The organism is Pseudomonas sp. NMI542_15 (assembly GCF_021283425.1).
GTDB classification, from domain to species: Bacteria; Pseudomonadota; Gammaproteobacteria; order Pseudomonadales; family Pseudomonadaceae; genus Aquipseudomonas; species Aquipseudomonas fortuita.
The window spans coordinates 115,344-173,014 of sequence record NZ_JAJSRO010000003.1; the positions used below are offsets into that span (position 1 = coordinate 115,344).

The window sequence follows — 57,671 nt, forward strand, 5'->3', positions numbered from 1 at the left end:
ATCCCAGTAGGCATCGAAGTCGGCACACACCAGGAAGCGGTCATAGGCCACCAGCCCGTCGATCAACCCGGTGTAGCGTGATGGGTCGTCTGGCGAGAACACACCACTGCGAATCGCCTGCAACACGTCGCTCAAGCGGCTGGAAGCGGCTATGGCGGCGTTTGCACCAAAATCACCGGCACGCTTGCGCGCCTCGACCTGCTGCGCAGTCAGGCCAAAGATGAACATGTTGTCGGCACCCACCTGTTCGCACATTTCCACGTTGGCACCGTCCAGGGTGCCGATGGTCAGCGCGCCGTTCAGGCCGAACTTCATGTTGCTGGTACCGGAGGCTTCATAACCTGCGGTGGAAATCTGCTCGGACAGGTCGGCCGCCGGGATGATGCTTTCGGCCAGGCTGACGTTGTAGTTAGGCAGGAACACCACCTTGAGCAGACCGCGCACGGTCGGGTCATTGTTCACCACCCGGGCAATGTCGTTGGCCAGCTTGATGATCAGCTTGGCCTGGTGGTAACTGGCCGCAGCCTTGCCGGCGAAGATCTTCACCCGCGGCACCCAGCTGGTGCCGGGATCGTTGCGAATGGCCTGATACAGCGCCACGGTGTGCAGCAGGTTGAGCAGCTGGCGCTTGTACTCGTGGATACGCTTGACCTGCACATCGAACAGCGCTTCAGGGTTCACCGTGACACCAATGCGGTCCTGGATGATGCTGGCCAGGGCACGCTTGCTGTGCAGCCGTTGAGCAGCGAACTGCTTGCGGAAACTGGCCTTGTCGGCAAATGGCACCAGGCCAACCAGAAGCCCTTCAGGGTCGTCCTTGAGTTCCGGCCCGAGCGCTTCGACCAGCATCTCGGTCAGCTGAGGGTTTGACTGGTACAGCCAGCGGCGAAAGGTAATGCCGTTGGTCTTGTTGTTGATCCGTTGCGGGTAGAGCTTGTGCAGCTCGGAAAACACCGTGCTCTTCATCAGCTTGCTGTGCAGCGCGGACACACCGTTGACGCTGTGCGAGCCCAGAAACGCCAGGTTACCCATGCGCACCCGGCGCCCATTGTCTTCCTCGATCAGCGACACCGCGCGCAGCACGTCGAAATCGTGCAGGCCTTTGGCCCGCAATGCATCGATATGGTAGGCGTTGATCAGGTAGATGATCTGCATGTGCCGCGGCAGCATGCGCTCCATCAGGGCTACCGGCCAGGTTTCCAGGGCTTCGGGCAGCAGGGTGTGGTTGGTGTAGGCGAGCGTGCCAACAGTCAGTTCCCAGGCCTTGTCCCAGGGCAATTCATGCTGGTCCACCAGCAGCCGCATCAACTCGGCAACGGCAATCGAAGGGTGTGTGTCGTTGAGCTGGATGGCCGCCGCGTCGGGCAGGTTGAGCAGGTCCTTGTGCATGTTCAGGTGACGGCGCAGCAAGTCCTGCAGCGAAGCCGACACAAAGAAGTACTCCTGACGCAGGCGCAGTTCCTGCCCCGCCTCGGTGCTGTCGGCCGGGTACAGCACGCGCGAAATGCTCTCGGCCCGCGCCACTTCGGCCACGGCCCCCAGGTGGTCACCGGCATTGAAGCGCTCCAGGTGCAGCTCTTCCAGCGCCCGCGCACGCCACAGGCGCAGTGTGTTGACGCTGGATCCACGCCAGCCGACCACGGGCGTGTCGTAGGCCACCGCCCGCACCGTTTCGCCCGGCGACCATACTTGCCGCTGGTTGCCACTGGCATCGTTGACGGTTTCGACACTGCCGCCGAAGCTGATCGGGTAGATCACCTCAGCACGCTCGAACTCCCAAGGGTTACCGAAGTCCAGCCAGTTTTCGGTCTGTTCCTGCTGCCAGCCATCGACTACAGCCTGACGGAACAACCCATGTTCGTAGCGAATGCCGTAACCATGGGCGGCGATGCCCAGGGTGGACATGCTTTCCATGAAGCACGCAGCCAGGCGGCCGAGACCCCCGTTACCCAGGGCGGCGTCGGGCTCGAGCAGGCGGATGCGCTCCAGGTCCACGTCCAGCCCTTCCAGCGCATCACGGGCGACGTCCAGCAGCCCCAGGTTGCTCAGGCTGTCGTACAGCAAGCGCCCGATTAGGAACTCGAGGGAGAGGTAATAGACCCGCTTCTGGCTACGACGATAGGCCAGGCGGGTGTGGTCCATCCAGTGGTCGACCATGTGGTCGCGCGCGGCCAGAGCGATGGCCTCGAACCAGTCGTGGTCGAACGCATGTTCCGGGTCCTTGCCGACCGCGTAGGTCAGCTTGTTCAGTACAGCGGCGCGAAATTCGGCCACCTCGGCGTCACGTGCTTTGGGTTCCTGAGACATGCGGCATCCTCTGGCAAGTTGACGAAAGCGGAGGGAGATTGATCAGACTAGACCCTTCGACAGGGAGTGACAGTGACTGTTCGCAGTTTTCATGCCGACTCTGCGAATCCGGCAAAAGGTTGTTCATAAATTGAGCAATTCCGGTATCATCGCGCGCCCCAAGACCGTGATCCACCCTATAAAGATGAAAACGACCCTGATCGCCGCCGCCGAAGTCGACCGCCTGGAGACTTGGCAGCGCTACGCCAGCCACATGTGCCACGGCTGCCATTCGACCTGCTGCACCCTGCCGGTAGAGGTGAAGATCAAGGATCTGATCCGTATCGGCGTGGTGGACGAGTTCGAGAAAGACGAACCCCCCAAAAACGTGGCTAAACGCTTGCAGAAGGAAGGCATCATCGAGCGCTTCAACCAGAAGTCAGGGATCTTCACCCTGACCCGGATGAGCAACGATGACTGCATGTATCTGGATCGTAAAAGCCGGCTGTGCACCATTTATGACAAGCGCCCGGATACCTGCCGCAACCACCCCAAGGTCGGGCCGCGGCCGGGGTATTGCGCCTATAAGCCCAAGGTGGTCGGGCGCTGATCGTCAGGCTTCAAGGGCCTCTTCGCGGGCAAGCCCGCGAAGGGGCCAACACAAATCCTGAAGGCATAAAAAAACGCCCCCGGCCTTTCGACCGGGGGCGTTTTCATTCAGCCAAAGCTAACTTAGCTGTTCTTGGCTTTCTTGGCAGCGCGGGTACGCTCGCTTTCGTCCAGGATCTTCTTGCGAAGACGGATGGACTTCGGCGTTACTTCGCACAGCTCGTCTTCCTGGATGTATTCCAGAGCCTGTTCCAGGGTGAAGCGAACAGGCGGAACCAGGGCGATGACTTCGTCTTTACCCGAAGCACGCATGTTGTCGAGCTTCTTGCCCTTGGTAGGGTTGACGCCCAGGTCGTTGTCGCGGCTGTTCTGGCCGATGATCTGACCGTTGTAGATCTCCTGACCGTGCTCGACAAACAGCTTGCCACGCGCCTGCAGGGTTTCCAGCGAGTAGGTCAGCGCCTTGCCGGTTTCGACCGAAACCAGTACGCCGTTCTGACGGCCGGACATGTGGCCGGACTTCACAGCGTCATAGCGGTCGAAGATCGAGGTCAGGATGCCTGCACCGTTGGTCAGGGTCAGGAACTGGTTACGGAAACCGATCAGACCACGCGCCGGGATGTTGTATTCCAGGCGAACACGGCCCTTGCCATCCGGGACCATGTTGGTCAGGTCGCCTTTACGCAGACCCATTTCTTCCATGACCTTGCCCTGGGATTCTTCAGGGATGTCGATGGTGACGTTTTCGAACGGCTCTTGCTTGACGCCGTCTACTTCGCGAATGATTACTTCTGGGCGGCCCAGGGCCAGCTCGAAGCCTTCGCGACGCATGGTTTCGATCAGTACCGACAGGTGCAGCTCGCCACGGCCCGAGACCTTGAACTTGTCTGGGGAATCGGTTTCTTCAACGCGCAGGGCTACGTTGTACAGCAGCTCTTTGTCCAGACGGTCCTTGATGTTACGGCTGGTGACGAACTTGCCTTCCTTGCCGCAGAACGGCGAGTCGTTGACCTGGAAGGTCATCGAAACGGTTGGCTCGTCAACGGTCAGCGGCTTCATCGCCTCAACGGCGGTCGGGTCGCACAGGGTGTCGGAGATGAACAGCTCGTCGAAACCGCTGATGCAAACGATGTCGCCAGCCTGGGCTTCTTCAACGTCGACGCGGTGCAGGCCGTGGTGACCCATCAGCTTGAGGATACGGCCGTTACGCTTTTTGCCGTCAGCGTCGATGGCGACAACCGGGGTATTCGGCTTGATGCGGCCACGGGCAATACGGCCAACGCCGATAACACCCAGGAAGCTGTTGTAGTCCAGTGCAGAGATCTGCATCTGGAACGGGCCGTCACGGTCAACAGCTGGCGCTGGAACGTGGTCGATGACAGCCTGGTACAGGGCAGTCATGTCTTCGCCCATTTCGGTGTGGTCCAGACCGGCAATGCCGTTCAGGGCCGAAGCGTAGACCACTTTGAAGTCCAGCTGCTCGTCGGTAGCGCCGAGGTTGTCGAACAGGTCGAAGATCTGGTCCAGAACCCAATCAGGACGCGCGCCCGGGCGGTCAACCTTGTTGATCACGACGATTGGCTTCAGGCCAGCTTCGAAAGCCTTCTTGGTTACGAAGCGGGTTTGCGGCATAGGGCCGTCTTGAGCGTCGACCAGCAGCAGCACGGAATCGACCATCGACATTACACGCTCAACCTCGCCACCGAAGTCGGCGTGGCCGGGGGTGTCGACGATGTTGATGTGGTAGCCGTTCCAGTTGATGGCGGTGTTTTTCGCCAGAATGGTAATACCGCGCTCTTTTTCCTGGTCGTTGGAGTCCATGACGCGCTCGTCGTTGAGCTCGTTACGCTCCAGAGTGCCGGACTGACGCAGGAGTTTGTCGACCAGGGTGGTTTTACCATGGTCAACGTGGGCGATGATGGCGATGTTACGCAGATTTTCGATCACAAGTGTATCTCGATCAGAGGATTCGGTTGCCGCCCAGTGTAGGCGGCCAATATGTACTGTTTAAGGCTCAGCGGGCCCGGTGGTCGGGAGGGCGATGGCGGATACTGCCGCCATACAGCCCCGGCGTCTTATGTCGGACGATAAACACGCACATTGGCATGTCCCTCACTGAGCAGATGGTGTGCGTGCAAACGGCTCATCACACCCTTGTCGCAATACAGCAAGTACTGGCGCGTGGGGTCCAGGTGCTTGAACTTGCTGTTGATGGCATAAAACGGCATGGCCTGGACTTCGATACCGTCCAGCACCAGGGGTTCGTCTTCCTGGGCATCGGGGTGACGAATGTCGATGACGATCTGGCCCGACAGCGCCTCGGCCACTTCCTCGATTTCGACATCCTTGCCCAGCTCGTCGATCACATGGTCGATGGAGATCAGCTTGGCGCGCTCCAGGGCGCGCTCCAGCACGGCCATGTCGAACTGCTTCTCTTCATGCTCCATGCGGTGGCGCTTGGCGTGAGTGGTCGGGTTTACCGAAATCACGCCGCAGTATTCTGGCATGTGCTTGGCGAAGTCGGCGGTGCCGATTTCGGTGGCCTGGTCGATGATGTCCTGCTTGTGGCTGGCCAGCAGCGGGCGCAGCACCAGCTTGTCGGTGGCCGAGTCGATGATCGACAGGTTCGGCAGGGTCTGGCTGGACACCTGGGAAATGGCCTCGCCCGTGACCAGGGCATCGATTTCCAGGCGGTCAGCCATGTGCGCGGCACCGCGCAGCATCATGCGCTTGAGGGTCACGCCCATGTAGCTGTTGTCGACCTTGTTGAGGATCTCGCCGACCACTTCTTCGAACGGCACGCTGATGAACAGCACGCGCTGGCTGCTGCCGTACTTCTTCCACAGGTAGTGGGCCACTTCCATAACGCCCAGCTCGTGGGCACGGCCGCCAAGGTTGAAGAAGCAGAAGTGGGTCATCAGGCCACGGCGCATCATCTGGTAGGCTGCCACGGTGGAGTCGAAGCCACCGGACATCAGTACCAAGGTCTGCTCCAGGGCGCCCAGCGGGTAGCCGCCGATCCCCTGGTGCTGGTTGTGGATCACGTACAGGCGCTGGTTGCGGATTTCGATGCGCACCAGCACTTCAGGCTTCTTCAGCTCGATGCCGGCCGCGCCACACTGTTGGCGCAGCTGGCTGCCGACGTAACGGTCGACGTCCATCGAGGTGAAGTCATGGTGGCCCCCGCGCTTGCAGCGCACGGCAAAGTGCTTGCCGGCCAGCAGGTGGCCGAAGTGCTGCTTGCACTTGGCAACGATGTCATCGAAGTCACCCAGCGGGTATTCCTCTACCTGCAGGAAATGGGTGATACCCGGGGTGCAGGTGAGGCGTTCGATCATCTCGCGCTGGACTTTTTCGTCTTCGATGCGGGTGACCACTTCGAGATTGTCCCAGACACCATCGACCGCGAGCTCAGGATCGAGGTCCTTGAGCACGTTGCGGATGTTCTTGGCGAGCTGACGGATGAAGCGCTTGCGCACCGGCCGGCTCTTGATGGTGATTTCTGGGAAGACTTTGACGATAAGTTTCATTGGTTAACAGCGCGCGCAGGGCCTGCCGAAAATGTGGGGCGCGAATTATAGCGGAAACTGCTCAGGATTTGACCAACTTTTGTACAGAAGGTTGGATTTATATTGCCTGTACTGGCCTCCTCGCCGGCAAGCCAGCTCCCACAGGACTTCGGCGGGCCTCAAGACCTGCGCCCTCTCAGTGGGAGCTGGCTTGCCGGCGATGAGGCCCTTAAAGGAAGCACACAGCCAACCAATGCACCCTATTGGTGCGTTGATGCCAAAAACCGCATCGTAAGGGTGCACTTTTCCCCGCCAACCCACCGCCAAATGCCCGCAAACGCCTGCTTTTATCCCACCCTCGCCATTTTCGGGCACTGGCATGCAATTTGCTCCCTTGTGAGGCAGGTAAGCTTGGCCGACTATCCGCGCCCGGCAACACCCTTTTTCCAGGGCAGCGGCCCACCGCGCTCTAGACCATCCGGAGGACAACATGTCGAAGTCGGTTCAACTCATCAAAGATCATGACGTCAAGTGGATTGATCTGCGTTTCACGGACACCAAAGGCATTCAGCACCACGTGACCATGCCGTCGCGTGATGCGCTGGACGAAGACTTCTTCGAAGTCGGCAAGATGTTCGACGGCTCCTCCATCGCTGGCTGGAAAGGTATCGAAGCGTCCGACATGATCCTGATGCCGGTCGACGACACCGCCGTGCTGGACCCGTTCACCGAAGAACCAACCCTGATCATCACCTGCGACATCGTCGACCCGTCGAGCATGCAGGGCTACGATCGCGACCCACGTGCGATCGCCAAGCGCGCCGAAGAGTACCTGAAGAGCACCGGCATCGGTGACACCGTATTCGCAGGCCCGGAGCCAGAGTTCTTCATCTTCGACGAAGTGAAGTTCCACTCGGACATCTCCGGCTCGATGTTCAAGATCTTCTCCGAGCAAGGCTCGTGGATGACCGGCGCTGACGTGGAAGGCGGCAACAAAGGCCACCGTCCAGGCGTGAAAGGCGGCTACTTCCCTGTTCCGCCGTTCGACCACGACCACGAAATCCGTACTGCCATGTGCAACGCACTGGAAGAAATGGGTCAGACCGTTGAAGTTCACCACCACGAAGTGGCGACTGCCGGCCAGAACGAAATCGGCGTCAAGTTCAACACCCTGGTGAAGAAAGCTGACGAAGTACAGGCCCTGAAATACGTCGTGCACAACGTTGCCGACGCTTACGGCCGTACCGCTACCTTCATGCCGAAGCCACTGTACGGCGACAACGGTTCGGGCATGCACGTGCACATGTCGATCTGGAAAGACGGCAAGAACACCTTCTCGGGTGAAGGCTATGCCGGCCTGTCCGACACCGCCCTGTACTTCATCGGCGGTATCATCAAGCACGGTAAGGCCCTGAACGGCTTCACCAACCCGTCGACCAACTCCTACAAGCGTCTGGTCCCAGGCTTCGAAGCTCCGGTAATGCTGGCCTACTCGGCTCGCAACCGTTCCGCCTCGATCCGTATTCCTTACGTCGGCAGCCCGAAAGCCCGCCGTATCGAAGCACGCTTCCCGGACCCATCGGCCAACCCGTACCTGGCCTTCGCGGCCCTGCTGATGGCCGGCCTGGACGGCATCCAGAACAAGATTCACCCAGGCGATGCTGCCGACAAGAACCTGTACGACCTGCCACCAGAAGAGGCCAAGGACATTCCGCAAGTCTGCGGCAGCCTGAAAGAAGCCCTGGAAGAGCTGGACAAAGGCCGTGCGTTCCTGACCAAGGGCGGCGTGTTCTCCGACGACTTCATCGATGCCTTCATCGAACTGAAGTCGGAAGAAGAGATCAAGGTCCGTACCTTCGTGCACCCGCTGGAATACGAGCTGTACTACAGCTGCTGATCTGATCGCCGCTTCGCGCCGATGACATGATCAAGACGGCCTCCTTCGGGAGGCCGTTTTCGTTTGCGCCACACGCAGAACCCTCGCCCGCCACGCTATGCTCTATCTTGGTGCAAGATTGAGTACAGTGCCCCGATTTGCTCCCCAATCTGGTTCACATTAAACGTTTCATCAAGACTTTCTGATCCGAATTTGCGCAGATCCAGGCCTTTATCGGCAAATCCCGCTTCTTTTCGGAGCTTTGGTTTGTTTCTTGCATTTTTTCTGCGGAGAGACACGCATCAGCCGATGCACCCCGAGCCCGGCCCTGGCCAAAGAAATGCCAGGCAAGCGCCAAAAGAGGTCAACGACGCCTTATGACCATCAGCGATGCGCAGCACCGTCTGCTTCTGGACAACCTGACCACCGCCACGTTGCTGCTCAACGCCGAGCTGCGCCTGGAATACATGAACCCGGCCGCGGAAATGCTGCTGGCCGTCAGTGGTCAACGTAGCCATGGGCAGTTCATCAGCGAGCTGTTTACCGAATCGGCCGAGGCGCTCAGCTCGTTGCGCCAGGCCGTCGAGCAGGCGCACCCGTTCACCAAGCGCGAAGCGCAGCTCACCTCGCTGACCGGGCAGACCATCACCGTGGACTATGCGGTAACGCCCATCCTCAACCTGGGCCAGACCCTGCTGTTGCTGGAGGTGCACCCCCGCGACCGGCTGTTGCGCATCACCAAGGAAGAGGCCCAACTGAGCAAGCAGGAAACCACCAAGATGCTGGTGCGCGGCCTGGCCCACGAAATCAAGAACCCCCTTGGCGGCATTCGCGGCGCGGCCCAGTTGCTGGCCCGCGAGCTACCCGAAGAAGGCCTGCGCGACTACACCAACGTAATCATCGAAGAGGCCGACCGCCTGCGCAACCTGGTCGACCGCATGCTCGGCTCGAACAAACTGCCATCGCTGGCCATGACCAACATCCACGAAGTGCTGGAGCGGGTCTGCAGCCTGGTCGACGCCGAAAGCCAGGGCTGCATCACTTTGGTGCGCGATTACGACCCAAGCCTGCCGGACGTGCTGATCGACCGCGAGCAGATGATCCAGGCCGTGCTCAACATCGTGCGTAACGCCATGCAGGCGATCAGTTCGCAGAACGAACTGCGCCTGGGCCGCATCACCCTGCGCAGCCGCGCCTTGCGCCAGTTCACCATCGGCCATGTTCGCCATCGCCTGGTCGCGCGGGTGGAGATCATCGATAACGGCCCGGGCATTCCACCGGAACTGCAAGACACCCTCTTCTATCCCATGGTCAGTGGCCGCCCGGACGGTACCGGGCTGGGCCTGGCCATTACCCAGAACATCATCAGCCAGCACCAGGGCCTGATCGAGTGCGAAAGCCACGCAGGCCACACCGCCTTCTCGATCTACCTGCCCCTGGAACAAGGAGCCACCGCCTCATGAGCCGAAGTGAAACCGTATGGATCGTCGACGATGATCGCTCCATCCGCTGGGTCCTGGAAAAAGCCCTGCAACAAGAAGGCATGACCACCCAGAGCTTCGACAGCGCAGATGGCGTGATGGGCCGCCTGGCACGCCAGCAGCCGGACGTGATCATTTCCGACATCCGCATGCCGGGCGCCAGCGGTCTTGACCTGCTGGCACAGATCCGCGAACACCACCCGCGCCTGCCGGTCATCATCATGACCGCCCATTCCGACCTCGACAGCGCCGTGGCGTCGTACCAGGGCGGTGCTTTCGAGTACCTGCCCAAGCCGTTCGATGTGGACGAGGCCGTCTCGCTCGTCAAGCGCGCCAACCAGCATGCCCAAGAGCAGCAAGGCCTGGATGTGCCACAAAATCTGGCACGCACCCCGGAGATCATCGGTGAAGCCCCGGCAATGCAAGAGGTGTTCCGCGCCATCGGCCGCCTTAGCCATTCCAACATCACCGTACTGATCAACGGCGAGTCCGGCACCGGCAAAGAGCTGGTCGCCCATGCCCTGCACCGTCACAGCCCGCGTGCGGCGTCGCCTTTCATTGCCCTGAACATGGCGGCCATCCCCAAGGACTTGATGGAGTCCGAGCTGTTCGGCCATGAAAAAGGGGCTTTCACCGGTGCTGCCAACCTGCGCCGGGGCCGCTTTGAACAGGCCGATGGCGGCACCTTGTTCCTCGACGAAATCGGTGACATGCCTGCCGATACCCAGACCCGCCTGCTGCGGGTACTGGCCGATGGCGAGTTCTATCGCGTTGGCGGGCATGTGCCGGTCAAGGTCGACGTGCGCATCATTGCTGCGACTCACCAGAACCTGGAGTCGCTGGTGCAGGCGGGCAAGTTCCGTGAGGACTTGTTCCACCGCCTGAACGTGATCCGCATCCACATTCCGCGGCTGGCCGACCGTCGCGAGGATATCCCTGCCCTCGCCCGCCACTTCCTTGCCCGGGCCGCTCAGGAGCTGGCCGTCGAGCCGAAGATTCTGAAACCGGAAACCGAAGAGTTCATCCGCAACCTGCCATGGCCGGGCAATGTGCGGCAGATGGAAAACACCTGCCGCTGGATCACCGTGATGGCCTCCAGCCGCGAGGTGCTGATTGGCGACCTGCCCCCCGAGCTGCTGAACCTGCCACAGGATGCTGCACCGGTCACCAACTGGGAGCAGGCCCTGCGCCAGTGGGCCGACCAGGCGCTGGCACGCGGGCAGTCGAACCTGCTGGACAGCGCGGTGCCGAGTTTTGAACGGATCATGATCGAGACGGCGCTCAAGCACACCGCCGGACGGCGCCGGGATGCGGCGCTGTTGCTGGGTTGGGGGCGTAATACCCTGACGCGCAAGATCAAGGAGCTGGGGATGAACGTGGCGGGTGGGGATGACGAGGAAGGTGACGAGCACTGACTTATCGGTAAACCCGTAATCTCCCGGGGCTGCTTTGCAGCCCTTTCGCGGCACAAGGCCGCTCCCACAGGGGTTCGCGTTCTCCTGTAGGAGCGGCCTTGTGCCGCGAAAGGGCCGCAAAGCGGCCCCAGCTATTTCAGCCCCGATGCACCGATCCTGTGCCCGATGCACCGCTGGAAGGCACAAACCCCCTCAAAACTCGGCCAAATCCCCCTCAAAGCCCAACATTCACGGGCTTTGCAAAATTGGCACGCCCCCTGCAATAGCTAATACATACCCAGTTTCGGGGGCCCTGGTACAGGCAGGCCGGGTGAACCTCTCTTTTATTCGCAGCACCGCCCGTTTTGGGGACCTCGGTACAGGCAGGCCGGGTCATCCCCCCTTTATACGCAGTAACCCCTTTTGGGGACCCTGGTACAGGCAGGCCGGGATATCCCCTCTTTTATTCGTGCAGTTTCACCTGTACCCGCCAACGCCCATCGTCCTCTGCACCGGCCCACTCGCCGTGCAGGGGACGCGCGGCAATCACCGTCAGCAACAACCCTTCCTGACTCTTCTGTACCCGCCAACTGACCGGTTTGCCCTGCAGGCTCAATTGCCCCTGCTGAGCCTTGCCCTGAGCCTGGAACAGCAGCGCAACCGTGCCTTCCACATTCTCGCCATGCAGCTTGGGTTCTTCGTTGAACCACAACGTCAGGCCATCCTGCACCACCTCCACCTGCTGCAGCTCACGCTCGTCGGGCGCGGTCAGGCGGCCGATCATCAGCCCTACCATCAAGCCGACAATCGCCAGTGACAGCATTACCCGTGGGAAGGCCTTCGAACGCACGTCCGGTTCAGGGGTAGAATGCCCGTCATCTTCACGCTTGGAGCCGTGCATGTTTCACGTCATCCTTTTTCAACCAGAAATTCCGCCGAATACCGGCAACATCATTCGCCTGTGCGCCAACAGCGGCTGCGACCTGCACCTGATCGAACCCATCAGCTTCGAACTGGATGACAAGCGCCTGCGTCGCGCGGGGCTGGATTACCATGAGTATGCCACGCTCAAGCGCCACGAGAGCCTGGCCGGATGCCTGGAAAGCCTGGGTAATCCCAGGCTGTTCGCCTTTACCACCAAAGGCTCGCACCCGTTCCATGAAGTGGCCTATCAGCCGGGCGATGCCTTCCTGTTCGGGCCAGAGAGCCGCGGGTTGCCGGCCGAGGTGCTGGACAGCCTGCCGGCCGAACAACGCCTGCGCCTGCCAATGCGGCCGGGGTGCCGTAGCCTGAACCTGTCCAATACCGTGGCGGTGACGGTGTATGAGGCCTGGCGGCAGAACGGGTTTGCCGGTAGCTGATGCATTGGCAGGGGCGGCCTCTTCGCGGGGCAAGCCCGCTCCCACATTGAACTGTGTACGCCCAACCGTTGTGGGAGCGGGCTTGCCCCGCGAAGAGGCCGGAACAGGCAACAAAAAAAGCGCCCCGAGAGGCGCTTTCTTGATACCGGCAGTGATTACTGCACAGTCGGCACTTCGCCCGCTTCCTGCATGCGCTGCATTTCTTGCGCGTACAGTGCGTCGAAGTTGACCGGCGACAGCATCAGGGCCGGGAACGAACCGCGGGTCACCAGGCTGTCCAGGGTCTCACGGGCGTAAGGGAACAGGATGTTCGGGCAGAACGCACCCAGGGTGTGGCTCATCGAAGCCGCATCCAGGTTGGCGATCAGGAAGATACCGGCCTGCTGCACTTCAGCAATGAAGGCCACTTCGTCACCGTTCTTGACGGTAACCGACAGGGTCAGCACCACTTCGTGGAAGTCACCTTCCAGAGCCTTCTGCTTGGTGTTCAGGTCCAGCGCAACGCTTGGCTCCCAGGTCTGACGGAAGATCTGCGGGCTTTTCGGGGCCTCGAACGACAGGTCGCGCACATAGATGCGCTGCAGGGAGAACTGAGGGCTGTTGTCTTCTGCAGCAGCGCCGTTGGTCTGTTGGTCAGTCATGGCAGGTCCTTATCCTAATGTTTTTGAATGCAGTGCAAATCAGGCCGCCAGCAGCGCGTCGAGCTTGCCAGCGCGCTCCAGGGCATAGAGGTCATCGCATCCACCGACGTGGGTGCTGCCGATCCAGATCTGCGGCACCGACGTACGGCCGGCCTTCTGGCTCATCTCGGCGCGAACCTGCGGCTTGCCGTCGACCTTGATTTCCTGGAAGGCCACGCCCTTGCTCTCGAGCAGGTACTTGGCGCGCATGCAGTAGGGGCAGTAGTCGCTGGAATAGACGATGACGGGCTTCATATCACTTCACCAGGGGCAGGTTATCGGCTTTCCAGCTGGAAACGCCACCGCTCAGTTTGGCAGCGGTGTAGCCAGCCTTGAGCAGTTCGCGGCAGTGGGTGCCGGACTGCTGGCCCATTGCGTCGACAACGATCAGGGTCTTCTCTTTGTGCTTTTCAAGCTCGCTCATGCGAGCGGCCAGCTTGTCCTGCGGAATGTTGATGGCACCGACGATGTGGCCAGCGGCGTATTCCTTGGCAGTACGGATGTCGATGACCAGGCCCTTGTCGGCGTTGACCAGGGCGGTCAGTTGGCCATTGCTCAGGCTCTGGCCGCCGCGGCGGATTTCGTTGAGCAGCAGCAGGACCAGCAGAACAACGAAAATCGCAACCAGGATGTAGTGATCTGTCGCGAATTGAATCAGGTGAGCAACCATCAGCGGTGTTCCAGGCGATTGAAAATGCCGGCCAGTATACACAGCCCCCCAGTACCACCAAAGCCCGACGGGCGGGCTGCAAAGGTACCTTCATGTTGCCGCATTGGCCGCGCTGGTCAGGGAACAGGACGAATATTCGCCGCAGGTGGCGTATTTGCCCTAAAATGCGTGTCTTTATCATCTTTGAACAACCGTGAGTTTGATTGATGACGAGTACGCCCAAACCCCTGGTCCTGATCATCCTGGATGGCTTCGGCCACAGTGAAATCCCCGAACACAACGCCATCTTTGCCGCCAATACGCCGGTTTATGATCGCCTGCGCGCCACCCGGCCGCATGGGCTCATTTCCGGCTCGGGCATGGATGTCGGCCTGCCGGACGGGCAGATGGGCAACTCCGAAGTCGGTCACATGAACCTGGGGGCCGGCCGCGTCGTCTACCAGGACTTCACCCGCGTCACCAAAGCCATCCGCGATGGCGAGTTCTTCGAGAACCCGGTGCTCACCGGCGCCGTGGACAAGGCAACCAGTGCCGGCAAGGCCGTTCACATTCTCGGCCTGCTGTCTGATGGCGGCGTGCACAGCCACCAGGACCACCTGGTTGCCATGGCCGAACTGGCTGCGCAGCGCGGGGCAGAAAAGATCTACCTGCACGCCTTCCTCGATGGCCGCGACACCCCGCCACGCAGCGCCCAGTCGTCCATCGAACTGATCGACGCCACCTTCGCCAGGCTGGGCAAGGGCCGCATCGCCAGCCTGATCGGCCGCTACTTTGCCATGGACCGCGACAACCGCTGGGACCGTGTCAGCGCCGCCTACAACCTGATCGTCGACAGCACCGCCGAGTACACCGCCGACACCGCCCAGGCCGGCCTGGAAGCGGCCTATGCCCGTGACGAGAGCGACGAGTTCGTCAAGGCCACGCGCATTGGCGAGGCGGTCAAGGTTGAAGATGGCGACGCCGTGATCTTCATGAACTTCCGCGCCGACCGCGCCCGCGAGCTGTCGCGTGCGTTTGTGGAAACCGACTTCAGCGAGTTCCCACGCGCCCGCCTGCCAAAACTGGCGGCCTACATCGGCCTGACCCAGTATTCGGCCAAGATCCCGGCCCCGGCGGCTTTTGCACCCTCCAGCCTGAACAATGTGCTGGGCGAGTACCTGGCCAAGAACGGCAAGACCCAGCTGCGCATCGCCGAGACCGAGAAGTACGCCCACGTTACCTTCTTCTTCTCGGGCGGGCGTGAAGAGCCGTTTGAAGGTGAAGAACGCATTCTGATCCCGTCGCCGAAGGTCGCCACCTACGACCTGCAGCCGGAGATGAACGCGCCGCAAGTGACCGATCGCATTGTCGGAGCCATTGAGCAGCAGCGTTACGATGTGATCGTGGTCAACTACGCCAACGGTGACATGGTTGGCCACACGGGCGTGTTCGAGGCGGCGGTCAAGGCAGTCGAAGCGCTGGATACCTGTGTAGGGCGCATTGTCGAAGCGCTGGACAAGGTGGACGGCGAAGCGCTGATCACCGCCGACCACGGCAACGTCGAGCAGATGGAAGACGAATGCACCGGCCAGGCGCACACCGCGCACACCACCGAGCCGGTGCCGTTCATCTATGTGGGCAAGCGCAACGTCAAGGTACGCGAAGGCGGTGTGCTGGCCGATGTGGCACCGACCATGCTGAAGCTGCTGGGGCTGGAAAAGCCGGTGGAAATGACCGGGACGTCGATCCTGATCGACGCCTGATTGGCGCCATTCGCGGGACAAGCCCGCTCCCACAACGCACTGCGTGGGTACCTGTGGGAGCGGGCTTGCCCCGCGAATGGGCCGCAAAGCGGCCCCGATCGCACATGACTTCCAGACCAACGCCCCCCTGCACCCGCAGCGAGGCGTTTTTTTTGCCTGCCCGGGCGGGCATACTAGGCCGGTCTCCATCCTTGGTACGCCAAACCCCATGCTTCGCGCCCTGATCCTACTCGCCCTGTCTTGCCTGCTCAGCCCGGCCTTTGCCGATGAGCGTGCCCAGACCCAGCAGCAACTGGACGCCACCCGCCAGGATATTGCCGAGCTCAAGAAGACGCTGGGCAAGCTCCAGGAAGAAAAGGCCGGTGTGCAAAAGGACCTCAAAGCCACCGAGACCGACATCGGCAACCTCGAAAAGCAGGTGGAGGCACTGCAGCAAGAACTAAAAAAGACCGAGGGCGATCTGGAGCGCCTTGATACCGAGAAAAAAAAACTCCAGAGCGCCCGCGTTGAACAACAACGGCTGATTGCCATACAGGCCCGCTCGGCCTACCAGAACAACGGCCGCGAGGAATACCTCAAACTGCTGCTCAACCAGCAGAACCCCGAGAAGTTCGCCCGCACCCTGACGTACTACGACTACCTCAGCAAAGCGCGCCTGGAGCAATTGCGCACCTTCAACGAGACCTTGCGCCAACTGGCCAACGTCGAGCAGGAAATTGCCGGCCAGCAGCAACAGTTGCTGACCCAGCGCGCCGACCTCGACAGCCGCCGCCAGGCGCTGGAAGCCGAACGCGGCAAGCGCCAGCAGGTGCTGGCCAAGCTCAATGGCGACATGAAGGACCGCGATCAGAAGTTGCAAGCCCGCGAGCAGGACCAGGCCGACCTGTCCAAAGTCCTCAAGACCATCGAGGAAACCCTGGCCCGGCAGGCCCGCGAAGCTGAAGAGGCGCGCAAGAAAGCCTTGCTGGCCCAGCAGGAAGCGGAAAAACGCCGTCAGCAGGAGGCGCTGGCCGCCGCCGCTGCCCGCGAGCAGGCCCAGGAACCTGTGGAACCACCGAAAAAGGCCCGCACCACGCTCGGCCCGATGGTTTCCACCGACGGCGCAAGCTACGGCGGTGCATTTTCTTCGGCACGGGGAAAACTTCCATGGCCGGTGAACGGTCGATTGCTGGCACGCTTCGGTGATGCCCGCGGCAGCGACGCCCGTGCCAAGTGGGATGGGGTGATGATCAGTGCCAACCCGGGCACCCAGGTCCGTGCGGTGCACGGCGGGCGCGTGGTGTTCGCCGACTGGTTGCGCGGCGCGGGGCTTCTGGTCATTCTCGACCATGGCAATGGTTACCTGAGCCTGTACGGTCACAACCAGAGCCTGCTCAAAAACGCCGGTGATATCGTCAAGGCCGGTGAAGCCATTTCCACCGTTGGTGACAGCGGTGGCCAGGACGCGGCAGGCTTGTACTTCGCCATCCGCCAGCAGGGCCGGCCTACCGACCCTTCGCAATGGTGCCGGGGCTAGTCAAATTTATACGGCGTAGACTGAGAGCTGCGCCGATGCTCCCCAGGGAGCACTTACAGGATCAGGAGTTCGTTCGACATGCTGCACTCGCCTCGTCTCACCCAGCTGGCCCTGTCCATCGCCCTGGCGGTCGGCGCGCCCCTGGCCACCGCCGCAGAGCCGGCCAAGGCCGCCGCAGTGCCAGCCACCGAGGTAACCGCCAAGGCGCCGCTGCCGCTGGAAGAGCTGCGCACCTTCGCCGAGGTCATGGACCGCATCAAGGCTGCCTACGTCGAACCGGTGGATGACAAGACCCTGCTGGAAAACGCCATCAAGGGCATGCTCAGCAACCTCGACCCGCACTCCGCCTACCTCGGCCCGGAGGACTTCCAGGAGCTGCAGGAAAGCACCAGCGGTGAGTTCGGCGGGCTGGGCATCGAGGTTGGCCAGGAAGACGGCTTTATCAAGGTGGTGTCGCCAATCGACGACACCCCGGCTTCGCGTGCCGGCGTGCAGGCAGGCGACCTGATCGTCAAGATCAACGGCGCCCCGACCCGTGGCCAGACCATGACCGAAGCGGTCGACAAGATGCGCGGCAAGATCGGCGAGAAGATCACCCTGACCCTGGTGCGTGACGGCGGCAATCCGTTCGACGTGACACTGGCCCGCGCGGTTATCCAGGTCAAGAGCGTGAAGAGCCAGCTGCTGGAGAACGATTACGGCTACATCCGCATCACCCAGTTCCAGGTCAAGACCGGCGACGAAGTGGGCAAGGCGCTGGCCAAGCTGCGCAAAGACAACGGCAAGAAGTTGCGCGGGGTAGTGCTGGACCTGCGCAACAACCCGGGCGGCGTGTTGCAGTCGGCGGTGGAAGTGGCCGACCACTTCCTGACCAAGGGCCTGATCGTCTACACCAAGGGCCGCATCGCCAACTCCGAACTGCGTTTCTCTGCCGACCCGGCCGGCGCCAGCGATGGCGTGCCACTGGTGGTGCTGATCAACGGCGGCAGTGCCTCGGCCTCGGAAATTGTCGCAGGCGCCCTGCAGGACCAGAAGCGCGCCGTACTGATGGGTACCGACAGCTTCGGCAAAGGCTCGGTGCAGACCGTGCTGCCGCTGGCCAACGACCGCGCCCTGAAGCTGACTACCGCGCTGTATTACACGCCGAATGGCCGCTCGATCCAGGCCCAGGGCATCGTCCCCGATATCGAAGTGCGCCCGGCCAAACTTACCGCCGAAGTCGATACCGACAATTTCAAGGAAGCCGACCTGCAGGGCCACCTGGGCAACGGCAACGGCGGCGCCGACCGCCCGACCGGCAGCAGCAAACGCAAGGAACGCCCGCAGGACGATGACTTCCAGCTGAGCCAGGCCCTGAGCCTGCTCAAGGGGCTGAACATCACTTCGGGCAAATGATCCACACGATGCGTTACCTGCTGTGTCTGCTGTTCTCCCTGATGGCCGGTGTCGCGCACGCGGCGCCGGTCAGCAAGGCCTACATGAGCATCATCATCGACGACCTGGGCCAAAGCACCGAGCGTGACAGCCGTACCCTCGCCCTTCCCGGCCCGGTGACCATGGCGATCATGCCCGATACCCCGCATGCCACTGACTTCGCCCGCCAGGCCCACAAGGCCGGCAAAACGGTGATCCTGCACATGCCCATGGACCCGGCCACCGGGCCCTATGCCTGGCACCCAGGCATAGCCATCGAAGCGCTGGCGCAGCGCCTGGATGCGGCCTTGGCGAAAGTGCCCTACGCCGCCGGCATCAACAACCACATGGGCAGCCGCATGACGGCACAGCGTGAACCCATGGCCTGGTTGATGGGTGAACTGCAGCAACGCCACCTGTTCTTCGTCGACAGCCGCACCAGCGCCGCCACCGTGGCCGCAGCCGAGGCCCAGCGCATCAGCCTGGCCCACGTTTCGCGGGATGTGTTCCTCGACGATGTGCGCACAACCGAGGCGATCACCGGGCAGTTGCAGCAAGGCATCGCCCTGGCGCGCAAGCAAGGGTCTGCGGTGCTGATCGGGCATCCTTACCCACAAACCCTCGACGTGCTGGAACGGGCACTGCCACAGCTCAAGGCCCAGGGCGTCGAACTGATCAGGCTCAGCCAGATGATTGCCGTGCGCAGCAACCAGGCGATGCCTGGGCATGGCAAGAATGGCCGCTACACCAATCGCTGAGAAGCTGGGGCTGCTTTGCAGCCCTTCGCGGGCACGCCCGCTCCCACAGGGATCGCGCCGGCTTCAGGCCCTGTGACAATCCTGTGGGAGCGGGCATGCCCGCGAAGGGCCGCAAAGCGACCCCAATAAAAAACCCCGCTCAGTGAGCGGGGTTTTGTTTGCATCAACAGCAATCAGCTGTACACACGCCCCAGCAGCTGGCGGTGGCTTTCGAACTGATCCAGCACATCACGCACGATCTGCTCGGGCGCAAAGCCCATCAGGTCATACTCCTGGCTGCCATCGTGCAGGTACACCTCGGCGCGATAGTAGCGCTGACGCACTTCCGGTTCACCCTCCACCGGCGCCTCGCTCGGCGCGGCCATGTAGCCGTCCAGGCTCACTTCGTAAACGAACGGGTTACCCTCGTCCATCATCACCCGCAGGCCCATCATGTTGCGCGACTGGCCAACGCGGGTTTCCACCTCAAAGCCCAGAGTCTGCAACTGCGCGGCCGCTTCTTTCAGCGCCGGGCTGACCTGCTTGTCCATGAAGCGCTGCACCACAGCCTGGGTGGGCTGCAGCTCCAGCTGGGTCAGGCGCTCGCTGAAGCCACGACGACCACGGGCCGCCAGTTCGGCGCGCTCCTGCTCGACCGCCACGTCCTGCTTCATGGCCTTGTACAGGCCGAACATGAACAGCACCAGCACCACCGAGAACGGCAGGCCTGCCAGCACGACCATGGTTTGCATGGCTTCGAAGTTACCGGCAAACAGCAGGCCGATGGTGACCAGGGTAATGACAACCGACCAGAACACCACCATCCAGTGCGGGGCGTCTTCATCCACCTTGCCGCCTTTGCACGACAGGTTGGCCATCATCACCGCGCCGGAATCGGCCGGGGTGAGGAACAGTACAAAGCCGACAAATACCGCCACACCAATCACAATCTTCGCCGCCGGGAAGTATTCCAGCAGTTGGTAGATCGACATTGACGGCTGTTCCAGCGCAGTCTTGCCCAGCTCCACCGCCCCTTGGTTGATCACCAGGTCCAGTGCGGTGTTGCCGAAGATCGACAGCCAGGCCAAGGTGAAGCCCAGCGGGATCAACAGCACGCCGCTGACCAGTTGGCGCACGGTACGGCCCTTGGAGATACGGGCAATGAACATGCCGACGAACGGGCCCCAGGAAATCCACCAGGCCCAGTAGAACACGGTCCACAGGCCCAACCAGCGCTCGGACTTGCCGGCTTCGCCTTCGTACACGTAAAGGTCGAAGGTTTTCAGCACGATACCGTTCAGGTAGTCGCCAACGTTCTGCACAAAGCCGTTGAACAGATGCAGCGTGTTGCCCGCCAGCAGCACGAACAGCAGCAGGCCGCTGAACAGCAGGATGTTCAGGTTGGACAAGCGGCGAATGCCGTTTTCCACGCCCGATACCGCCGCCACGGTGGCCACGCCGGCCATGACCAGGATCACCACCAGCAGGTTGGTCTGGCTGTGCTCCATGCCGAACAGGTATTCAAGGCCCGAGGACACCTGCATCGAGCCGATCCCCAGGTTGGTCACCAGGCCCAGCAGGGTGACGAACATGCCGAAGATGTCCACCGCGTTGCCGGCAGCGCCCTTGACCCAACGCTCGCCCACCAGCGGGTACAGCGCTGAGCGCAATGCCAGCGGCTGGTTGTGACGGTAGGCGAAGTAACCCACAGCCAGGCCGACCAAGGCGTAGATCGCCCAGCCATGCAGGCCCCAGTGCAGGAAGGTCAGCTGCAGGCCCTGGCGCGCAGCTTCGAGGCTGGCCGGGGTGCCTTCCGGTGGGTTGAAGTAATGGTCCAGCGGCTCGGAAGCGCCGAAGTACAGCAGCGAAATACCAATACCGGAAGAGAACAGCATGCCGGCCCAGGCGCCGTAGCTGAAGTCAGGCTGGTCGTCCTTGCCGCCAAGCTTGAGCTTGCCGTAATCGGAGAAGGCCAGGTAGACGACGAACAGCAGGTAACCGCAGATCACCAGCATGTAGTACCAGCCAAAGGTGCGCGTCAGCCATTTCTGGGCCACGCCCAGCACCTGGCCAGCGGTATCGGGTACAGCGATCAGCAAGGCAGTCAGAACAAGGATCATCAGCGCGGAGGTGAAGAACACCACGCGGTTGACCCGTACCCTCTCGGCGGGGGGCTTGGTAAGTGAGGCAGAACTCATTGCACGAATGCTCCGGGCAGTACGGCTGTGGAGGCTAATCAGTCTTTCCCGAGCAATTGGTGGAATATCCCCACTGCGTCAGGTGTTATAAAAGCACCTTGGAAACCGTGATCCCGAATCGATACGTTGCAAAAAAACAGACTGGGGCTGCTGAAAAATGCCAAGCATCCGCAGGGGTGCGCGCATTCGTCACAGACTACCTCGCCCGCTCCAAGGGCCTGTCGCAGGGCCAGGGGCCGTGCGGCAGAATCTGTATTTCGCATCGCTCATGCCCGTCAACGCCTTGTATTCCGGGGGTTACACGATTTCCTAGGGTGTCAATCCGTGCCTTCTCGACCGCCCTGAAAGCTGTCAATGGCACAAATTGTCGCAGAGCTTATTCTTTATTGATTGAACGTTCAATCAAAACAAAATAGACTGGTCTTCGCCGAGTCAGCCGCCCGTCGCCTGCTCGCAGACCTGAGGAGATAGCAAGATGCCCAAGGTCGGTATGCAACCCATCCGCCGCCAGCAGTTGATCGAAGCCACATTGCAGGCGGTCGATCAGGTCGGTCTGGGGGACGCCAGCATTGCGCTGATTGCCCGCTTGGCCGGTGTGTCAAACGGCATCATCAGTCACTACTTTCGGGACAAGAACGGCCTGATCGCAGCGACGATGGGTTACATCATGAGCATGCTCAACGAAGGTGTCAGAGCACGCCGACAGGCCCTGGCGGATGACAGCCCGCGCGCTCATCTGAAAGTGATCATCGAAGGCAACTTCGATGCCAGCCAGGTGAACGGCCCGGCAATGAAAACCTGGTTGGCCTTCTGGGCTTCCAGCATGCACCAGCCCGATTTGCACAGGTTGCAGCGGATCAACGACCACCGCTTGTATTCCAACCTGTGCTGCCAGTTCCGCCGCGCCCTGCCGCTCTACCATGCGCGCAAGGCAGCCCGCGGCCTGGCAGCCCTGATCGACGGTTTGTGGCTGCGTGGCGCCCTGTCGGGTGATGCATTCGACACCGACCAGGCGATACGGATTGCTTACGAATACATGGATCTACAACTGGCTAAACAGCACACCCTGGGCACAAACGACCAGGCTGCCGAACCAGCACGCACGGCCCTTGCCAACCCGGCAGGAGCGTGACGCGCAAGCCAAACCACACACTGCACTTGCGAGGACACTATGGCCCGTTTCGGAACGCAAAAACTCTACATTGATGGCGCTTACGTCGACGCTGGCAGCGATGCCACCTTCGAAGCCATCAACCCGGCCACCGGCGAAGTCCTCGCCCACGTACAACGTGCCACCGAGGCCGATGTCGAGAAGGCCGTGGAAAGCGCCGAGCGTGGCCAGAAAGTCTGGGCTGCGATGACCGCCATGCAGCGTTCGCGCATCCTGCGCCGTGCCGTCGAAATTCTGCGCGAGCGCAACGATGAACTGGCCCAGCTGGAAACCCTGGACACCGGCAAGTCGTATTCCGAAACCCGCTACGTCGACATCGTCACCGGCGCCGACGTGCTGGAATACTACGCAGGCCTGGTACCGGCCATCGAAGGCGAGCAGATTCCGCTGCGTGAATCGTCCTTCGTCTACACCCGCCGCGAGCCGCTGGGCGTGACCGCAGGTATCGGCGCCTGGAACTACCCGATCCAGATCGCCTTGTGGAAATCCGCCCCGGCCCTGGCCGCCGGCAACGCGATGATCTTCAAGCCATCGGAAGTCACCTCGCTGACCACCCTGAAACTGGCCGAGATCTACACCGAAGCCGGCCTGCCGAATGGCGTGTTCAACGTGCTGACCGGCAGCGGCCGCGAAGTTGGCACCTGGTTGACCGAGCACCCGCGCATCGAAAAAGTCTCCTTCACCGGCGGCACCACCACCGGCAAGAAAGTCATGGCCAGCGCCTCAAGCTCCTCGCTGAAGGAAGTCACCATGGAGCTGGGCGGCAAGTCGCCACTGATCATCTGCGCCGACGCCGACCTGGACAAGGCCGCCGACATCGCCATGATGGCCAACTTCTACAGCTCGGGCCAGGTGTGCACCAACGGCACCCGCGTGTTCATCCCAGCTGAAATGAAGGCGGCGTTCGAAGCCAAGATCGCCGAGCGTGTTGCGCGCATCCGCGTTGGCAACCCGGAAGACGAAAACACCAACTTCGGCCCGCTGGTCAGCTTCGCTCACATGGAAAACGTGCTGGGCTACATCGCCAAGGGTAAAGAAGAAGGTGCCCGCGTACTGTGCGGCGGCGAGCGTCTGACCGAAGGTGACTTCGCCAAGGGCGCCTTCGTGGCCCCGACCGTGTTCACCGACTGCACCGACGACATGACCATCGTCAAGGAAGAAATCTTCGGCCCGGTCATGAGCATCCTGTCCTACGAGACCGAGGAAGAAGTGATCCGCCGTGCCAACGACACCGAGTACGGCCTGGCCGCCGGTGTGTGCACCAACGACATCACCCGCGCCCACCGCATCATCCACAAGCTGGAAGCCGGTATCTGCTGGATCAACGCCTGGGGTGAATCGCCGGCCGAAATGCCGGTCGGTGGCTACAAGCAGTCGGGCGTCGGCCGTGAGAACGGCGTCAGCTCGCTGGCTCAATACACTCGCATCAAGTCGGTCCAGGTCGAGCTGGGCGGCTACAACTCGGTTTTCTAAGCCCTGTCTAGCCACGCCCGTGCCGCTGTGCACGGGCGTTCCCGCTCCCTGATCACCGCCAACACGAGGGTACTTTCATGTCCCAAGAATTCGATTACATCATCGTCGGTGCCGGTTCGGCCGGTAACACCCTGGCCATCCGCCTGACCGAAGACGCCGGCGTCACCGTGCTGCTGCTCGAAGCCGGTGGCCCTGACTACCGCTTCGACTTCCGCACCCAGATGCCAGCCGCCCTGGCTTTCCCGCTGCAGGGCCGCCGCTACAACTGGGCCTACGAGACCGACCCGGAGCCGCACATGGACGGCCGCCGCATGGAGTGTGGCCGTGGCAAGGGCCTGGGTGGCTCGTCGCTGATCAACGGCATGTGCTACATCCGCGGCAACGCCATGGACTTCGACGGCTGGGCAGAACTGCCAGGCCTGGAAGACTGGACCTACCTGGATTGCCTGCCGTACTTCCGTAAAGCCGAAACCCGTGACATCGGCCCGAACGATTACCACGGTGGTGAAGGCCCGGTCAGCGTTGCCACGCCAAAGGCCGGCAACAACCCGCTGTTCCACGCCATGGTCGAGGCCGGCGTACAAGCCGGTTACCCGCGCACCGAAGACCTCAACGGCTACCAGCAGGAAGGCTTCGGCCCGATGGACCGTTCGGTCACTAAAAACGGCCGCCGCTCCAGCACCGCCCGTGGCTATCTGGACCAAGCCAAGAAGCGCCCGAACCTGACCATCGTCACCCACGCCCTGAGCGACCGCGTACTGTTCGACGGCAAACGCGCCGTTGGCGTGACCTACCTGGTCGGCGACAGCGAAGAGCGTGTTGAAGCCCGTGCCCGCAAGGAGGTGATCGTAAGCTCCGGCGCCATCGCTTCTCCGCAGCTGCTGCAGCGCTCCGGCGTGGGCCCGCGCGCACTGCTGGAAAGCCTCGACATCCCGGTTGTGCACGACCTGCCGGGCGTTGGCGAAAACCTGCAGGACCACCTTGAGCTGTACCTGCAGTACGCCTGCACCCAGCCGGTGTCGCTGTACCCATCGCTGCTGTGGTGGAACCAGCCGGCCATCGGCGCCGAGTGGTTGTTCAACGGCACCGGTATCGGCGCCAGCAACCAGTTCGAGGCTGGTGGCTTCATCCGTACGCGCCCTGAATTCAAGTGGCCGAACATTCAGTACCACTTCCTGCCGGTGGCCATTAACTACAACGGCTCCAATGGCGTGAAGGAACACGGCTTCCAGGCGCACATGGGCTCCATGCGCTCGCCTGCCCGTGGCCGCATCCAGGCCAAGTCGAAAGACCCGCGCCAGCACCCGAGCATCCTGTTCAACTACATGTCCACCGAGCAGGACTGGCAGGAGTTCCGTGACGGCATCCGCCTGACCCGCGAAATCATGGCCCAGCCGGCACTGGACCCATACCGTGGCCGCGAGATCAGCCCGGGCGCCGACGTGCAAACAGACGAACAGCTGGACAAGTTCATCCGCGAGCACGCCGAAACCGCCTTCCACCCGTCGTGCTCGTGCAAGATGGGCACCGACGACATGGCAGTGGTTGACGGCGAAGGCCGTGTGCATGGCATGAAGGGCCTGCGCGTGGTCGATGCGTCGATCATGCCGCTGATCATCACCGGCAACCTCAACGCCACCACGATCATGATCGCCGAGAAGATCTCGGACAAGATCCGTGGTCGCAAGCCGCTGCCGCGCAGCACCGCCAAGTACTATGTGGCAGGGGATGCGCCGGTGAAAGGCAAGCCGATGCGTGAAGTGAAGCAGGGCTGACACCCTGATCAGGGGCCGCGCTGCGGCCCCTCTTACGCCTTCCAGTCAGGTGGGCAGCGCAAAGAAGGTGCGCATCAACGCGTCATCCTCTGTGCCCAACCGCTCAGCCAGTGCCTGGCGATCGAACAATACCCCCGTGCGCATCTCCCGCACTGTGACCCCGCTTGGCGCTTGCGCCAGTGCCTTCAGGCCCACCTCCATGAAGCGATAATCGTGGCCCTGAACGGCCGTCATCTTTTCCACTTGCAGGTAGCGCCCTGGCAACATCAGCGACTCTGCCTCATCCGGTCGCCTTGAGAAAGGCCCGATAGGCGTGGCCTGCATGTCCTCGCCCGGTTCCAGCACGTACACCAACGCGTTGTCATCAAACGCCCCTCTGCCACTGACCTGGGTCTGCGGGTCGTTGAAAACCTCCCAGAGCGCATAACGGTTTTCCGTGAAAGACGTGAAGTCGGTGGTCACCAGCACGTCCCCCACCTCAATGGCGCCATCGCCGAACGCCGGTATACCGGAACCCCGCAAGCCCGACGCAGCACGGTACAGCCGTACCTGGTTGCTTACGCCTATCTCGCCAAGGGCACGGGCAAGGTCGTGACTGCGCTGGATATTCTCGGCGTGAGTACCCTCGAGGGGCAGCCCCCGCCACAGGTTGTTGTAGCGCTCTGGTGAGCTGGTGTACTCGGCAATGGCGGGCGAGCCAAAGCCGTGCTCATCGCGATAGACGGGAAAGGGCTCACTGAATGCATCCAGATACTCACCGCGGGCGCCCAAGGCATCCAGGTCAGCCCACGGCACCGCGCCCATCAGGGCTTCCTGGCGGGCCAGCGCCCCGTCCGACACAGCCAGCAATTCGTCTGCCGCCGGCGCCATGTAAAGCTCCCAATCGACCTTGGCAACCGCGGTTTGCACCTGGCCAACATTGCGCGGGGGTACGCGGCTATCGCTGAACAGGTCACCGGCACGCATCATTGCTGCATCAAGCAGGATGAAAAGGATATCCGTCAGTACTGCCCACCATGCTGCCGTGCGCCAGGCCCGTTTGCCATTGAGCGCCCGGTCCAGGTGCAGCGCCAGGCTCACGGTGCCAAGCCCCAGCGAGGTCAATAAGACTGGCCAGCCAAACGGCGCCATCGGTGCAATGACCATACTGGCAGCTTGTAAGCCCGCCAACCAGTTGGCCTTGCGCAGTTGTGCGTTGGTGGTCAGCCGCTCGTGGGCATCGCTGGTCAGATCATCCATGACCGCTTCGCGCAGGTGGACGAACAGGTCCCCTGCAATCGCCTGCCCGGCAATCGTGATATCGCCCCGTGACTGGGCAAGCCACTTGAGGTATGTGCTTATGCGCAGGCGTAGCGGCTGTGCCAGTACCCCATCCCCGACGAACAGCCTGACCAGGCGCTCCCGCCCCTCAGGCGTGGCGGCCTGATCAGCAAGCCATGCTGTAAGTGCGTGGCGATTGTCGAATACCTGCACAACAGCCTGCGCATCGGCAAGATAGAGGCACAACTTGCCAGTCTTCAGCTTATGCTGGAACAGCAGCCTGGCGCTGATACCGCCGATGGCAAGCGTGCTCCAACCCCGCTGGGCATTCACTGGCCGGGGCTGTCGCAGACCTTGCACACTGATCGGCAGTGCGGGTACCGCAAACGTCGCCACCATCAGCTCCCGCCGCTCTGGCTCGCTGAGCGTCGATTGGCCCACGGCGGCAAGGAAACGGGCGCGGGCCAGCACGCAATAATCTTCGCCATGCTGCGACCGGAACCTGCTCAGAGCCTCGGTATAGCGCCCCGCAAAATCCAGTTGCCAGAACGCCTTCAGCACTTGCTGTGGGTCAAGCCGCACTTCGTTGCGCTCGTCATAGTCAATGTGGCTGGCGTCCACCCGGTAGAAGCCACCGTAAACGCTTAATTCATCTGCACTGTCCTGCTGCTGTGGGCTGAAGCGCTGGATCACCAGCTCGGTCAGGCTCAGGGAGCGCCAAGGCGGCCCGCTGTGGCACCAGCCGGTGTAGCTGCGCGAGCTCGTTGCTGCGGCGTGGAATTCGTGCCAATAGAGCCTGTCCGGATCCACCCAGTACCCTAGTTGCTGGTGCAGCACATGGCCGGCCGCTTGACTCGCCATCCTGTGCAAATCAGGGAAATGCCCCAGCATGCGTTGGGCCAGCTGGGCGAGTGACAAGGTTTCTTGATCGTTCATGGATCTTGGCTACCTGGGACAAGGCGTTCCACTACACAGGCAAGCCGCAGTAACGATGCGGTATCGCTTTACAGCCCGCATCGGCCTCAGGTTAGAATCGATTGGCACGCGACCTGCTAGCTTTTGCTGAAAAACGCGCTACCACGTCCCTTCCCGCCGCTGTCTCGGAGTACCTGCCTTTGGATGCAAGCACCATCAACAGCCTGTTCTTGATCGGCGCATTGCTGGTGGGTGCAAGTATTCTGGTCAGCTCGCTGTCTTCGCGCCTGGGCATCCCCATTCTGGTCATCATCCTCGCCGTCGGCATGGTCGCCGGTGTCGATGGTGGCGGCATCATCTTCAACAACTACCCGACCGCCTACCTGGTGGGCAACCTGGCATTGGCCGTGATCCTGCTCGACGGTGGCTTGCGCACGCGGGTGGCAAGCTTTCGCGTAGCGCTGTGGCCGGCGCTGTCGCTGGCCACGGTCGGGGTAATGATCACCACCGCCCTCACCGGCCTGGTCGCCGCCTGGCTGTTCAACCTGAGCCTGATCCAGGGCCTGCTGATCGGCGCCATCGTTGGCTCTACCGATGCCGCTGCGGTGTTCTCGCTGCTGGGCGGCAAAGGCCTGAACGAGCGGGTTACCGCCACCCTGGAGATCGAGTCGGGCAGCAACGACCCAATGGCCGTGTTCCTCACGGTCACCCTGATCGACATGATCGCCAGCGGCCAGACCGGCCTGCACTGGAGCCTGCTGGGCCACCTGTTGCGCGAATTCGGCATCGGCGGGCTGCTGGGCCTGGGTGGCGGCTGGCTGATGCTGCAACTGGTAAACCGCATCAACCTGGCCGGTGGCCTGTACCCGATCCTGGTAGTAGCCGGCGGCCTGGTGGTGTTCTCGCTGACCAACGCCCTGCACGGTAGCGGCTTCCTCGCCGTATACCTGTGCGGCCTGGTGCTGGGCAACAAGCCTATCCGCAGCCGCCATGGCATCCTGCACATGCTCGACGGCATGGCATGGCTGGCCCAGATCGGCATGTTCCTGGTGCTGGGGCTGCTGGTCACACCTCACGACCTGCTGCCCATCGCCTTGCCGGCGCTAGGCCTGGCATTGTGGATGATCCTGGTGGCGCGGCCGCTGTCGGTGGTCGCGGCACTGCTGCCGTTCAAGGCCTTCCATGGCCGCGAAAAAGGCTTTATCTCCTGGGTAGGCCTGCGCGGCGCGGTGCCGATCATTCTGGCGGTGTTCCCGCTGATGGCCGGCCTGCCAGACGCTCAGCTGTTCTTCAACCTGGCGTTCTTCATCGTGCTGGTATCACTGCTGGTGCAAGGCACCAGCCTGCCGTGGGTGGCCAAACTGCTAAAAGTGACCGTACCGCCAGACCCGGCGCCAATCTCCCGCTCTGCCTTGGAAGTGCACATCACCAGCGAGTGGGAAATGTTCGTCTACCGCCTGGGCGCCGAAAAATGGTGCATCGGGGCCGCCCTGCGCGAGCTGAAAATGCCCGAAGGCACGCGGATTGCCGCGCTGTTCCGGGGCGAACAACTGCTGCACCCCTCAGGCAGTACCGTGCTGCAAGTAGACGACATGCTCTGCGTGATCGGTCATGAGCACAACCTGCCTGCCCTGGGCAAGTTGTTCAGCCAAGCGCCACAACGTGGCCTAGACCTGCGTTTCTTTGGCGACTTCGTGCTCGAAGGCGATGCCGAACTGGGAGCCGTTGCAGCGCTTTACGGCCTGAAACTCGATGGCCTGGACGCGAAAATGCCGTTGGCGCAGTTCATCCGACAGAAGGTCGGAGGCGCTCCAGTAGTAGGTGACCAGGTCGATTGGCATGGCACGATCTGGACCGTGGCGACCATGGACGGGAACAAGATTCAGAAAGTAGGCGTCAGATTCCCCGAAGGAACGCGACCCGGACCAGGATTGTTCCTCTAAACTTCGTTTCTGCCGGATCCACAAGTAGTCTGCCTATGTCCCTGCGCGCGTACCTTCGCACAGCCCTGCTCGGGCTGTGCCTGTCCCTTTCCTTTGCCGCCACCGCGGCAGAAGCCCCGACCACCGCCAGCATCCAGAATAGCCTCGACAAGATCGCCGAGCGCAAACTGCCCGAGGCTGACCAGAAGGCCCTGCAGCAAGTGCTCGAGCAAACGCTGAGCCTGCTTGCCAGCAAGGAAGACAACGAAAAGAAGCTCGCCGCGCTCAAGCAGCAGTTGACCAGTGCGCCCAAGGAAACCAGTGACAGCCAGAAGGAGCTCGCCAGGCTCAAGCAAAGCAAGGCGCAGCCCGTCGCTCAACGGTACGCCGCACTCACCGTGCCGCAGCTCGAGCAAATGCTCAGCGAACGCAACACCCAGCAGGGCGAGCTGCAGAAGGCGCTGTCCGAAGCCAACAGCCTGATCATCAATTCGCAAACCCGCCCGGAACGCGCCCAGGCCGAAATCAGCAACAGCCAGGCCCGCGCCCAGCAGATCAACACCATCCTTAAAACCGGCAAGGACGGCGGCAAATCGATCAACGCCGACCAGCGCAACCAGCTCAACGCCGAACTTGCCTCGCTCAACGCGCTGACCCTGTTGCGCCGCCAGGAACTGGCCGGCAACACCCTGCTGCAAGATCTCGGCAATGCTCGTCATGATTTGCTGATCGAGCGCGCCGCGCGCCTGGAGCAGGAAATCCAGGACCTGCAGACCCTGATCAACGAAAAGCGCCTGGCCCAGTCCCAGGAAGCGGTTACCCAACAGTCGATCGAGGCCCAGAAGGCCGGTGGCAGCAGCCTGCTGGCGACCGAAAGCGCGATCAACCTCAAGCTCTCCGACTACCTGCTGAAAAGCACCGACCGCCTCAACGAGCTGACCCAGCAGAACCTGCGCACCAAGCAGCAGCTGGACAGCCTGACCCAGGCCGACCAGGCGCTGGACGAGCAGATCAACGTGCTCAAGGGCAGCTTGCTGCTGTCAAAGATCCTCTACAAGCAGAAGCAGACCCTGCCGCACCTGAAAGTCGACCGCGACCTGGCCGACCAGATCGCCGACACCCGGCTGTACCAGTTCGAGGTCAACCAGCAACGCGAGCAGATGAGCAACCCGGTCACCTACGTCGACAAGCTGCTGGCCGCCCAACCGCAGGAAGACGTGACTCCCCAGCTGCGCAAGGCGTTGCTGGAGGTGGCGATCACCCGCAGTGACCTGCTGGAGCGGCTGAACCGCGAACTGTCGGCGCTGCTCAACGAATCGATCACCCTGCAGCTCAACCAGAAGCAGCTGCTGGGCACCGCACAGAACCTGCGCACCACCCTGGACGAGCAGATGTTCTGGATCCCCAGCAACAAGCCGCTGGACTGGGACTGGCTGAGCTATGTACCCGAGCGCCTGGCCGACCAGGTCGCCAACCTGCCGTGGGGCTCGGGCCTGAAAGAGCTGGCCGACGGCCTGAGCCAGCGTCCGCTGCTGTTCTTGCCACTGTTGCTGGTCATCGGCGCGCTGTTGTGGCGGCGCAAGTACCTGTACCAACGGCTAGGCAAGGTGCACCAGGACATCGGCCACTTCCGCCGTGACAGCCAATGGCACACGCCCCAGGCGATCCTTATCAACATCCTCCTGGCGATGCCGGTCAGCCTTGGCCTGGCGCTGTGCAGCTACGCCTTGCAGATCGACGCCCGCGGGCAAAACGCCAACCTGGGCGCCGCACTCTGGCAGCTGGCCCAGGCCTGGCTGGTGTTCTACACCGCCTACCGCATCCTCGCCCCCGGTGGCGTGGCAGAAATCCACTTCCGCTGGCACAAACCGCAGGTCGAGTTCCTGCGTGGCTGGGTGCGGCGCCTGGGCACCGTGGTGCTGGCACTGGTCGGTGTGGTGGCGGTGGCCGAACACCAGCCTTCGGCGTTGGCCGACGACGTGCTGGGTATCGGCGTGGTGCTGACCTGCTACGCACTGATGGCCTGGCTGCTCAGCCGCCTGCTGCTCAGCAGCCCCGCGCACCGCAATACCTCTCTGTTCCGCAAGGCCGTGGGCGTCGCGTTCACCGCCCTGCCCATCGCCCTGTTCGTCGCTGTGTGCTTCGGCTACTACTACACCGCGCTTAAACTCACCGACCGGCTGATCTACACCCTGTACCTGCTAATGTTCTGGCTGGTGATCGAAGCGGCATTCGTGCGCGGCCTGTCAGTGGCGGCACGGCGCCTGGCTTACCAACGCGCGCTCAGCAAACGGGCTGCGGCCAAGGAAGGGCTGGATGGCGAAGTCATTACCGAAGAGCCGACGCTGGACATCGAGCAGGTCAACCAGCAATCGCTGCGCCTGATCCGCCTGGCCCTGCTCGGCGGCTTCATCGCCGGCCTGTACTGGGTGTGGGCAGACCTGATCTCAGTGTTCGCCTACCTCAACAACTTCGTCCTGTACGAATACACCAGCGGCACCGGCACGGCCGCCAGTATGGTGCCGATCAGCCTCGGCGACCTGCTGGGTGCGCTGGTGATCGTCGGCATCACCTTCGCCCTGGCGGGCAACTTGCCAGGCCTGCTCGAGGTGCTGGTGCTTTCACGCCTGAACCTGGCCCAAGGCAGTGCCTATGCCACCACGACCCTGCTGTCGTACACCATTGTCGGCATCGGTATCGTCAGCACCCTGTCGACCCTGGGGGTGAGCTGGGACAAGCTGCAATGGCTGGTGGCCGCGTTGTCGGTGGGCTTGGGCTTCGGCATGCAGGAAATTTTCGCCAACTTCATTTCCGGCATCATGATTCTGTTCGAGCGCCCGGTACGGATCGGCGACACCATCACCATCGGCAATCTGTCGGGCACGGTGAGCAAGATACGCATCCGCGCCACCACCATCACCGATTTCGACCGCAAGGACATCATCGTCCCCAACAAGACCTTCATCACCGGCCAGCTGATCAACTGGTCGCTGACCGACACGGTCACCCGAGTGACGCTGAAGCTGGGCATCGACTACGGCTCCGACCTGGACCTGGTACGCGACCTGCTGCTCAAGGGCGCACACGAAAACCCGCGCGTGCTCAAGGACCCGGAGCCGATCGTGTACTTCCTCAACTTCGGTGAAAGCTCGCTCGACCATGAGTTGCGCATGCACGTGCGCGACCTGGGCGACCGCAACCCGACGCTGGACGAGATCAACCGCTACATCAACCGCGAGTTCAAGGCCCACAACATCAAGATCTCGGTACGCCAGGTGGAGGTGTTCCTGATGGACCAGAAGGGCGGCAAGCAGCAGTTGATTCCGCTGGAGCAACCTAAACCGGATGGCACTGCACCGGCCTGAGTGGGCTCGAATGCTTTATTCTGTGCTGAATCTTAGGAGCAGCCCGTGAAAGCCCTCGACCAACTCACCTTCGACAACCGCTTCGCCCGCCTGGGCGATGCGTTCTCCACCCAGGTGCTGCCCGAGCCCATTGCAGACCCGCGCCTGGTGGTAGCCAGCGAGTCGGCCATGGCCTTGCTCGAGCTCGACCCCGCGCAAGCCGACCTGCCAGTGTTCGCCGAGCTGTTCAGCGGCCATAAGTTGTGGGAAGAAGCCGACCCACGGGCGATGGTCTATTCCGGGCACCAGTTCGGCTCGTACAACCCCCGCCTGGGCGATGGCCGCGGCCTGCTGCTGGCCGAAGTCCTCAACGACAAAGGCGAGCACTGGGACCTGCACCTCAAGGGCGCCGGCCAGACCCCGTATTCACGCATGGGCGACGGCCGCGCCGTGCTGCGCTCGTCGATCCGCGAATTCCTTGCTTCCGAAGCCCTGCACGCCCTCGGCATCCCCAGCAGCCGGGCGCTGTGCGTGATCGGCTCCAGCACCGTGGTGTGGCGCGAAACCCGTGAAAGCGCCGCCATGCTCACCCGCCTGGCGCAGAGCCATGTACGTTTCGGCCATTTCGAGTATTTCTACTACACCAAGCAGCCCGAACAGCAGCGTGTGCTGATCGACCATGTGCTGGAGCAGCACTACCCCGAATGCCGTGACGCCGAACAACCGTACCTGGCCATGTTCCGTACCATCGTCGAGCGCAACGCCGAACTGATCGCCCGCTGGCAGGCCTATGGCTTCTGCCACGGGGTGATGAACACCGACAACATGTCGATCCTGGGCATCACCTTCGACTTCGGCCCGTACGCCTTCCTCGACGACTTCGACGCCAACTTCATCTGCAACCACTCCGACGACCGTGGCCGCTACAGCTACGCCAACCAGGTGCCCATCGCCCACTGGAACCTCAGCGCGCTGGCTCAGGCCCTGACCACTGTCATCGAGGTTGAGCCACTGAAGGAAGCACTGGGGCTGTTCCTGCCGCTGTACCAGGCGCATTACCTGGACCTGATGCGCCGGCGCCTGGGCCTGACCACTGCCGAAGACGACGATATGGCACTGGTCGAGCGCCTGCTGCAGTGCATGCAGCGTGGTGGCGTGGACTACAGCCTGTTCTTCCGCAAGCTGGGTGAACAGCCTGCGGCACAGGCGCTGAAGGTGGTGCGCGACGACTTTATCGACCTGGCCGGCTTCGATGCCTGGGGTGCAGACTACCTGGCCCGCTGTGAACGCGAACCCGGCAATGCCGAAGGCCGCCGTGAACGGATGCATGCGGTGAACCCGCTGTATGTGCTGCGCAACTACCTGGCGCAAAAGGCCATCGAAGCGGCTGAGGCAGGGGATTACAGTGAAGTACGGCAATTGCACCAGGTACTGACCCGCCCCTTCGAGGAACAGCCCGGGATGCAGGCCTACGCCCAGCGACCGCCGGAATGGGGCAAGCACCTGGAAATCAGCTGCTCTTCCTGATTGATGATTGCTCTACCGGCCCTGTCACCGGCAAGCCAGCTCCCACAGGTAACGTGCCAGACCTGAGGCAAGCGGTCCCCCTGTGGGAGCTGGCTTGCCGGCGATAGGGCCCGAACAAACAACACAAGGAATTGATATGTCCGACCCACTGGTAATCCCCTGTCCCCACTGCAACGGCCTCAACCGCCTGCCCGCCGAGCGCCTGGGCGACGCGCCGAAATGCGGCCGCTGCAAACAGGAGGTGCTGTTGAGCACCCCCTTCGAGCTCACCGAAGCCAGCTACGCCAGCCAGATCAAAGGCGACCTGCCGCTGCTGGTCGACATCTGGGCCGACTGGTGCGGCCCCTGCAAATCCTTCGCTCCCACCTTCGAACAAGCCGCCCGCCAACTGGCCGGCCGCTGCCGCCTGGCCAAGCTCGACAGCGAAGCCAACCGCAACCTGGCCGGGCAACTGGGCATCCGCTCGATCCCCAGCCTGCTGCTGTTCAAGAACGGCCGCGAAGTCAGCCGCCAGGCCGGAGCATTTCCACTCCAGTCGTTGCTGGAGTGGGTGCGTAGCCAAGGGGTTTAGGTGTGTTTTCTGGTGCATGCCGTTAGCAGGATGGCGCCTGTGAGATCGAGCGCCGCCCGCGCGGCGCTTCGCGGGACAAGCCCGCTCCCACATTTGTTTCTGGCCAACTACTCCTGTGCCATAGGCGCGCGCACCCTTGGTGTATGGCGAAAGATGGGTGAAGGGTAGCTGCGTAACCTTTGATATCGAATGGAACAAACAAGCCGGACAGCGGTGAACTCACAGGAGGGACTGGCCCAAAACAGATGTGGGAGCGGGCTTGTCCCGCGAAGCGCCGCGCGGGCGGCGCTCGATGTCACAGGCGCCGAAAATGCTGCGCCAGGCACCTGGCAGCCTTGATACCTACCAGACGTCTAACCTCTCTCCTCCAGCAGATCATGCAACTCGACAAACTGCTGGGTCAGCTTGTGCTTGGGCTCCAGGTGAATCAGCGGCAGGCTGGCGTGGTGCGATTCGCGCATCTTCACCGAGCTGCCCAGGTACACCGGTAGCACCGGCAGGCCTTCTTCCAGCAGCTCGTCGAGCATCTGCTGCGGCAGGCTGGCACGGGACTGGAACTGGTTGACCACGATGCCTTCGACCATCAAGTCTTCGTTGTGGTCTTCCTTGAGGTCTTCGATCTCCGCCAGCAGGCCATACAGGGCCTGGCGCGAAAAGCTGTCACAGTCGAAGGGAATCAGCACGCGATCTGCGGCGATCAACGCAGAAACGGCATAGAAGTTCAGCGCTGGCGGGGTATCGATGTAGATACGCTCGTAGTCCTCGTCCAGCTCGTCGAGCAACTTTCGCAGCTTGTTGATCTTGTGCTTGGCCTCAAGCTTGGGCTGCAGGTCGGCCAACTCGGCAGTGGCAGTGACCACGTGCAGGTTGTCGAACGGGGTTTCGTAGATATCGACTTTGTTCTTCTTGCTGAACGGCCCGCTGGACAGGCTTTGCTTGAAGAAGTCGGCAATACCCATCGGGATATCCTCGCCGGTCAGGCCGGTGAGGTACTGGGTCGAGTTCGCCTGGGCATCCAGGTCGATCAAAAGGGTCCGGTAGCCTTCATTGGCACTGACCGCCGCCAGGTTGCAGGCGATGCTCGACTTGCCCACCCCACCTTTCTGATTGAACACCACGCGACGCATGATTGACCTCCGTGTTTCAACGAATGCCCGAGTATGTGGCGGCACTGCGGCAATGGCCAGCGCCATTTGGCCAACATTAGCCCTGGCCGACCACCTGCCCGGTCAACAGCTCGGCAAACGCCTTGGCCATTACCGAATTGCCCCGCTCGCGCTGCACTAGCCACACCGCCGACATCGCCCCTTCATCCAGCAGCGTGCGGTACACCACCCCTTCGATGCGCATACGCTGGAACGACGCTGGCAACACCGATACCCCCAACCCCGCCGAGACCAGGCCGATGATGGTCATTGCCTCCCCAGCCTCCTGGGCAAAGTGCGGGCTGAAGCCCGCCTGCCGCGCCAGGCTGAGCAACTGTGCATGCAGGCCGCTGCCATAACTGCGCGGGAAGAACACAAACGGCTCATGGGCCAGCGCCGCCATGTGCACCCCTTGTTCCGTGCCTTCAGCCAGCGGATGCGATGCGTTGATCACCGCCACCAGCGGCTCGCGGAACAATTCGGTGGCCAACAAGCCTTCCGGCAAAGGCATCGGCCGCATCAGCCCTACTTCGATGGACTCGTCGAACACTGCTTCGGCGATATCACGGCTGCTCATTTCTTTTAAGTTCAGGTGCACAGCCGGGAAGCGCTGGCGAAAGGCATGGATGGCCTTGGGGATCTTCGAGGTGAATGGCGCAGACGAGGTAAAGCCAATCTTCATTTCGCCCAATTCACCCAACTGCGCCCGCCGCGCCACATCTGCGGCCTTCTCCACTTGCGCCAGCACCTGCCGCGCTTCCTCAAGGAACAGTCGCCCCGCCTCGCTCAGCTCGACCCGACGGTTGGTACGCTCGAACAGCCGCGCTCCCAGTTCCTGCTCCAGGGCCTGGATCTGCTGGCTCAGGGGCGGCTGGGAAATGCCCAGTTGCTGGGCGGCGCGGCCAAAGTGCAGCTCTTCAGCCACAGCAATGAAGTAGCGCAGGTGACGCAGTTCCATGACCAGCTCCTAATGAGTCGAAAAACGTCTTAAATAGGTCGAACAATATATTGGATCTAATCATTAGCCAGCTATATGCTTTTTTCATTGCGCCAGAGGTACCCGCCCGTGAAAACTGCTGTAGCTCCCCTTCCTGCCGAACCAGAGCCTGCCTCCCTGAACGAAATGTGGATTGAAAAAGGCACCCCCGCCTTCATGAAGACCGTGCTGGCACTGTTCAGCGGCGGCTTCGCCACCTTTGCCCTGCTGTACTGCGTGCAGCCGATGATGCCGCTATTGTCGAAAGAATTTGCCATCAACGCGGCGCAGAGCAGCCTGGTGCTGTCGGTTTCCACCGCCATGCTGGCGTTCGGCCTGCTGATCACCGGCCCCATCTCTGACCGCATCGGGCGCAAGCCGGTGATGGTCTTTGCCCTGGTTTGCGCCGCCCTCTCCACCCTGGCCAGCGCGGTAATGCCAAGCTGGGAACTGGTACTGGCCACCCGCGCCCTGGTTGGCCTGTCTCTGAGCGGTTTGGCCGCTGTGGCCATGACCTACCTGAGCGAAGAGATCCACCCACAGCACATCGGCCTGGCCATGGGCCTGTACATCGGCGGCAACGCGATTGGCGGCATGAGCGGGCGGCTGATTACCGGCGTGCTGATCGACTTCGTCAGCTGGCACACGGCCATGCTGACCATCGGTGGCCTGGCCCTGGTCGCCGCACTGGTGTTCTGGAAGGTGCTGCCCGAATCGCGCAACTTCCGCCCGCAGATGATGAGCCCGCGCAGCCTGCTGGACGGTTTTGTCATGCACTTCAAAGATGCCGGGCTGCCTTGGCTGTTCCTGGAAGCCTTCCTGCTGATGGGGGCTTTCGTCACCCTGTTCAACTACATCGGCTACCGCTTGCTGGCCGAGCCCTACCACATGAACCAGGCGCTGGTCGGTTTGCTGTCGGTAGTGTACCTGTCCGGGATCTACAGCTCGGCGCAAGTCGGTGCCCTGGCAGACAAGCTAGGCCGGCGCAAAGTGTTCTGGGCCAGTATCGTGGTGATGGCCGGTGGCTTGCTGATGACCCTGGCCAGCCCGCTGGCGATGGTGATCGTGGGCATGCTGGTGTTCACTTTCGGCTTTTTTGGCGCACACTCGGTGGCCAGCAGCTGGATTGGCCGCAGGGCGCTCAAAGCCAAGGGGCAGGCATCGTCGCTGTACCTGTTCAGCTATTACGCAGGGTCCAGCGTGGCCGGTACGGCGGGCGGGGTGTTCTGGCACCAGTGGGGCTGGAACGGCATCGGGCTGTTCATTGGCAGCTTGCTGGCGGTTGCGTTGCTGGTGGCGTTGCACCTGAGCAAGTTACCGCCCAAATCGGTGTGAAGCATTCGCGGGCACGCCCGCTCCCACAGGGTTCAGTGCAATCCCTGTGGGAGCGGGCGTGCCCGCGAAGAGGCCATCAGATCAGTTGATGATCTCTACGATATCCACATCCACTTCCCGGCTCATCAGGTGCTTTTCCACCTCACCGCTCAGCTTCACCTTGGTCTTGTCGTTGAACGGCGTCGGCGGCAGGTCTTCATCGTCGATTTCAACAGTGATGGTGCCGGTGTTGTCCTTGAACTCGTACTTGTCGTCGTTGTTGATCTTCTTGGTCACATACCCCTGCAGCACCACGGGCGTGTCATCGGCAGCGTCGTTGGCAGCTGCCACGGTGGTGACCGACTGGGCGCCGGGGCCGGTATAGCTGGCGGCCAGTGCAGCAGTGCTGAACAGCGGGGCAAAGATAAGGGCGAGATAACGTGCTTTCATGAGGATCGGGTCCTGTTTAGGTTTCGATGGGACCAGATTAGCGACGTTCGCTGAATCCAAACTTAATGCAACAAAAAGCCCGGCACTGGGCCGGGCTTTGCTTTCAGCGCTCAGATCACTGATGGTACTGCGCCGAAAGCTCGTGCACGGCATTGATGAACACGCCCGCATGCTCCGGGTCGACTTCCGGGGTAATGCCATGGCCAAGGTTGAACACGTGGCCGGTGCCGTGACCATAGCTGGCCAGAATGCGCGCCACTTCCTGGCGGATGGCCTCAGGCTTGGCGTACAGCACGGTCGGGTCCATGTTGCCTTGCAGCGCCACCTTGTCACCCACACGGCGGCGGGCATCGCCGATGTCGCAGGTCCAGTCCAGGCCCAGTGCGTCGGCGCCTGCTTCGGCAATGCTTTCCAGCCACAAGCCACCGTTCTTGGTGAACAGGATCACCGGCACCTTGCGCCCTTCGTGCTCGCGGATCAGCCCGCTGACGATCTTGCGCATGTAGGCCAGGGAGAACTCCTGGTAGGCCGCCGCCGACAGGTTACCGCCCCACGTGTCGAAGATCTGCACAGCCTGGGCACCGGCCAGGATCTGGCCGTTCAGGTAGCTGGTGACCGACTGGGCCAGTTTGTCCAGCAGCAGGTGCAGGGCTTGCGGGTTGTCGTAGGCCATGGCCTTGGTCTTGCGGAAGTCCTTCGACGAGCCGCCTTCGACCATGTAGGTGGCCAAGGTCCACGGGCTGCCGGAGAAGCCGATCAAGGGCACACGGCCATTGAGCTCACGGCGAATGGTGCTGACCGCGTCCATCACATAGCCCAGGTCTTTCTGCGGATCGGGGATCGGCAGCGCTTCGATGTCGGCCGGGGTGCTGATGACCTTCTTGAAACGCGGGCCTTCGCCGGTTTCGAAGTACAGGCCCAGGCCCATGGCGTCAGGGATGGTGAGGATGTCCGAGAACAGGATCGCCGCGTCCAGCGGGTAGCGGTCCAGCGGCTGCAGGGTAACTTCGCAGGCAAACTGCGGGTTCATGCACAGGCTCATGAAGTCGCCGGCCTTGGCGCGGCTGGCGCGGTACTCCGGCAGGTAGCGGCCGGCCTGGCGCATCATCCACACCGGGGTGACGTCTACGGGTTGCTTGAGCAGCGCACGCAGGAAACGATCGTTCTTCAGGGCAGTCATGTCGGCATCCGGAAAAATAGTGCGGGCATTTTCTCAGACGCCAGCGCAAAAGGCACGGCCATGGCCATGCGTTTTGTCTATTGGATGCTATAGATCAAGCGTTTTTGTATACAAAAGCTTCGCGGGCATGCCCGCACCCACAGGTTCTGCGCTTAACCCTGTGAGAGCGGGCATTCCCGCGAATAGGTCGAAAATCAGACTTCGAGGTAGTCCAGGATACCTTCCGCAGCCGTACGCCCTTCGAAGATCGCCGTCACCACCAGGTCCGAACCACGCACCATGTCGCCACCGGCGAACACTTTCGGGTTGCTGGTCTGGTGCTTGAACTTGCCTTTCTCCGGGGCTACTACACGGCCCTGGCTGTCCAGCTGGATACCATGCTGCTCGAACCACGGCGCCGGGCTTGGACGGAAGCCGAAGGCGATCACCACGGCATCGGCTGGCAGGATCTCCTCGGAGCCCGGGATCGGCTCAGGGCTGCGGCGGCCACGGGCATCCGGCTCGCCGAGACGGGTCTCGACCACCTTCACGCCTTCGACCTTGTCCTCGCCGACAATGGCGATAGGCTGGCGGTTGTAAAGGAACTTCACGCCTTCTTCCTTGGCGTTCTTCACCTCTTTGCGCGAACCCGGCATGTTGGCTTCGTCACGGCGATAGGCGCAGGTCACCGCTTTGGCGCCCTGGCGGATCGAGGTGCGGTTGCAGTCCATCGCGGTGTCACCACCGCCCAGTACCACCACCTTCTTGCCTTGCATGTCGACGAAGTCTTCCGGGGACTTCTCGAAGCCCAGGTTGCGGTTGACGTTGGCGATCAGGAAATCCAGTGCGTCATGCACGCCCGGCAGGTCTTCGCCCGGGAAGCCGCCCTTCATGTAGGTGTAGGTACCCATGCCCATGAACACTGCGTCGTACTCGGCGAGCAGCTGTTCCATGGTCACGTCCTTGCCCACCTCGGTATTCAGGCGAAACTCGATGCCCATGCCGGTGAACACTTCGCGGCGGTTGCTGAGCACGGTCTTTTCCAGCTTGAACTCTGGAATGCCGAAGGTCAGCAAGCCACCGATTTCCGGGTTCTTGTCGAACACAACCGGGGTTACGCCAGCGCGCACCAGCACGTCGGCGCACCCCAGGCCAGCAGGGCCGGCACCGATGATGGCGACGCGCTTGCCGGTTGGTTTGACCTTTGACATGTCCGGGCGCCAGCCCATGGCAAAGGCGGTGTCGGTGATGTACTTCTCCACCGAACCGATGGTCACCGCGCCGAAGCCGTCGTTCAGGGTGCAGGCACCTTCACACAAACGGTCTTGCGGGCACACACGGCCGCACACTTCCGGCAGGGTGTTGGTCTGGTGCGACAGCTCAGCCGCCGCCAGGATGTTGCCTTCGGACACCAGCTTCAACCAGTTAGGGATGAAGTTGTGCACCGGGCACTTCCATTCGCAATACGGGTTACCGCAGCCCAGGCAGCGGTGCGCCTGGTCTACTGACTGCTGCGGCTTGAACGGTTCGTAGATTTCCACGAACTCCTTCTTGCGCTGGCGCAGCAGCTTTTTCTTAGGGTCCTTGCGGCCCACTTCGATGAACTGGAAGTCGTTGTTCAGACGTTCAGCCATTTTTCAAAACCTCTTTACAGCAGCTGCAAGCTACACGCTGCAAGCCGCAAGACGATCACTTAAGCCGGGCAAACCTCGTACTGCCTTCAGGTGCAGCTTGAGGCTTGCCACTTGCAGCTGTTTTTACTGCGGGTTGGCACGTGTGCTGGACAACAGTTGCTTCAGGTTGGCTGCCTTCGGCTTCACCAGCCAGAAGCGCCGCACGTAGTCGTCCAGGTTCTCCGAGAGCTCACGCCCCCACTCGCTGCCGGTCTCTTCCACATACTCGCCAAGTACCCGCGCCAGGTGGCTGCGGTAGGCTTCCATCGCTTCACCACTGATACGCTGGATTTCCACCAGCTCGTGGTTCAGCTTGTCGACGAAGCTATTGTCCATGTCGAGCACGTAGGCGAAGCCGCCAGTCATGCCAGAACCGAAGTTGTAACCGGTCTTGCCCAGGACGCAGACAAAGCCGCCGGTCATGTACTCACAGCAGTGATCGCCAGTGCCCTCGACAACAGCGTGGGCGCCGGAGTTACGCACAGCGAAGCGCTCGCCCGCAGTGCCCGCGGCAAACAGCTTGCCGCCAGTGGCACCGTACAGGCAGGTGTTGCCGACGATGGCGCTGTGCTGGGTTTCGAACGGGCTGCCGGCTGGCGGCACGATGGTGACCTTGCCACCGGTCATGCCCTTGCCGACGTAGTCGTTTGCATCACCCTGCAGGTGCAGGTTCAAGCCACCGGCGTTCCACACGCCAAAGCTCTGGCCCGCAGTACCCTTGAAGCGGAAGGTGATCGGGTTGGCAGCCATACCCTGGTTGCCGTACAGCTTGGCGATTTCGCCAGAGATGCGGGCACCGATGGAGCGGTCGCAGTTGCAGATGTCGAGGTTGAACTCGCCACCGGCCTGGTCGCGGATCGCCGGCAGGGCCATGTCCACCATCTTCTCGGCCAGCTCGCCTTTGTCGAACGGCGGGTTCTTGTCGACTTCGCAGAACTGCGGCTTGTCTGCCGGAATGTGCGAGCTGCCCAGCAGCGGCGACAGATCCAGGTACTGCTGGCGCTCGGTATCGCCTGGCAGCATTTCGAGAAGGTCGGTACGGCCGATCAGCTCGCCCAGGCTGCGCACGCCCAGCTTGGCCAGCCACTCACGGGTTTCTTCAGCGACGAAGGTGAAGAAGTTGATCACCATGTCGACGGTGCCGATGTAGTGATCCTTGCGCAGCTTGTCGTTCTGCGTGGCTACGCCGGTGGCGCAGTTGTTCAGGTGGCAGATGCGCAGGTACTTGCAGCCCAGGGCGATCATTGGCGCGGTACCGAAGCCGAAGCTTTCGGCGCCGAGGATGGCCGCCTTGATCACGTCCAGGCCGGTTTTCAGGCCGCCGTCGGTCTGAACCCGCACCTTGCCGCGCAGGTCGTTGCCACGCAGGGTCTGGTGGGTTTCGGCCAGGCCCAGTTCCCACGGGGCGCCGGCGTACTTGATCGAGGTCAGCGGCGAAGCACCGGTACCACCGTCATAACCGGAGATGGTGATCAGGTCGGCATAGGCCTTGGCCACGCCAGCGGCGATGGTGCCCACGCCGGCTTCTGCCACCAGCTTCACGGACACCAGGGCCTGCGGGTTGACCTGCTTGAGGTCGTAGATCAGCTGGGCCAGGTCTTCGATCGAGTAGATGTCATGGTGCGGCGGCGGCGAGATGAGGGTCACGCCCGGTACCGCATAACGCAGCTTGGCGATCAGGCCGTTGACCTTGCCGCCCGGCAGCTGGCCGCCCTCACCAGGCTTGGCGCCCTGGGCAACCTTGATCTGCAGCACCTCGGCATTGACCAGGTATTCAGGGGTCACACCAAAGCGGCCGGTGGCCACCTGCTTGATCTTCGAACTCTTGATGGTGCCGTAGCGCGACGGGTCTTCACCGCCTTCACCAGAGTTGGAACGCGCGCCCAGGCGGTTCATGGCCTCGGCCAGCGCCTCGTGGGCTTCCGGCGACAGTGCGCCCAGCGAGATACCGGCCGAGTCGAACCGCTTGAGAATGGCCTCCAGCGGTTCGATCTGCTCCAACGCCAGTGGCTGGTCGGCCACCTTCACTTTCAGCAGGTCGCGGATCATCGATACCGGACGCTGGTCGACCAGCGTGGTGTATTCCTTGAACTTGGCATAGTCGCCCTGCTGCACGGCGGCTTGCAGGGTGTTGACCACGTCCGGGTTGTAGGCGTGGTATTCACCACCGTGGACGAACTTCAGCAGGCCACCTTGCTGGATCGGCTTGCGCGCGCTCCAGGCTTCGGCCGCCAGCAGCTTCTGGTCGCTTTCAAGGTCTACGAAGCGCGCCCCCTTGATGCGGCTGGACACGCCCTTGAAGCTCAGGCCGACCACTTCTTCGGCCAGGCCGATGGCTTCGAACAGCTGCGCACCGCGGTATGAGGCGATGGTGGAGATACCCATCTTCGACAGGATCTTCAGCAGGCCCTTGGAGATGCCCTTGCGGTAGTACTTGAACACTTCGTCCAGGTCGCCCAGCACTTCGCCGGTACGAATCAGGTCAGCCAGTACTTCATACGCCAGGTACGGGTAGACGGCCGAGGCACCGAAGCCCAGCAGCACGGCAAAGTGGTGCGGGTCGCGGGCGGTAGCGGTTTCCACCAGGATGTTGCTGTCGCAACGCAGGCCCTGTTCGGTCAGGCGGTGGTGTACCGCGCCAACGGCCAGCGAAGCGTGCACCGGCAGCTTGCCCGGGGCGATGTAGCGGTCGCTCAGCACCAGCTGGGTCTTGCCAGCGCGCACGGCTTCTTCAGCCTGGTCGGCGATGTTGCGAATGGCCGCTTCCAGACCGACGCCCTGTTCATAGTTGAGGTCGATCAGCTGACGGTCGAAACCTTCGCGCTCCAGGTTCATCAGCGAACGCCACTTGGCGGGCGAAATGACCGGGGAGCTGAGGATGACCCGCGAAGCGTGCTCCGGGGACTCCTGGAAGATGTTGCGCTCGGCGCCCAGGCAGATCTCCAGCGACATCACGATGGCTTCGCGCAGCGGGTCGATCGGCGGGTTGGTCACCTGGGCGAACTGCTGGCGGAAGAAGTCGTAAGGCGAACGCACACGCTGCGACAGCACGGCCATCGGCGTGTCGTCACCCATCGAACCAACGGCTTCCTGGCCCTGCTCACCCAATGGGCGCAGTACCTGGTCACGCTCTTCGAAGGTGACCTGGAACATCTTCATGTATTGCTTGAGCTGGTCAGCGTCGTAGCTGGCCGCGCCCTGGTCGTCGGTCAGCGTCGCCTGGATACGGGTGGCGTGCTGACGGAGCCAGCGCTTGTACGGGTGGCGCGACTTCAGGCGGTTGTCGATGGCGTCCGTGTCGAGGATCTGGCCGGTTTCGGTGTCCACCGCCAGGATCTGGCCCGGGCCGACACGGCCCTTGGCCAACACTTCCTCAGGCTGGTAACCCCACACGCCAATTTCCGAGGCGATGGTGATGTAGCCGTTGGTGGTGGTCACCCAGCGCGCCGGGCGCAGGCCGTTGCGGTCCAGCAGGCACACCGCGTGGCGGCCTTCGGTCATGACGATACCGGCCGGGCCATCCCACGGCTCCATGTGCATGGAGTTGTATTCGTAGAAGGCACGCAGGTCGGCGTCCATGGTCTCGACGTTCTGCCAGGCTGGCGGTACCAGCATGCGCACGCCGCGGAACAGGTCGATGCCACCGGTCACCATCAGTTCCAGCATGTTGTCCATGCTCGACGAGTCGGAACCGACACGGTTGACCAGCGGACCGAGCTCTTCGAGGTCGGGGATCTGGTCATTGGCGAACTTGGTGCGACGGGCCATGGCCCAGTTGCGGTTGCCGGTGATGGTGTTGATCTCGCCGTTGTGGGCGAGGAAGCGGAATGGCTGCGCCAGCGGCCATTTCGGCAGGGTGTTGGTGGAGAAGCGCTGGTGGAACACGCAGATCGCGGTTTGCAGGCGCTCGTCACCCAGGTCTGGATAAAACGCCGCGAGATCGCGCGGCATCATCAGGCCTTTGTAGATGATGGTCTTGTGCGAGAAGCTGCAGATGTAGTGGTCGCTGTCGTGGGCGTTAGCCACCGATGAACGGCGACGGGCACTGAACAGCTTGATGGCGAATTCCTGGTCACTCAGGCCTTCGCCACCGATGAACACCTGTTCGATCTGCGGCAGGCGCTCCAGGGCCAGGCGGCCGAGTACGCTGGTGTCGATCGGTACCTTGCGCCAGCCGACCAGTTTCAGGCCAGCGGCGAGGATTTCGCGGTCCATGTTGGCGCGGGCCGCTTCGGCTTTGACCGGGTCCTGGTTGAAGAACACCATGCCGACGGCGTACTGCTTGGGCAGCTCGACGGCGAAGTGTTCCTGGGCCACGGCTCGCAGGAATTGATCGGGCTTCTGCATGAGCAGACCGCAACCGTCACCGGTCTTGCCGTCGGCGTTGATACCGCCACGGTGGGTCATGCAGGTCAGCGCCTGCATGGCGGTTTGCAGAAGGTGGTGGCTCGGTTCGCCCGTCATATGGGCGATCAGGCCAAAACCACAGTTGTCCTTGAATTCTTCGGGATGGTACAGACCTGTTTTCATAGACACATTCTCACCAGGTTCACCTCTCAACGGAGGTAAATCTCTTTTTTAACAACCACTTACCATCCACGCCGATCAAACGCCAGCTTTTTTGCGGTGGCCATGGAAAACCATTGTTGCACAGCGACAGCGACGCCCACAAATTTTCATGTCTCACCATTGAAAATTTATGTCGCAATTTTGAATGTTTTTGCGCCATGCGCCGTGATAGGGCTTGGCGTGAGTCTGAAGCGTTTCAGCCATGACTGCAACTAGGGGCTTGTGGCCGGCAGTCTGGGACAGAAAAGCCTGCCGCGTTGAAACGCAGCAGGCTATTCGAAAGTCAGTAATCGCTCAGCAACTGGGCGGCGGGGTGATGCCGCCCGGAAGGTATCAGCGGGCCGTGGCCAGCTCTTGTTGGACGCTGCCGACGGTACGTGGCCAAGGTTTACCAGCCTGGACCTTCTCTGGCAAGTTCTTGATTGCCGCAACCGCTGCATCACGGTTGGCGAAGCTGCCGTAAGTGACTACGTACAGCGGCTTGCCCTGCAGGTTTTTCTTGAAGTAGCGATAGTCGCCACCCTGGCTCTTGACGAACGCCTGGGCCGAGGCCTCGGAGCTGGTGCCCAGGATCTGCACCACGTAATTGCCCGGCTTCTGCCCGGCGTACCAGCCGCTGTTGCCGCTGCCAGTGGCGGCAGGTTTCTCGGCAGGCTTGGCGGCCGGCTTGGCCACGGCAACCTGGGTAGGCGCAGGCGTAGGCTTGGCAGGTGCAACCGGCTTCGCAGGCTGGGTTGCGACAGGCTTGGGCGCAGGTGCAACCGGCTGGACCGGCGCAGTAGCCACAGGCTGTGCAGGCACAGGTGCCGGGCCAGCCGGAACGCCTTGCGGCGGCGCAATGGTGGTCACGGTTGGCGGCGGGTTGCCAGGCTGCAGGGCAGTGTCACCCGCCGGGCTGCCTTCTTCACCCTCCCCCATGCCCGCGGCCTGGGCCAGCGGCTCGCGCATTACAGGCTGGGACTGGCCAACCAGCGGCAGCGGCATCGGCTGGGAAGACCCGGAAAACTCGATATTGGCACCCTGCTTGCCGTCGCCAAGCGGCAACTGGGCCTGGGCGGCCGGCGCCTCAGCGGGTGGCTTGTCGCCTTTCTTGGGCATCAACACAGCGGCCGCGACAGCGACCACGACCACAGCGGACAGCGCGAGCACATGTTTTTTAGGCATCTTGAACCCCATGGATGGTCGCTTGACCGTCGAACGGCTGGCGATCATGGCTTCGATCAAAGTGTCACGGGCGACCTGGTTGATGTTGCCAGGCCAGCCGTCGGAGTGTTCATGGATATCGACGATCTGTTCACGGCTGAACACCTCGATGCCCCGGCCAGCCCCTTCCAGGCGCTGCTCCAGGTACTCGCGGGTTTCTTCTTCACTGTAGGGGGCAAGCTCGATGATGTGGAAGCGTTCTTCCTCGACATTGAGCTCGTCCAGCCCGGCAATCAGTGAAGGCTCACCGAACAGGAACACGTGCGGGCGCCCTTCCGGTACCCCCGCCGCCAACTCCAGCAACGCTTGGAGTGCCGACTCGTCGAGTTGTTCCGCATCGTCCACCAGCAAATACACTTCCTGCCCGGTCAGTGCCAGTTGCACCACCTTGGACAGGATCGCCTGCACTTCGGGCTGGGCCACACCCAGGTCTTGAGCGACCTGGGCAAGCATGCTGGAAGCATCGCTGGCACTGCGGGCAGACACCACCACACTCTGCACAGCCTGCTTGTTGGTGCTGGCCACCAGGGCCTGGCGCAGCAGCGACTTGCCGCTGCCCAGCGGGCCGCTGACCACCAGCATCAGCTGGCTGTAGCGCGCCAGGTGGTGCAGCTGGCCAAGCACGGGCTTGCGCTGCGCCGGGAAGAACTTGAAGCCGGGCACACGGGGCGCGAACGGATCGTGGCTCAACTGGTAATGGTCGAGAAAGGCCTCATCGGCATGCAAACTGGTCATTGCGCTGTCACAACCTCAAAGCTGGGCCACGATCGCGCGGTAATCCGCCGACAGCGTGGCCTGAAGAATCTCTTTCGGATAGTCGTCGGTCACAACGGCCTCGCCCATCTGGCGCAACAGCACCAGACGCAAGCGTCCGTCGATCACTTTTTTGTCGACCGCCATGTGCTCCATGAAATGCGCCGGGGTCATTTCCTGTGGTGGCACCACCGGCAAACCTGCGTCCTGCAACAGGCGGATCCCGCGATCACGCTCGGCCTGGTCGATCCAGCCAAGGCGCATGGACATTTCCAGGGCCATCACCGTGCCCGCCGCCACGGCTTCGCCGTGCAGCCAGACGCCGTAGCCCATATGGGTCTCGATGGCATGCCCGAAGGTATGCCCCAGGTTCAGCGTGGCCCGCACGCCGGACTCACGCTCATCGGCACCCACCACTGCGGCCTTGGCCGCGCACGAGCGGCGGATGGCCTCGGTCAGGGCTGCCGAGTCGAGGGCGCGCAGGGCTTGCATATTATCTTCGAGCCAGGCGAGAAACGGCTTGTCGCAGATCAGACCGTACTTGATCACTTCCGCCAGGCCGGCCGACAGTTCGCGCGCTGGCAGGGTTTTAAGGCTGGTTGTATCGATCAGCACCGCATTGGGCTGATAGAAGGCACCGACCATGTTCTTGCCCAACGGGTGGTTGATACCGGTCTTGCCGCCCACCGAAGAGTCAACCTGGGAAAGCAGGGTGGTCGGCACCTGGATGAAGTCGACACCGCGCTGGTAGCAGGCGGCAGCGAAGCCGGCCATGTCACCGATCACGCCGCCGCCCAGGGCAACCACGGTTGTGCGACGATCATGGCGAGCTGTCAGCAGGCCATCGAAGATCAGTTGCAGGGTTTCCCAGTTCTTGTGGGCTTCGCCATCGGGCAATATCACCGACAGCACCGAGTAGGCGCCGAGGGTGTTGCTCAGGCGTTCGAGATACAGGGGTGCGACGGTCTCGTTGGAAACGATGGCGACTTGCCGGCCGGCAATGTGCGGCGCCAGCAGCTCGGGCTGGCCCAGCAGGCCTTCGCCAATGTAGATCGGGTAGCTGCGCTCGCCCAGGTCGACCTTAAGTGTCTGCATGTATCCCCACAATGTACTTGGGCGCGGCGCCGTTCGGGCAACCACGCGCTAACGTTGAACCTCGCCTCGGCGCTGGTGGCCGAGAATAGACCCGGGCTAACGGGGCGGCAACTGCTGCAAGCGCTCGAGAATATCGATCACCACCATGCGGGGCGGCCGCTCGTCGGTTTCCACCACCACGTCGGCGATCTCGCGGTAGAGCGGGTCGCGGGCTTCCAGCAGGGCGCGCAGGGTGGCCTCGGGGTTGGCGGTGCGCAGGAGCGGGCGATTGCGATCACGCGCGGTACGGCCAACCTGCTGCTCCACCGAAGCATGCAGGTAGATAACCCGACCACCCCGGCGCAATGCCTGGCGGTTGGCTTCGCGCATCACCGCGCCACCGCCGGTCGCCAGAACCACGCCGTCGAGTGCGCACAGTTCGGCGATCATCGCCTGCTCGCGCTCACGGAAACCTGGCTCGCCTTCCTTGTCGAAAATCCACGGGATGTTGGCGCCGCATCGCAGTTCGATTTCCTTGTCGGAATCCTTGAACAGCAGGCGCAGCTCTTTGGCCAATAGGCGTCCAATGGTGCTTTTACCAGCGCCCATGGGTCCCACAAGTATCAAATTTCGCACAGAATCAACGACTCACAGCAATCGCCTGGTCACTCATGATACGCGGAGTCAGGAAGACCAGCAGCTCGGATTTTTTCTCTTGTAATACATCGCGTCGAAACAGCCGCCCAACATACGGCAGATCGCCAAAAAATGGCACCTTGTCGACCACATTGTTTTGCGAAGTCGAGTACACGCCACCGATCACGATCGTTTCGCCGTCAGCCACACGAACCTTGGCATTGACCTCGTTCTTGCGGATCGGCGGTACGTTGTTCACGGCATTGACGTAATCAGGCTCGTCCTTGGTCACCCTGACAGCCATGATTACCTTGTTGTCAGGTGTAATCTGCGGGGTCACCTCCAGCGAAAGCGAGGCTTCGCGGAAGGCGACCGAGGTGGCGCCACTCTGGCTGGTTTCCTGGTAGGGCACCTCGGTGCCCTTGAGGATCCTGGCCGTTTCCTTGTCGGCCGTGACCACCTTGGGCTGCGAGATGATCTCGCCGTTGCCGCTTTTTTCCATGGCGCTGAGTTCCAGGTCGAGCAACACGTCACCGCGCAGCAGGCCCAGGCCGACGCTGCTGCCCGCCCGCTCCACGCCGAGGTCGACGAACAGTTCCTTGCCCGGGCGCAGGCTTTCCCCGTACAGCGGCCCGCCCCAGCGCACCCCCAGGCTTTTCTCGTAGTCGACGTTGGCCTCGACGATACGCGCCTCGATCGCCACCTGGCGCACCGGCACGTCCAGCTGCGTAACCAGTTGCCGCAATTCGGCCAGGCGATCGGCCGGCTGATGCGCCACCAGGGTATTGGTGCGCTCATCGACACCCAGGCTGCCACGAACGGTGAAGGTGCTGTCATCCGCCAGGCTGGTCAGCAACAACTCAACCAGCTCCGCCGCCTTGGCATGATGGATCGGTATCAGTTCACGGCGTAACGGCTGCATCTGCGCATCCGGCACCGGATGGGCATCGAACGGCTGCGGGGCAAACGCTGCCGCAGGGGCCACCAGCAACACATTGCCTTCGTGCCGCTGTGCCAGGCCCTTGCTGCGCAGCACCAGGTCAAGCGCCTGATCCCAGGGCACGTCCTGCAAACGCAAGGTCACGTTGCCCTGCACGTCATCGCTGGCAACCAGATTGATGCCCGCGTAATCGGCCAGCACCTGCAGCACCGAGCGAACCTCTACATCCTGGAAATTCAAAGAAAGTGGCTCACCCTGATACGGCGTCGCCCACACCAGCGGGATCGGCAGCAGGGCCGCCAACACCCATTTCATCACGTTCTTCATTCTGGTTCGGGGCCTCCTTGCCCGGGCGCTTTGCCAGGGTGATGAACGCCGTACGCTCATGCCACACCCCCGCCATGAATAACCGTTCTCGCACTTCGACCTGACCTTGATCGACCCGCGCCACCACTCCGTGGTTACGCCCCAAGCGCTCACCCGCCCGCACGCGGTAGAGCCTGCCAGCCGCCATCAGCAGCGCCTCATGGGCCGCCCCTCGCGACAGGCTGCCGACCATTTCCAGCTGTGCCAGTGGCACGCTGCCCAGACCGGAACCGGCCACTCGTATCGCCCCAGGGGCGAAGGGATCGACCCCAGGCACTGGCGTGGCGGCCTTGGCCGGCATAAGCGCAAGCACCTCAGGTGTCGGTACGGGCGCTGAGGCCTGAAACGCATCTACCTGCAGTTGCAGACGCAAAAGCCCGGGCTGCCCCGCGACGGCGGCCAGTTTCATGTCACCGCTGCGCAGCAGGCGTGCCTGGCCCAGCCAGTCACCCAGCCACTGGCGCAAATCCATGTACCGGCCCACCACCTGCACCTGCAACGGCACTTTCCAATAGCCTGCCTGTTGCTCGACTTCCTGCACGTCGAACCGCTCAACCAGCAAGCCATGTGCATGCCCCGAAGCCGCCAGGCGGTCAACCAGCTCACTCATGCCTTCCCCGGCGGCCAGGTGCCAGTGAGCCTCCAGCAACCGCCGTTCGGCAAAAGCCAGAGACGCCCGCAATCGCTGCAGCTCCTCCAGCTTTGCCGCACTGGCTGCTTGCTGCTCGTTCAATGTGGCCTGCCGGGCCGCTTCCTGTGCCTGCTGCTGCAACCCTGCCGGCAGGCGAAGCGCGCAACCCAGGCCGAACACCATCCCGGCCACCAGCACTGGCGCGATGAGCCTGATGCTTCTGGAACGTTCGGCAACCGCCCACCAGGCAAAGACCTGCGCTGCTTTCACGACCAGAACGCCGCAACACGCGTAGCCAGCAGAAACTCATCGCCAGCCGGCATGCTCCTGACACGCTTGAGCGTCAGATCGAGCAGCACACCCGATCGCTCCAGATCGCGCATGAACTGCGCAACCAAGGCGCCAGAGGCAGCCAGCCCAGTCACCTGCAGATGGCCGTTTTCAAAGCTGAGGTCGAGTAGCTGGACCCCGACCGGCAGCGCCCCTTCGATCTCAGCGAACACATTACCCAGCACCCCCTGCTGGGCGCGTAAGCTTTCGAGTGCAGCTGCACGGGCATTGAGTGCATCATGCTGCGCACGCACATCTGCCAGCGGCTGCAGTTGCTCGGCCAGCACCTCAAGGGCGGCCTGGTGCTGGGCATTGACCAGCGCCTGCTGCTGACCGCGCTGTCGGGCCAACTGGTCGACCAGGGTCACGGCACACAGCGCTAGCAGTGCGCCGGCAACCAGCTGGGTGCGAAAGCGCCTGAGCGCCGCCTCGCGCTGGCGTTCCCGCCAAGGCAGCAGGTTAAGCCGTATCATGGGTGCAACCCTCCAAGTGCCAGGGCGCACGCCAGGACCATCGTGCCGTCAACGTGCTCCAACCCTTTCAGGCCAGGCAAGTGCCTGCACGGCGTATTCAGCTGGCGGCCAAGGTTTTGCAACACGCCAGGCTCCACCGATGAGCCACTGGTAATCCACAGGCCCGCCGGCAACTGCGCATCGGCAAGCAGCGCGTGCAGGTGCTCCGGCAACTGCGCCATGCCCTTCAGCCCCTGCATGTTTAGTTCACGACGCTGGTAAGGCCGGCCAGGCTGCCAGTCATAAAGCACTGCGCTGTGCGCTTCGACCCGCAGCAGCGCCGAACCTTCAAGGCAGCCCACGGGCAACATGCGGCACAAGGCAATGTTGTCGACCTCGATGGCCTCCAGTTGCAACCCGGCCGCCTCGACGATGGCATCCAGTGACGCCAAGGCACTTTGCCGACACGCGGCCACCATCAGTTCGGCGCACCCCGGTTGCGTTCCGGATGCCCCCAAGACCTGAAAGTCCAAGGCCAGGTCCTCCAATGGAAATGGAAACAGCCGCTCGGCATCGGCCAGCAATTGCGTCTCCAGTTCAGCCCCGACCTGCTCCATCGGCACATGGCACCGCTTGCAGATCACCTGGCTGGCCGGTAACGCCAACGCTATCCGGTGCTGCCTGAGGCCGCTGCGCAGGTAGGCACGGCGCAAGGCAGCCACCACGGCATCGGGCTCTGCGACCCAATCCTTGCCAGCTGCGGATTCAAATGGTTCTTGTGCCGATGCAAGTACCCTGTAGCGCCGACTGCGCCGCTGCAGTTGCACAACACGAACAGCGTCAGGGGCGATTTCCACCCCCACGATTGAACTGGCATCCTTGCCGAAGCGTCCTAGCATCGCGGCTTCCTTGCTGCGTGGTGCAGCGGTCTGTCGCAACCCCGCGTCAACACCAGGCCCGGCTTGCCCATCGAGGCGACGGACAGCCTGGCCGGTAACCCGGAGGGGCGAAAAAATGCTTATAATGCCCAGCGTTGTGCGACACGTGTAACGTGTCTCCCGTCCCAAGCTGTAGGGTCAGCTTGAGAGATTCCCAAAGGAATCAAATACTTGGGTATCCATCCCCTTGAACCAAAACCCGCCCAGAGGTCCCTCGCCTTAAAGGACTTGCCGCAGCGGCGGTGGCAAAACCCCTAGGTCGCTGAGCACTCGGAAGCGCGACTGCGGACCGATTTCATCGGTCTTGGAGTGCCATTCGTCGGAAAGTGATATGTACGAAATGAGTCATGACACATTTGGCATCATTTGCCTCACTAGCCTCCTAATCTTTTGCTTAGGGCTGGCAACGTGGGCCAACTGGTCAGAGGTCAAGAAACTTTTCAAACGGTCACCTCCACGACACTAACTCAAGCCCTTGCGGCTTCAACCCTCGCGGGAGAAATCCCCGCTGGGGTTTCTCCTGCCTCAAAACAGGAGTAACCCAACCTAAGTGAGCCGCCACAGCGGTCCCCACTTCTTCCAAACGGAGACATGAGCGAAAGCTCTGTCTGTCATTGTCCAACCATCGCTAATACAGGATGGCAGCGGACTCGTTGTGCGACCAACGGTAGCCTACGACGGCGTGCATCACTAGTAATGGTGGTGTTCGAAGCCCGTCCGACAATGTAGCCCCCCTTCAAGGGGTGCCGCTCTCCTGCGAGGGAGGCGGTAGATACTCGGAGCAGTACCGGGTTGAGGCGCTAGGCTGACTGGTATGGACAACATACGTGAACTGCTAATAAACACCGTAAGCATTACCAAGCCAAAACTGCTGTTAGGCTTGAACCAAAAGGTACGCGGTCGGTTATCTCCGTGGCGCTTGGGGATACGTCGCCTCATATGATCGCCGGTGAAAAGGCAGGTCCTAACCCAGTCGTGTGACAGATAGGGAACGTGGTAAGCCCGTATCGCTGCCCTTGGGCAAGTGAACCGTAAGGGACACTGTTAGCGGTGCGGGTATGGGATCGCAGAGAAAGCGAATGCCAGGCTGTAATGGCCTGGATAGGGGTTGGAACATCACCCCACGGGAAAACCGGGCAGACTTCTGCGTGGTCTTCCATCGCAATAACTCTGACTGAGACCGTCTCATTAACTTCAGGGCCTAGCTCCAATTGGCCCTTGATAACCCTACCCTGACGGGGTGCATGCACCCCTCAGGGGGTACGTGCGCCTTCCGCTCGGGTGGTTTCACTTTGAGAGGAAAGCAGCATGATAGAGCTCAGCCAGCAAGGTGAGTCTGCGCTTTCCGGCACTCCGCAACAGTGGCACGACGTCGATTGGCGCCGAGCCCAGCGGAATGTCCGGGGAATGCAGATGCGAATTGCGAAGGCTTGTCGGGAAGGCAAATGGCGCAGAGTCAAATCTCTGCAACGGATGCTCACCCGCTCGAAGTCGGCCAGATACTTGGCTGTACGGAGAGTCACGGAAAATCAGGGGAGCCGCACGGCGGGAGTCGATAAGCAACTCTGGGATACACCCAACGCAAAATGGAATGCGGTTGGTCAGTTGAAGACGCGGGGATACAAGGCTCGGCCACTACGGCGAGTCTACATCCCGAAGTCGGATGGACGGGAACGCCCACTGGGTATACCGACCATGACGGACAGAGCCATGCAAGCGCTGTATATGCTGGCTCTGTCCCCCATCGCTGAAACCCGAGGCGACCCGAATAGCTACGGCTTCAGGATCGAACGTTCCACGGCGGATGCGATGGCGCAGTTGTTCTTGTGTCTATCCAAACGGGCTTCGGCCTGCTGGGTATTGGACGCAGACATCGAAGGGTTCTTCGACAACATCAACCACGACTGGCTGTTAAGAAATGCCCCAACGGAAACACGGGTGCTGCGGCAATGGTTAAAGGCCGGGGTCATCCACAAGGGGCAGCTACACGCAACGGATGCAGGTACGCCGCAAGGGGGGATTATCTCCCCGACGCTGGCAAATCTGGCACTGGATGGTCTGGAAACGCTCCTCAAGGAATACCTGGGAGTGACAAGGGCGAAAAAGCTGAAGGTGAACGTGGTGCGATACGCCGACGACTTCGTGATCACAGGGGCCTCTCCGGAGGTGCTGGAGAATGAAGTAAAACCTTGGGTAGAGCAGTTCCTCGCAACGCGCGGGCTACGGTTGTCACTCAAGAAAACGCGCATCGTCCACATCGACGAAGGCTTTGACTTCCTTGGCTGGAATTTCCGGAAGTACGACGGAACGTTACTGATCAAGCCGAACAAGAAGAACGTCAAGGCGTTCTACAGCAAGATCAGAGAGGCAATCGACTCTCACAAGACGGTCAAGCAGGAGGATCTGATCCGACTGCTCAACCCGAAACTGAGGGGCTGGGCGCTGTACCATCAACCAGTCGTCGCGAAACAGGCTTACAGCCGAATGGACCACAGAGTGTTTATCAAACTCTGGCGTTGGGCGAAGAGGCGACACCCTAACAAGTCCCTCGACTGGGTAAGGAAGAAGTATTTCCGGACCTCAGGAGACAGGAGCTGGGTGTTTGCCACCACAGTGGTAGATGCAGACGGAGGTAAAAGGGAGGTCGAGCTGTACTCGCTCGCGAGTACTCCGATCGAGCGACACAAAAAGGTGAGTGGGGATTACAACCCCTACGATCCCGCCATGGAGGCTCAAGGCGAGAAACTGCGGATGGACCGGATGCTGAGCAAGCTCAAATACCGGAAACAAATCGGCAGCCTCTTTGCCAGTCAAAATGGACTGTGTCTGCTGTGTAAGCAACCGATTACCAGAGAGACAGGGTGGCATGACCACCACGTCGTACACCGCTCCCTCGGCGGTGGAGACGAACTGGCCAATCGGGTACTCTTACACCCTAACTGCCACAACCAACTGCATACTCGTGGCCTGCACGTGAACAAACCGGCTTCCATCGGAAGCTTAGCGAAGGCTTGAGCCGTATGCGCTGAAAGGCGCACGTACGGTTCTTAGGGGGGAGTCAGCCAGGAATGGCTGGCTCCCACCCGACTTCTGGTCCGCCGGACCTGCGTGCAACTCACTCCCAACCTGGACACCGAAAAGCCTTGATACGCCTGCTGAAGTTCTTCTGGTGGTCTTCCGTCGCCGTCATTTGCGCGCTCGTACTCGGTGTGAGCGGTGCGTTTCTGTATCTTAGCCCCAGCCTGCCCTCGGTCGAGTCCCTCAGAAGCATCCAGTTGCAGATCCCCCTCAGGGTGTACAGCAGCGACGGCAAGCTGATTGCCGAGTTCGGCGAAATGCGTCGTTCGCCGATCCGCTTCGCAGAAATTCCGCCACAGTTCATTCAGGCGCTTCTGTCAGCCGAGGACGACAATTTCCTCAATCACTATGGTGTCGACCCCAGCAGCCTGATGCGCGCGGCGACCCAGCTGGTGAAAACCGGGCATATCCAGACCGGCGGCAGCACCATCACTATGCAGGTGGCGAAAAACTTCTTCCTCACCAGCGAACGCAGCTTCTCGCGCAAGACCAACGAAATCCTGCTGGCACTGCAGATCGAACGTGAGCTGACCAAGGACGAAATCCTTGAGCTT

At 61.9% G+C, this 57,671-nt stretch carries 41 protein-coding genes (2 of these 41 cut by a window edge); 19 read left to right on the top strand and 22 right to left on the bottom strand.

Translation table 11 applies throughout. The features are described from left to right. Positions 1 to 2,307, bottom strand: partial view of a glycogen/starch/alpha-glucan phosphorylase gene (locus tag LU684_RS06540; RefSeq protein WP_232894287.1) — the 5' portion only. The gene continues 144 nt to the left of window position 1, outside the view; the window shows 2,307 of its 2,451 coding nt (coding positions 1–2,307); the start codon lies at positions 2,305 to 2,307; its stop codon lies beyond the left edge, outside the window. A 184-nt stretch (positions 2,308 to 2,491) separates the two neighbouring features. On the opposite strand from LU684_RS06540, the gene LU684_RS06545 reads away from it, so the two are divergent. Continuing rightward, complete coding sequence (locus LU684_RS06545; protein ID WP_049870388.1) at positions 2,492 to 2,896, top strand: YkgJ family cysteine cluster protein; 405 nt, start codon at positions 2,492 to 2,494, stop codon at positions 2,894 to 2,896. A 122-nt stretch (positions 2,897 to 3,018) separates the two neighbouring features. On the opposite strand, the gene typA is transcribed toward LU684_RS06545, so the two are convergent. Together typA and thiI are read right to left on the bottom strand one after the other, a co-directional pair. Then, positions 3,019 to 4,842 carry a translational GTPase TypA gene (gene typA / locus LU684_RS06550; protein ID WP_016489590.1) on the bottom strand — a complete coding sequence of 608 codons (1,824 nt, stop codon included), beginning with the start codon at positions 4,840 to 4,842 and terminating at the stop codon, positions 3,019 to 3,021. A gap of 128 nt (positions 4,843 to 4,970) precedes the next feature. Further along, entirely contained in the window at positions 4,971 to 6,425 is a 1,455-nt protein-coding gene (gene thiI, locus LU684_RS06555; RefSeq protein ID WP_016489591.1) for a tRNA uracil 4-sulfurtransferase ThiI, read from the bottom strand. Positions 6,426 to 6,894: 469 nt separating this feature from the next. Between thiI and glnA the strand changes: the two genes are divergently transcribed. The 3 genes from glnA to ntrC all read left to right on the top strand — a co-directional run bounded on the left by glnA (position 6,895) and on the right by ntrC (position 11,176). Next, a complete protein-coding gene (gene glnA / locus LU684_RS06560; RefSeq protein ID WP_016489592.1) occupies positions 6,895 to 8,301 on the top strand; it encodes a type I glutamate--ammonia ligase in 1,407 nt (468 codons plus the stop codon). Between the two features lie 356 nt (positions 8,302 to 8,657). Then, a complete protein-coding gene (gene glnL, locus LU684_RS06565; RefSeq protein WP_232894289.1) occupies positions 8,658 to 9,743 on the top strand; it encodes a nitrogen regulation protein NR(II) in 1,086 nt (361 codons plus the stop codon). Beyond that, positions 9,740 to 11,176 (top strand): nitrogen regulation protein NR(I), encoded by a 1,437-nt coding sequence (gene ntrC / locus LU684_RS06570; protein ID WP_016489594.1) that lies wholly within the window; start codon positions 9,740 to 9,742, stop codon positions 11,174 to 11,176. Before glnL ends, ntrC begins: the two co-directional genes overlap by 4 nt. Positions 11,177 to 11,618: 442 nt before the next feature. Here the strand turns inward: ntrC and LU684_RS06575 are convergent, their stop codons facing one another. After that, on the bottom strand, positions 11,619 to 12,056 hold the full coding sequence (locus LU684_RS06575; RefSeq protein ID WP_016489595.1) for a hypothetical protein: 438 nt from the start codon (positions 12,054 to 12,056) through the stop codon (positions 11,619 to 11,621). Here LU684_RS06575 and trmL point away from each other — a divergent pair. Beyond that, positions 12,055 to 12,516, top strand: a complete 462-nt coding sequence (trmL, locus tag LU684_RS06580; RefSeq protein ID WP_013974580.1) for a tRNA (uridine(34)/cytosine(34)/5-carboxymethylaminomethyluridine(34)-2'-O)-methyltransferase TrmL — start codon at positions 12,055 to 12,057, stop codon at positions 12,514 to 12,516. The two genes, LU684_RS06575 and trmL, sit on opposite strands and share 2 nt — an antisense overlap. A 155-nt stretch (positions 12,517 to 12,671) precedes the next feature. On the opposite strand, the gene secB is transcribed toward trmL, so the two are convergent. Genes secB through LU684_RS06595 form a run of 3 tightly spaced genes read right to left on the bottom strand, consistent with a single transcriptional unit; the run spans position 12,672 to position 13,866 of the window. Next, a complete protein-coding gene (gene secB / locus LU684_RS06585) occupies positions 12,672 to 13,157 on the bottom strand; it encodes a protein-export chaperone SecB (RefSeq protein ID WP_016489596.1) in 486 nt (161 codons plus the stop codon). A 39-nt stretch (positions 13,158 to 13,196) separates the two neighbouring features. After that, positions 13,197 to 13,451 carry a glutaredoxin 3 gene (gene grxC, locus LU684_RS06590; RefSeq protein WP_016489597.1) on the bottom strand — a complete coding sequence of 85 codons (255 nt, stop codon included), beginning with the start codon at positions 13,449 to 13,451 and terminating at the stop codon, positions 13,197 to 13,199. A gap of 1 nt (position 13,452) precedes the next feature. Beyond that, positions 13,453 to 13,866 carry a rhodanese-like domain-containing protein gene (locus tag LU684_RS06595; RefSeq protein ID WP_016489598.1) on the bottom strand — a complete coding sequence of 138 codons (414 nt, stop codon included), beginning with the start codon at positions 13,864 to 13,866 and terminating at the stop codon, positions 13,453 to 13,455. A 206-nt stretch (positions 13,867 to 14,072) separates the two neighbouring features. Between LU684_RS06595 and gpmI the strand changes: the two genes are divergently transcribed. The 4 genes from gpmI (at position 14,073) to LU684_RS06615 (ending at position 19,295) form a co-directional block, all read left to right on the top strand. Next, positions 14,073 to 15,608 carry a 2,3-bisphosphoglycerate-independent phosphoglycerate mutase gene (gpmI, locus tag LU684_RS06600; RefSeq protein WP_232894290.1) on the top strand — a complete coding sequence of 512 codons (1,536 nt, stop codon included), beginning with the start codon at positions 14,073 to 14,075 and terminating at the stop codon, positions 15,606 to 15,608. 208 nt (positions 15,609 to 15,816) lie between these two features. Beyond that, on the top strand, positions 15,817 to 17,124 hold the full coding sequence (locus LU684_RS06605) for a murein hydrolase activator EnvC family protein (protein ID WP_016489600.1): 1,308 nt from the start codon (positions 15,817 to 15,819) through the stop codon (positions 17,122 to 17,124). Positions 17,125 to 17,202: 78 nt separating this feature from the next. After that, positions 17,203 to 18,519, top strand: coding sequence for a S41 family peptidase (locus LU684_RS06610; protein ID WP_232894291.1), 1,317 nt, complete (start codon positions 17,203 to 17,205; stop codon positions 18,517 to 18,519). An 8-nt stretch (positions 18,520 to 18,527) separates the two neighbouring features. Then, a complete protein-coding gene (locus LU684_RS06615; protein ID WP_024717347.1) occupies positions 18,528 to 19,295 on the top strand; it encodes a divergent polysaccharide deacetylase family protein in 768 nt (255 codons plus the stop codon). Positions 19,296 to 19,468: 173 nt separating this feature from the next. On the opposite strand, the gene LU684_RS06620 is transcribed toward LU684_RS06615, so the two are convergent. Beyond that, entirely contained in the window at positions 19,469 to 21,415 is a 1,947-nt protein-coding gene (locus LU684_RS06620) for a BCCT family transporter (protein WP_224372596.1), read from the bottom strand. A 532-nt stretch (positions 21,416 to 21,947) separates the two neighbouring features. Here LU684_RS06620 and betI point away from each other — a divergent pair. The 3 genes from betI to betA all read left to right on the top strand — a co-directional run bounded on the left by betI (position 21,948) and on the right by betA (position 25,891). Next, positions 21,948 to 22,604: a transcriptional regulator BetI gene (betI, locus tag LU684_RS06625; RefSeq protein WP_016489604.1), complete on the top strand. Its 657-nt coding sequence runs from the start codon at positions 21,948 to 21,950 to the stop codon at positions 22,602 to 22,604. A gap of 39 nt (positions 22,605 to 22,643) precedes the next feature. Then, a complete protein-coding gene (betB, locus tag LU684_RS06630) occupies positions 22,644 to 24,116 on the top strand; it encodes a betaine-aldehyde dehydrogenase (protein ID WP_016489605.1) in 1,473 nt (490 codons plus the stop codon). Between the two features lie 77 nt (positions 24,117 to 24,193). Continuing rightward, complete coding sequence (gene betA, locus LU684_RS06635) at positions 24,194 to 25,891, top strand: choline dehydrogenase (RefSeq protein WP_232894300.1); 1,698 nt, start codon at positions 24,194 to 24,196, stop codon at positions 25,889 to 25,891. Positions 25,892 to 25,936: 45 nt separating this feature from the next. Here the strand turns inward: betA and LU684_RS06640 are convergent, their stop codons facing one another. Continuing rightward, entirely contained in the window at positions 25,937 to 28,087 is a 2,151-nt protein-coding gene (locus LU684_RS06640; RefSeq protein ID WP_232894301.1) for a dermonecrotic toxin domain-containing protein, read from the bottom strand. A 179-nt stretch (positions 28,088 to 28,266) separates the two neighbouring features. Here LU684_RS06640 and LU684_RS06645 point away from each other — a divergent pair, with 179 nt between their 5' ends. From LU684_RS06645 to trxC, 4 genes are all read left to right on the top strand, one after another. Further along, positions 28,267 to 30,009: a potassium/proton antiporter gene (locus LU684_RS06645; protein WP_016489608.1), complete on the top strand. Its 1,743-nt coding sequence runs from the start codon at positions 28,267 to 28,269 to the stop codon at positions 30,007 to 30,009. 35 nt (positions 30,010 to 30,044) lie between these two features. Next, entirely contained in the window at positions 30,045 to 33,353 is a 3,309-nt protein-coding gene (gene mscK / locus LU684_RS06650) for a mechanosensitive channel MscK (protein WP_016489609.1), read from the top strand. Positions 33,354 to 33,398: 45 nt separating this feature from the next. Then, complete coding sequence (gene selO / locus LU684_RS06655) at positions 33,399 to 34,859, top strand: protein adenylyltransferase SelO (RefSeq protein ID WP_232894303.1); 1,461 nt, start codon at positions 33,399 to 33,401, stop codon at positions 34,857 to 34,859. Positions 34,860 to 34,995: 136 nt separating this feature from the next. Beyond that, the gene (gene trxC, locus LU684_RS06660; protein ID WP_016489611.1) at positions 34,996 to 35,430 is read left to right on the top strand and encodes a thioredoxin TrxC; all 435 of its coding nucleotides are present in this window, start codon (positions 34,996 to 34,998) and stop codon (positions 35,428 to 35,430) included. 353 nt (positions 35,431 to 35,783) lie between these two features. On the opposite strand, the gene LU684_RS06665 is transcribed toward trxC, so the two are convergent. After that, positions 35,784 to 36,557, bottom strand: a complete 774-nt coding sequence (locus LU684_RS06665; protein WP_016489613.1) for a ParA family protein — start codon at positions 36,555 to 36,557, stop codon at positions 35,784 to 35,786. A 76-nt stretch (positions 36,558 to 36,633) separates the two neighbouring features. Beyond that, positions 36,634 to 37,533, bottom strand: a complete 900-nt coding sequence (locus LU684_RS06670; RefSeq protein WP_016489614.1) for a LysR family transcriptional regulator — start codon at positions 37,531 to 37,533, stop codon at positions 36,634 to 36,636. 165 nt (positions 37,534 to 37,698) lie between these two features. Between LU684_RS06670 and LU684_RS06675 the strand changes: the two genes are divergently transcribed. After that, positions 37,699 to 38,886: an MFS transporter gene (locus tag LU684_RS06675; RefSeq protein WP_224372599.1), complete on the top strand. Its 1,188-nt coding sequence runs from the start codon at positions 37,699 to 37,701 to the stop codon at positions 38,884 to 38,886. Positions 38,887 to 38,967: 81 nt separating this feature from the next. Here LU684_RS06675 and LU684_RS06680 read toward each other — a convergent pair whose 3' ends face one another. The 11 genes from LU684_RS06680 to pilM form a co-directional block, all read right to left on the bottom strand. Then, positions 38,968 to 39,315, bottom strand: coding sequence for a YgiW/YdeI family stress tolerance OB fold protein (locus tag LU684_RS06680; RefSeq protein ID WP_232894309.1), 348 nt, complete (start codon positions 39,313 to 39,315; stop codon positions 38,968 to 38,970). A 115-nt stretch (positions 39,316 to 39,430) separates the two neighbouring features. Further along, positions 39,431 to 40,495, bottom strand: a complete 1,065-nt coding sequence (hemE, locus tag LU684_RS06685; protein ID WP_016489617.1) for a uroporphyrinogen decarboxylase — start codon at positions 40,493 to 40,495, stop codon at positions 39,431 to 39,433. 194 nt (positions 40,496 to 40,689) lie between these two features. Beyond that, on the bottom strand, positions 40,690 to 42,108 hold the full coding sequence (locus tag LU684_RS06690; RefSeq protein ID WP_016489618.1) for an FAD-dependent oxidoreductase: 1,419 nt from the start codon (positions 42,106 to 42,108) through the stop codon (positions 40,690 to 40,692). 123 nt (positions 42,109 to 42,231) lie between these two features. Continuing rightward, positions 42,232 to 46,677 carry a glutamate synthase large subunit gene (gene gltB / locus LU684_RS06695; protein WP_016489619.1) on the bottom strand — a complete coding sequence of 1,482 codons (4,446 nt, stop codon included), beginning with the start codon at positions 46,675 to 46,677 and terminating at the stop codon, positions 42,232 to 42,234. Positions 46,678 to 47,049: 372 nt separating this feature from the next. Beyond that, on the bottom strand, positions 47,050 to 48,654 hold the full coding sequence (locus LU684_RS06700) for an SPOR domain-containing protein (protein ID WP_060516914.1): 1,605 nt from the start codon (positions 48,652 to 48,654) through the stop codon (positions 47,050 to 47,052). Between the two features lie 15 nt (positions 48,655 to 48,669). After that, positions 48,670 to 49,767 (bottom strand): 3-dehydroquinate synthase, encoded by a 1,098-nt coding sequence (gene aroB, locus LU684_RS06705; RefSeq protein WP_024717572.1) that lies wholly within the window; start codon positions 49,765 to 49,767, stop codon positions 48,670 to 48,672. 96 nt (positions 49,768 to 49,863) lie between these two features. Beyond that, complete coding sequence (gene aroK / locus LU684_RS06710) at positions 49,864 to 50,382, bottom strand: shikimate kinase AroK (RefSeq protein WP_024717571.1); 519 nt, start codon at positions 50,380 to 50,382, stop codon at positions 49,864 to 49,866. A gap of 4 nt (positions 50,383 to 50,386) precedes the next feature. Continuing rightward, positions 50,387 to 51,649: a type IV pilus secretin PilQ gene (locus tag LU684_RS06715; protein WP_016489623.1), complete on the bottom strand. Its 1,263-nt coding sequence runs from the start codon at positions 51,647 to 51,649 to the stop codon at positions 50,387 to 50,389. Continuing rightward, a complete protein-coding gene (locus LU684_RS06720) occupies positions 51,573 to 52,589 on the bottom strand; it encodes a pilus assembly protein PilP (RefSeq protein ID WP_095116155.1) in 1,017 nt (338 codons plus the stop codon). The genes LU684_RS06715 and LU684_RS06720 overlap by 77 nt, the downstream gene beginning before the upstream one ends. Continuing rightward, positions 52,586 to 53,122 (bottom strand): PilN domain-containing protein, encoded by a 537-nt coding sequence (locus LU684_RS06725; RefSeq protein WP_016489625.1) that lies wholly within the window; start codon positions 53,120 to 53,122, stop codon positions 52,586 to 52,588. The genes LU684_RS06720 and LU684_RS06725 overlap by 4 nt, the downstream gene beginning before the upstream one ends. Beyond that, entirely contained in the window at positions 53,119 to 54,000 is an 882-nt protein-coding gene (gene pilM, locus LU684_RS06730; protein ID WP_023048611.1) for a type IV pilus biogenesis protein PilM, read from the bottom strand. The genes LU684_RS06725 and pilM overlap by 4 nt, the downstream gene beginning before the upstream one ends. Positions 54,001 to 55,347: 1,347 nt before the next feature. Between pilM and ltrA the strand changes: the two genes are divergently transcribed. Together ltrA and LU684_RS06740 are read left to right on the top strand one after the other, a co-directional pair. Further along, entirely contained in the window at positions 55,348 to 57,054 is a 1,707-nt protein-coding gene (ltrA, locus tag LU684_RS06735; RefSeq protein ID WP_033863259.1) for a group II intron reverse transcriptase/maturase, read from the top strand. A gap of 131 nt (positions 57,055 to 57,185) precedes the next feature. Then, a protein-coding gene (locus tag LU684_RS06740; protein WP_371918298.1) for a penicillin-binding protein 1A crosses the window boundary here: on the top strand, positions 57,186 to 57,671 show its 5' end (the start). Its footprint extends 1,965 nt past the window's final position; 486 of the gene's 2,451 nt are visible here — the first part of the coding sequence; its start codon is at positions 57,186 to 57,188; its stop codon lies beyond the right edge, outside the window.

Bases quoted from the DNA above. Each gene is read 5' to 3' on its own strand.
- LU684_RS06615 (WP_024717347.1), top strand. From the start codon at position 18,528: ATGCGTTACCTGCTGTGTCTGCTGTTCTCCCTGATGGCCGGTGTCGCG.
- LU684_RS06715 (WP_016489623.1), bottom strand. From the start codon at position 51,649: ATGAAGAACGTGATGAAATGGGTGTTGGCGGCCCTGCTGCCGATCCCG.
- mscK (WP_016489609.1), top strand. From the start codon at position 30,045: ATGTCCCTGCGCGCGTACCTTCGCACAGCCCTGCTCGGGCTGTGCCTG.
- LU684_RS06545 (WP_049870388.1), top strand. From the start codon at position 2,492: ATGAAAACGACCCTGATCGCCGCCGCCGAAGTCGACCGCCTGGAGACT.
- LU684_RS06700 (WP_060516914.1), bottom strand. From the start codon at position 48,654: ATGACCAGTTTGCATGCCGATGAGGCCTTTCTCGACCATTACCAGTTG.
- thiI (WP_016489591.1), bottom strand. From the start codon at position 6,425: ATGAAACTTATCGTCAAAGTCTTCCCAGAAATCACCATCAAGAGCCGG.
- LU684_RS06610 (WP_232894291.1), top strand. From the start codon at position 17,203: ATGCTGCACTCGCCTCGTCTCACCCAGCTGGCCCTGTCCATCGCCCTG.
- LU684_RS06595 (WP_016489598.1), bottom strand. From the start codon at position 13,866: ATGGTTGCTCACCTGATTCAATTCGCGACAGATCACTACATCCTGGTT.
- LU684_RS06640 (WP_232894301.1), bottom strand. From the start codon at position 28,087: ATGAACGATCAAGAAACCTTGTCACTCGCCCAGCTGGCCCAACGCATG.
- ntrC (WP_016489594.1), top strand. From the start codon at position 9,740: ATGAGCCGAAGTGAAACCGTATGGATCGTCGACGATGATCGCTCCATC.
- LU684_RS06680 (WP_232894309.1), bottom strand. From the start codon at position 39,315: ATGAAAGCACGTTATCTCGCCCTTATCTTTGCCCCGCTGTTCAGCACT.
- gpmI (WP_232894290.1), top strand. From the start codon at position 14,073: ATGACGAGTACGCCCAAACCCCTGGTCCTGATCATCCTGGATGGCTTC.
- betI (WP_016489604.1), top strand. From the start codon at position 21,948: ATGCCCAAGGTCGGTATGCAACCCATCCGCCGCCAGCAGTTGATCGAA.
- pilM (WP_023048611.1), bottom strand. From the start codon at position 54,000: ATGCTAGGACGCTTCGGCAAGGATGCCAGTTCAATCGTGGGGGTGGAA.
- LU684_RS06725 (WP_016489625.1), bottom strand. From the start codon at position 53,122: ATGATACGGCTTAACCTGCTGCCTTGGCGGGAACGCCAGCGCGAGGCG.
- LU684_RS06675 (WP_224372599.1), top strand. From the start codon at position 37,699: ATGTGGATTGAAAAAGGCACCCCCGCCTTCATGAAGACCGTGCTGGCA.
- betA (WP_232894300.1), top strand. From the start codon at position 24,194: ATGTCCCAAGAATTCGATTACATCATCGTCGGTGCCGGTTCGGCCGGT.
- aroB (WP_024717572.1), bottom strand. From the start codon at position 49,767: ATGCAGACACTTAAGGTCGACCTGGGCGAGCGCAGCTACCCGATCTAC.
- ltrA (WP_033863259.1), top strand. From the start codon at position 55,348: ATGATAGAGCTCAGCCAGCAAGGTGAGTCTGCGCTTTCCGGCACTCCG.
- trxC (WP_016489611.1), top strand. From the start codon at position 34,996: ATGTCCGACCCACTGGTAATCCCCTGTCCCCACTGCAACGGCCTCAAC.
- glnA (WP_016489592.1), top strand. From the start codon at position 6,895: ATGTCGAAGTCGGTTCAACTCATCAAAGATCATGACGTCAAGTGGATT.
- hemE (WP_016489617.1), bottom strand. From the start codon at position 40,495: ATGACTGCCCTGAAGAACGATCGTTTCCTGCGTGCGCTGCTCAAGCAA.
- betB (WP_016489605.1), top strand. From the start codon at position 22,644: ATGGCCCGTTTCGGAACGCAAAAACTCTACATTGATGGCGCTTACGTC.
- LU684_RS06665 (WP_016489613.1), bottom strand. From the start codon at position 36,557: ATGCGTCGCGTGGTGTTCAATCAGAAAGGTGGGGTGGGCAAGTCGAGC.
- glnL (WP_232894289.1), top strand. From the start codon at position 8,658: ATGACCATCAGCGATGCGCAGCACCGTCTGCTTCTGGACAACCTGACC.
- LU684_RS06605 (WP_016489600.1), top strand. From the start codon at position 15,817: ATGCTTCGCGCCCTGATCCTACTCGCCCTGTCTTGCCTGCTCAGCCCG.
- LU684_RS06670 (WP_016489614.1), bottom strand. From the start codon at position 37,533: ATGGAACTGCGTCACCTGCGCTACTTCATTGCTGTGGCTGAAGAGCTG.
- gltB (WP_016489619.1), bottom strand. From the start codon at position 46,677: ATGAAAACAGGTCTGTACCATCCCGAAGAATTCAAGGACAACTGTGGT.
- trmL (WP_013974580.1), top strand. From the start codon at position 12,055: ATGTTTCACGTCATCCTTTTTCAACCAGAAATTCCGCCGAATACCGGC.
- LU684_RS06690 (WP_016489618.1), bottom strand. From the start codon at position 42,108: ATGGCTGAACGTCTGAACAACGACTTCCAGTTCATCGAAGTGGGCCGC.
- LU684_RS06575 (WP_016489595.1), bottom strand. From the start codon at position 12,056: ATGCACGGCTCCAAGCGTGAAGATGACGGGCATTCTACCCCTGAACCG.
- grxC (WP_016489597.1), bottom strand. From the start codon at position 13,451: ATGAAGCCCGTCATCGTCTATTCCAGCGACTACTGCCCCTACTGCATG.
- secB (WP_016489596.1), bottom strand. From the start codon at position 13,157: ATGACTGACCAACAGACCAACGGCGCTGCTGCAGAAGACAACAGCCCT.